Source organism: Cyclobacterium salsum, assembly GCF_010119245.1.
GTDB lineage: Bacteria > Bacteroidota > Bacteroidia > Cytophagales > Cyclobacteriaceae > Cyclobacterium > Cyclobacterium salsum.
Map to the genome: position 1 here is coordinate 115,344 of NZ_WNKG01000004.1, position 57,671 is coordinate 173,014.

Annotated in this window: 56 protein-coding genes (2 of these 56 cut by a window edge); 22 read left to right on the top strand and 34 right to left on the bottom strand. The window is 44.4% G+C overall.

The genetic code is table 11. The annotated features are described in order from the left end of the window. Together GJS45_RS07795 and GJS45_RS07800 are read right to left on the bottom strand one after the other, a co-directional pair. Window positions 1-299 carry the 5' end (the start) of an outer membrane beta-barrel protein gene (locus tag GJS45_RS07795; protein WP_162340918.1) on the bottom strand. 1,030 nt of this gene lie to the left of the window's left edge, so only the first 299 of its 1,329 coding nucleotides appear in the window; it begins with the start codon at window positions 297-299; the stop codon falls past the left edge of the window. Then, window positions 280-828: an RNA polymerase sigma factor gene (locus tag GJS45_RS07800; RefSeq protein WP_162340919.1), complete on the bottom strand. Its 549-nt coding sequence runs from the start codon at window positions 826-828 to the stop codon at window positions 280-282. The genes GJS45_RS07795 and GJS45_RS07800 overlap by 20 nt, the downstream gene beginning before the upstream one ends. A 303-nt stretch (window positions 829-1,131) precedes the next feature. Between GJS45_RS07800 and GJS45_RS07805 the strand changes: the two genes are divergently transcribed. From GJS45_RS07805 to GJS45_RS07830, 6 genes are all read left to right on the top strand, one after another. Continuing rightward, window positions 1,132-1,854 (top strand): hypothetical protein, encoded by a 723-nt coding sequence (locus GJS45_RS07805; RefSeq protein ID WP_162340920.1) that lies wholly within the window; start codon window positions 1,132-1,134, stop codon window positions 1,852-1,854. Between the two features lie 55 nt (window positions 1,855-1,909). Then, window positions 1,910-2,788: a lipoyl synthase gene (lipA, locus tag GJS45_RS07810; RefSeq protein ID WP_162340921.1), complete on the top strand. Its 879-nt coding sequence runs from the start codon at window positions 1,910-1,912 to the stop codon at window positions 2,786-2,788. A 133-nt stretch (window positions 2,789-2,921) separates the two neighbouring features. Further along, a complete protein-coding gene (locus GJS45_RS07815) occupies window positions 2,922-3,512 on the top strand; it encodes an SPOR domain-containing protein (protein ID WP_162340922.1) in 591 nt (196 codons plus the stop codon). A gap of 108 nt (window positions 3,513-3,620) precedes the next feature. Continuing rightward, window positions 3,621-5,321, top strand: coding sequence for a single-stranded-DNA-specific exonuclease RecJ (gene recJ / locus GJS45_RS07820; RefSeq protein ID WP_162340923.1), 1,701 nt, complete (start codon window positions 3,621-3,623; stop codon window positions 5,319-5,321). 2 nt (window positions 5,322-5,323) lie between these two features. Continuing rightward, on the top strand, window positions 5,324-6,055 hold the full coding sequence (lptB, locus tag GJS45_RS07825) for an LPS export ABC transporter ATP-binding protein (protein ID WP_162340924.1): 732 nt from the start codon (window positions 5,324-5,326) through the stop codon (window positions 6,053-6,055). A 16-nt stretch (window positions 6,056-6,071) separates the two neighbouring features. After that, complete coding sequence (locus GJS45_RS07830) at window positions 6,072-7,589, top strand: GH3 auxin-responsive promoter family protein (RefSeq protein WP_162340925.1); 1,518 nt, start codon at window positions 6,072-6,074, stop codon at window positions 7,587-7,589. A gap of 332 nt (window positions 7,590-7,921) precedes the next feature. On the opposite strand, the gene mazG is transcribed toward GJS45_RS07830, so the two are convergent. Continuing rightward, on the bottom strand, window positions 7,922-8,725 hold the full coding sequence (gene mazG, locus GJS45_RS07835) for a nucleoside triphosphate pyrophosphohydrolase (protein ID WP_162340926.1): 804 nt from the start codon (window positions 8,723-8,725) through the stop codon (window positions 7,922-7,924). A gap of 75 nt (window positions 8,726-8,800) precedes the next feature. On the opposite strand from mazG, the gene GJS45_RS23810 reads away from it, so the two are divergent. From GJS45_RS23810 to GJS45_RS07850, 3 genes are all read left to right on the top strand, one after another. Continuing rightward, window positions 8,801-9,031: a hypothetical protein gene (locus tag GJS45_RS23810; protein ID WP_162340927.1), complete on the top strand. Its 231-nt coding sequence runs from the start codon at window positions 8,801-8,803 to the stop codon at window positions 9,029-9,031. A gap of 62 nt (window positions 9,032-9,093) precedes the next feature. Next, window positions 9,094-10,485, top strand: a complete 1,392-nt coding sequence (gene glmM / locus GJS45_RS07845; protein WP_162340928.1) for a phosphoglucosamine mutase — start codon at window positions 9,094-9,096, stop codon at window positions 10,483-10,485. A 7-nt stretch (window positions 10,486-10,492) separates the two neighbouring features. Next, window positions 10,493-11,641 carry a cysteine desulfurase family protein gene (locus GJS45_RS07850; protein WP_162340929.1) on the top strand — a complete coding sequence of 383 codons (1,149 nt, stop codon included), beginning with the start codon at window positions 10,493-10,495 and terminating at the stop codon, window positions 11,639-11,641. Window positions 11,642-11,672: 31 nt separating this feature from the next. On the opposite strand, the gene GJS45_RS07855 is transcribed toward GJS45_RS07850, so the two are convergent. Further along, a complete protein-coding gene (locus GJS45_RS07855; protein ID WP_162340930.1) occupies window positions 11,673-12,629 on the bottom strand; it encodes a pyridoxal-phosphate dependent enzyme in 957 nt (318 codons plus the stop codon). 143 nt (window positions 12,630-12,772) lie between these two features. On the opposite strand from GJS45_RS07855, the gene GJS45_RS07860 reads away from it, so the two are divergent. The 4 genes from GJS45_RS07860 (at window position 12,773) to GJS45_RS07875 (ending at window position 16,256) form a co-directional block, all read left to right on the top strand. Beyond that, the gene (locus GJS45_RS07860; protein ID WP_162340931.1) at window positions 12,773-13,444 is read left to right on the top strand and encodes a peptidoglycan DD-metalloendopeptidase family protein; all 672 of its coding nucleotides are present in this window, start codon (window positions 12,773-12,775) and stop codon (window positions 13,442-13,444) included. A gap of 26 nt (window positions 13,445-13,470) precedes the next feature. Then, window positions 13,471-14,604: an amidohydrolase gene (locus tag GJS45_RS07865; RefSeq protein ID WP_162340932.1), complete on the top strand. Its 1,134-nt coding sequence runs from the start codon at window positions 13,471-13,473 to the stop codon at window positions 14,602-14,604. Between the two features lie 4 nt (window positions 14,605-14,608). Beyond that, window positions 14,609-15,763: an alanine racemase gene (gene alr, locus GJS45_RS07870; RefSeq protein WP_162340933.1), complete on the top strand. Its 1,155-nt coding sequence runs from the start codon at window positions 14,609-14,611 to the stop codon at window positions 15,761-15,763. 85 nt (window positions 15,764-15,848) lie between these two features. Further along, window positions 15,849-16,256, top strand: a complete 408-nt coding sequence (locus tag GJS45_RS07875) for an META domain-containing protein (RefSeq protein ID WP_162340934.1) — start codon at window positions 15,849-15,851, stop codon at window positions 16,254-16,256. Window positions 16,257-16,295: 39 nt separating this feature from the next. Here the strand turns inward: GJS45_RS07875 and purU are convergent, their stop codons facing one another. From purU to rbfA, 4 genes are all read right to left on the bottom strand, one after another. Next, window positions 16,296-17,150, bottom strand: a complete 855-nt coding sequence (gene purU, locus GJS45_RS07880) for a formyltetrahydrofolate deformylase (RefSeq protein ID WP_162340935.1) — start codon at window positions 17,148-17,150, stop codon at window positions 16,296-16,298. Between the two features lie 46 nt (window positions 17,151-17,196). After that, window positions 17,197-20,133: a DEAD/DEAH box helicase gene (locus GJS45_RS07885; protein ID WP_162340936.1), complete on the bottom strand. Its 2,937-nt coding sequence runs from the start codon at window positions 20,131-20,133 to the stop codon at window positions 17,197-17,199. A gap of 110 nt (window positions 20,134-20,243) precedes the next feature. Continuing rightward, entirely contained in the window at window positions 20,244-21,467 is a 1,224-nt protein-coding gene (locus tag GJS45_RS07890) for an FtsX-like permease family protein (RefSeq protein ID WP_162340937.1), read from the bottom strand. An 11-nt stretch (window positions 21,468-21,478) separates the two neighbouring features. Beyond that, window positions 21,479-21,862, bottom strand: coding sequence for a 30S ribosome-binding factor RbfA (gene rbfA, locus GJS45_RS07895; RefSeq protein ID WP_162340938.1), 384 nt, complete (start codon window positions 21,860-21,862; stop codon window positions 21,479-21,481). Window positions 21,863-21,983: 121 nt separating this feature from the next. On the opposite strand from rbfA, the gene GJS45_RS07900 reads away from it, so the two are divergent. Then, the gene (locus GJS45_RS07900) at window positions 21,984-23,351 is read left to right on the top strand and encodes a hypothetical protein (RefSeq protein ID WP_162340939.1); all 1,368 of its coding nucleotides are present in this window, start codon (window positions 21,984-21,986) and stop codon (window positions 23,349-23,351) included. Window positions 23,352-23,391: 40 nt separating this feature from the next. Here the strand turns inward: GJS45_RS07900 and rpiB are convergent, their stop codons facing one another. The 5 genes from rpiB to GJS45_RS07925 form a co-directional block, all read right to left on the bottom strand. After that, a complete protein-coding gene (gene rpiB, locus GJS45_RS07905) occupies window positions 23,392-23,826 on the bottom strand; it encodes a ribose 5-phosphate isomerase B (RefSeq protein WP_162340940.1) in 435 nt (144 codons plus the stop codon). 11 nt (window positions 23,827-23,837) lie between these two features. After that, window positions 23,838-24,683, bottom strand: coding sequence for a twin-arginine translocase subunit TatC (gene tatC, locus GJS45_RS07910; protein WP_162340941.1), 846 nt, complete (start codon window positions 24,681-24,683; stop codon window positions 23,838-23,840). 13 nt (window positions 24,684-24,696) lie between these two features. After that, the gene (locus GJS45_RS07915) at window positions 24,697-25,965 is read right to left on the bottom strand and encodes a serine hydroxymethyltransferase (protein ID WP_162340942.1); all 1,269 of its coding nucleotides are present in this window, start codon (window positions 25,963-25,965) and stop codon (window positions 24,697-24,699) included. Between the two features lie 210 nt (window positions 25,966-26,175). Then, complete coding sequence (locus GJS45_RS07920; protein WP_162340943.1) at window positions 26,176-28,443, bottom strand: TonB-dependent receptor; 2,268 nt, start codon at window positions 28,441-28,443, stop codon at window positions 26,176-26,178. Window positions 28,444-28,561: 118 nt separating this feature from the next. Then, complete coding sequence (locus GJS45_RS07925; RefSeq protein WP_162340944.1) at window positions 28,562-28,921, bottom strand: hypothetical protein; 360 nt, start codon at window positions 28,919-28,921, stop codon at window positions 28,562-28,564. Between the two features lie 158 nt (window positions 28,922-29,079). Here GJS45_RS07925 and GJS45_RS07930 point away from each other — a divergent pair, with 158 nt between their 5' ends. Then, the gene (locus GJS45_RS07930; RefSeq protein ID WP_162340945.1) at window positions 29,080-29,451 is read left to right on the top strand and encodes a UDP-glucuronosyltransferase; all 372 of its coding nucleotides are present in this window, start codon (window positions 29,080-29,082) and stop codon (window positions 29,449-29,451) included. A 59-nt stretch (window positions 29,452-29,510) separates the two neighbouring features. Then, the gene (locus GJS45_RS07935) at window positions 29,511-30,434 is read left to right on the top strand and encodes an AEC family transporter (protein WP_162340946.1); all 924 of its coding nucleotides are present in this window, start codon (window positions 29,511-29,513) and stop codon (window positions 30,432-30,434) included. A 2-nt stretch (window positions 30,435-30,436) separates the two neighbouring features. Here GJS45_RS07935 and GJS45_RS07940 read toward each other — a convergent pair whose 3' ends face one another. The 13 genes from GJS45_RS07940 to GJS45_RS08000 all read right to left on the bottom strand — a co-directional run bounded on the left by GJS45_RS07940 (window position 30,437) and on the right by GJS45_RS08000 (window position 44,375). Continuing rightward, window positions 30,437-33,442, bottom strand: coding sequence for an AsmA family protein (locus GJS45_RS07940; RefSeq protein WP_162340947.1), 3,006 nt, complete (start codon window positions 33,440-33,442; stop codon window positions 30,437-30,439). 159 nt (window positions 33,443-33,601) lie between these two features. Then, complete coding sequence (locus GJS45_RS07945; RefSeq protein ID WP_162340948.1) at window positions 33,602-34,210, bottom strand: NADPH-dependent F420 reductase; 609 nt, start codon at window positions 34,208-34,210, stop codon at window positions 33,602-33,604. 229 nt (window positions 34,211-34,439) lie between these two features. Then, entirely contained in the window at window positions 34,440-35,234 is a 795-nt protein-coding gene (locus GJS45_RS07950) for an inositol monophosphatase family protein (RefSeq protein WP_162340949.1), read from the bottom strand. A 5-nt stretch (window positions 35,235-35,239) separates the two neighbouring features. Further along, window positions 35,240-35,926, bottom strand: coding sequence for a 16S rRNA (cytidine(1402)-2'-O)-methyltransferase (gene rsmI, locus GJS45_RS07955; protein ID WP_162340950.1), 687 nt, complete (start codon window positions 35,924-35,926; stop codon window positions 35,240-35,242). After that, a complete protein-coding gene (locus GJS45_RS07960) occupies window positions 35,926-36,156 on the bottom strand; it encodes a 4a-hydroxytetrahydrobiopterin dehydratase (protein ID WP_162340951.1) in 231 nt (76 codons plus the stop codon). Before GJS45_RS07960 ends, rsmI begins: the two co-directional genes overlap by 1 nt. Before the next feature lie 12 nt (window positions 36,157-36,168). Continuing rightward, the gene (locus tag GJS45_RS07965) at window positions 36,169-36,435 is read right to left on the bottom strand and encodes a DUF493 family protein (protein WP_162340952.1); all 267 of its coding nucleotides are present in this window, start codon (window positions 36,433-36,435) and stop codon (window positions 36,169-36,171) included. A 99-nt stretch (window positions 36,436-36,534) separates the two neighbouring features. Beyond that, window positions 36,535-38,649 carry a peptidylprolyl isomerase gene (locus GJS45_RS07970; protein ID WP_162340953.1) on the bottom strand — a complete coding sequence of 705 codons (2,115 nt, stop codon included), beginning with the start codon at window positions 38,647-38,649 and terminating at the stop codon, window positions 36,535-36,537. Window positions 38,650-38,745: 96 nt separating this feature from the next. Next, window positions 38,746-40,005, bottom strand: coding sequence for a hemolysin family protein (locus GJS45_RS07975; protein WP_162340954.1), 1,260 nt, complete (start codon window positions 40,003-40,005; stop codon window positions 38,746-38,748). After that, on the bottom strand, window positions 39,998-40,216 hold the full coding sequence (locus GJS45_RS07980) for a hypothetical protein (protein ID WP_162340955.1): 219 nt from the start codon (window positions 40,214-40,216) through the stop codon (window positions 39,998-40,000). The genes GJS45_RS07975 and GJS45_RS07980 overlap by 8 nt, the downstream gene beginning before the upstream one ends. A gap of 9 nt (window positions 40,217-40,225) precedes the next feature. Beyond that, window positions 40,226-40,738, bottom strand: coding sequence for an LPS export ABC transporter periplasmic protein LptC (gene lptC / locus GJS45_RS07985; protein ID WP_162341191.1), 513 nt, complete (start codon window positions 40,736-40,738; stop codon window positions 40,226-40,228). 313 nt (window positions 40,739-41,051) lie between these two features. Further along, window positions 41,052-42,356 carry a hypothetical protein gene (locus tag GJS45_RS07990; RefSeq protein ID WP_235954675.1) on the bottom strand — a complete coding sequence of 435 codons (1,305 nt, stop codon included), beginning with the start codon at window positions 42,354-42,356 and terminating at the stop codon, window positions 41,052-41,054. Between the two features lie 11 nt (window positions 42,357-42,367). Next, window positions 42,368-43,657 carry a hypothetical protein gene (locus GJS45_RS07995; RefSeq protein WP_162340957.1) on the bottom strand — a complete coding sequence of 430 codons (1,290 nt, stop codon included), beginning with the start codon at window positions 43,655-43,657 and terminating at the stop codon, window positions 42,368-42,370. Further along, a complete protein-coding gene (locus tag GJS45_RS08000; RefSeq protein ID WP_162340958.1) occupies window positions 43,644-44,375 on the bottom strand; it encodes a type III pantothenate kinase in 732 nt (243 codons plus the stop codon). Before GJS45_RS08000 ends, GJS45_RS07995 begins: the two co-directional genes overlap by 14 nt. A 103-nt stretch (window positions 44,376-44,478) precedes the next feature. Here GJS45_RS08000 and GJS45_RS08005 point away from each other — a divergent pair, with 103 nt between their 5' ends. From GJS45_RS08005 to GJS45_RS08015, 3 genes are all read left to right on the top strand, one after another. After that, the gene (locus GJS45_RS08005) at window positions 44,479-45,570 is read left to right on the top strand and encodes an anhydro-N-acetylmuramic acid kinase (protein ID WP_162340959.1); all 1,092 of its coding nucleotides are present in this window, start codon (window positions 44,479-44,481) and stop codon (window positions 45,568-45,570) included. Window positions 45,571-45,597: 27 nt separating this feature from the next. Next, complete coding sequence (locus tag GJS45_RS08010; protein WP_162340960.1) at window positions 45,598-46,824, top strand: Glu/Leu/Phe/Val dehydrogenase dimerization domain-containing protein; 1,227 nt, start codon at window positions 45,598-45,600, stop codon at window positions 46,822-46,824. A gap of 178 nt (window positions 46,825-47,002) precedes the next feature. Further along, window positions 47,003-48,523 carry a sodium:proton antiporter gene (locus GJS45_RS08015; RefSeq protein ID WP_162340961.1) on the top strand — a complete coding sequence of 507 codons (1,521 nt, stop codon included), beginning with the start codon at window positions 47,003-47,005 and terminating at the stop codon, window positions 48,521-48,523. 176 nt (window positions 48,524-48,699) lie between these two features. On the opposite strand, the gene GJS45_RS08020 is transcribed toward GJS45_RS08015, so the two are convergent. After that, a complete protein-coding gene (locus tag GJS45_RS08020; protein ID WP_162340962.1) occupies window positions 48,700-49,269 on the bottom strand; it encodes a hypothetical protein in 570 nt (189 codons plus the stop codon). Window positions 49,270-49,271: 2 nt separating this feature from the next. Then, window positions 49,272-50,798, bottom strand: coding sequence for a 2,3-bisphosphoglycerate-independent phosphoglycerate mutase (gene gpmI, locus GJS45_RS08025; RefSeq protein WP_162340963.1), 1,527 nt, complete (start codon window positions 50,796-50,798; stop codon window positions 49,272-49,274). A 254-nt stretch (window positions 50,799-51,052) separates the two neighbouring features. Between gpmI and GJS45_RS08030 the strand changes: the two genes are divergently transcribed. Next, window positions 51,053-51,454 carry a DUF4783 domain-containing protein gene (locus GJS45_RS08030; protein ID WP_162340964.1) on the top strand — a complete coding sequence of 134 codons (402 nt, stop codon included), beginning with the start codon at window positions 51,053-51,055 and terminating at the stop codon, window positions 51,452-51,454. Between the two features lie 45 nt (window positions 51,455-51,499). Beyond that, complete coding sequence (gene nadC, locus GJS45_RS08035; protein ID WP_162340965.1) at window positions 51,500-52,378, top strand: carboxylating nicotinate-nucleotide diphosphorylase; 879 nt, start codon at window positions 51,500-51,502, stop codon at window positions 52,376-52,378. On the opposite strand, the gene GJS45_RS08040 is transcribed toward nadC, so the two are convergent. The 5 genes from GJS45_RS08040 to GJS45_RS08060 all read right to left on the bottom strand — a co-directional run bounded on the left by GJS45_RS08040 (window position 52,335) and on the right by GJS45_RS08060 (window position 57,160). Further along, a complete protein-coding gene (locus tag GJS45_RS08040) occupies window positions 52,335-54,146 on the bottom strand; it encodes an ABC transporter ATP-binding protein (protein WP_162340966.1) in 1,812 nt (603 codons plus the stop codon). The two genes, nadC and GJS45_RS08040, sit on opposite strands and share 44 nt — an antisense overlap. Window positions 54,147-54,175: 29 nt before the next feature. Continuing rightward, window positions 54,176-54,517: a DUF6787 family protein gene (locus tag GJS45_RS08045; protein ID WP_162340967.1), complete on the bottom strand. Its 342-nt coding sequence runs from the start codon at window positions 54,515-54,517 to the stop codon at window positions 54,176-54,178. Further along, window positions 54,518-55,843, bottom strand: coding sequence for an aspartate kinase (locus tag GJS45_RS08050; protein ID WP_162340968.1), 1,326 nt, complete (start codon window positions 55,841-55,843; stop codon window positions 54,518-54,520). Window positions 55,844-55,886: 43 nt separating this feature from the next. Then, on the bottom strand, window positions 55,887-56,363 hold the full coding sequence (ribH, locus tag GJS45_RS08055) for a 6,7-dimethyl-8-ribityllumazine synthase (protein WP_162340969.1): 477 nt from the start codon (window positions 56,361-56,363) through the stop codon (window positions 55,887-55,889). 77 nt (window positions 56,364-56,440) lie between these two features. Further along, window positions 56,441-57,160: a tetratricopeptide repeat protein gene (locus GJS45_RS08060; RefSeq protein ID WP_162341192.1), complete on the bottom strand. Its 720-nt coding sequence runs from the start codon at window positions 57,158-57,160 to the stop codon at window positions 56,441-56,443. Between the two features lie 62 nt (window positions 57,161-57,222). On the opposite strand from GJS45_RS08060, the gene GJS45_RS08065 reads away from it, so the two are divergent. Continuing rightward, entirely contained in the window at window positions 57,223-57,384 is a 162-nt protein-coding gene (locus tag GJS45_RS08065; RefSeq protein WP_162340970.1) for a hypothetical protein, read from the top strand. 13 nt (window positions 57,385-57,397) lie between these two features. Here the strand turns inward: GJS45_RS08065 and GJS45_RS08070 are convergent, their stop codons facing one another. Then, window positions 57,398-57,671: the 3' portion of an alkaline phosphatase PhoX gene (locus tag GJS45_RS08070; RefSeq protein WP_162340971.1), read on the bottom strand. It continues 1,136 nt past the right edge of the window; only the last 274 of its 1,410 coding nucleotides appear in the window; its start codon lies off the right edge, out of view — the gene reads right to left on this strand; it ends in the stop codon at window positions 57,398-57,400.

The window sequence follows — 57,671 nt, forward strand, 5'->3', positions numbered from 1 at the left end:
TCCTGAGTAGCGAGGTTGCCTTTCTCTGAAAAGGCAGGATTCTCAATGGTAATGGTGTCCGTTAAAGACCGAACTTTCTCATCAATTTTTTCCTGTTCCGGAAAATAAATGAAGAAAAAAAGCAAACTAGCCGCAATCCCTGCTCCAAAAAATGGCCAAAAAACCATCCAGCCTTTCTTCTTTGGTCTGAAGTAGGCATCGGAAAATCTTTCCCATTCCGCAGGGTCAAAAGGCTCCTCATACGTGCTGAAGGAGGCTTTTATTTTCTCCACCAGTTTCTTATCGAACTGCTCCTTCATTTTTTATTTGATTGATTGCAATAATTTTTTCTCGTAATTTTTCTTTGGCCCTCGCCAGATATGTTCTACAGGTGCTGGCGGGAATCCCAAGTTTTTCTCCAATTTCATGGTGTTTGTACCCTTCGATTTCATACATGTTGAAAACCAGTCGCAATGTCTCCGGCAGTTCGCCCAAAGACCGTAGGATATCTTCCCTGGACAGCTCCTCGATTACCCCGGGATCACAGGTTTCTGCTCCTGCCTTATCAATATCCATGGCCGAATAGTGTTTGAGATTTTTTCGGTAGTAGTCCACAGAGGTATTGATGATAATTCTGCGAAACCATCCTTTAAATGAGTTTTCCAACGAAAACTGATCCAACTTGTCAAATGCTTTCATAAAACTATCATTTACGATTTCACACGCTTCCTCCCTGCTCCCGGAATACCTCAGCGCAATGCTCATAGCATAGCCATAAAAGTGCCTGTAAAGCCTTTCCAACGATTTTCTATCTCGTTTCTGCGCTTCTTGTATAAGGTCTTTCTCCAAAAGCCTCTCTTTAATATGAATGGGTTCGTCCTCCAGACGGAAACCGTGCCGGAAACGCTACAATATCCCGAATATTTTTTTTCCTAGTCGCATTGCCAGGAGCGGCCATGGCGTTTTTGATACCTAAACCTGCTCCTCAAACCTTCCGTTAATACCATACCCTATCTTCGTTTAAGGCCTGGATAACGGTTTCGGACAGGCTACCTTTTGTTTGTTGGTATAATCTGATTATTTTTAGTCCTCCAATGGTAACAATGCGCACAAAAATAGCGTTTATTTCCATGATCATCTATGAGGGATAAAATGAAATATCTACTACTGCTGGCTTTGGCCCTACTTACAATGAATCCATTGCATGCGCAAAGAGGAGAAGCCGGTGACTATGATTACGACAATGAGGTGCTTTTTGGTATTAACAAAAACACTAATGGGGGACTAATCGGAGGGATAAGTTTCAAGATGGGATCCCGGATTGATGATAATTTATTCCAGTTCTTTAATCTCGAACTGGCAAATGTCAAAAACCCCAAGGAAGTCCGGTACACCACGGTTCTGGGTAACAGCTTCATTTTCGGAAAATCCAATTACCTGTATGCGATCAGGCCCCAATACGGGCGAGAAATCCTTGTGTTCAAAAAAGCACCGCATCAGGGAGTCCAGATTTCGCTCCTGGGAGCCATTGGCCCTTCCATTGGTCTGATCGCACCTTATTTTATTGAATACTCGTTTAATCGCACCGAAACGACGCGGGAACAATACGACCCATCCGTACACCAGAGCAGGTTTAACGTACTGGGTCCGGGAAGGCTTTTTGAAGGCATTGGAGATTCAGAGATTGCATTTGGAGGCAATGCCAAGGCTGCCATGACCTTTGAATTTGGTTTTTTTAAATCGAATGTCACCGGAGTGGAACTGGGATATCAATTAGAAGGTTTTACCAAAGAAATCCCGTTGATGCCAACGACCGAAAACAGACAGGTTTTTCAATCCGTCTATTTTACTCTCTTTTATGGGTTCAGAAGGTAGCCAAACCGGGATTCGCCGCGTAAACATTAATTTTAGACAGATCTAAACGACCGATATGATAGAACTACCGGTAATATCAGAATCACAAACCAAAAAGAAAAAACCCGACTGGCTGAGGGTAAAATTGCCGCTCGGTAAAGAATACGCCAAAGTACGCAAACTGGTGGACGAACATAAACTGAACACTATCTGCGAAAGCGGTAGCTGTCCCAATATGGGCGAATGCTGGGGTGCAGGTACGGCCACATTTATGATCCTGGGAAACGTATGTACCCGCTCCTGCTCCTTCTGTGCGGTGGCTACGGGGAGACCTCCGGAATACGATGAGGACGAACCCAGAAGAGTGGCTGAGGCCATTCAACTAATGCAGGTGAAGCATGCCGTGATTACTTCGGTAAACCGGGATGAGCTCAAGGACAGGGGAGCAGAGATATGGTACAATACCGTTATCGAAACCAAAAAGCTTTCTCCTGAAACCACCATCGAAACCCTTATTCCAGATGTAAAAAGTAACTGGGATGCCCTTTACCGGATGATCAGTGCGGGGCAGGAAGTGGTGTCTCATAACGTAGAAACGGTTGAACGACTGTATCGGAGGGTACGACCCCAGGCAAAATACCATCGTTCCCTGGAACAAATCAAGTTAACCAAAGCATTTGGCAAACGAACCAAGACAGGAATCATGCTTGGGTTGGGAGAAAAAGAGGAAGAAGTTCACCGGGCTATGGATGATTTGGTCGCACATGGATGTGATATTTTAACACTCGGCCAATACCTGCAGCCTACCCGCAGGCATATAGAAGTGGCTGAGTTTATTCATCCGGAGCAATTTGAAGCCTATCGCGAAGCAGGGCTGGAACGTGGATTGAAATACGTGGAATCCGGTCCATTGGTACGGTCTTCCTATCATGCCGAACGGCATGTGAACGTTTGATATAGAGCGGTTCTTTAGCAAAGGAACCGCTTTTTTTGATTGATTTTTCCAGGAAAAAAAGAATAATGGTTTATTTTTTGTAATTTAAGGATGTAGCCGGTTATCGTGATCCGGATTTTAAATAGGCTTTAAAATGAATACAATCAAACTATTTTTGTTAGTCCTCATGTCTGGTGTCTTGTTTCACTGCTCTCCAAAAACCATGGGCGGCCTGAGTGAAGAAGAATACGATGCCTGGAAACAGAAGAAGAAAGAATTGACTCCGGAAAATTATAAAGCGCTTGTGGAAGAAAATGACAGCCTTTCCGAAGAAAACATTCAGTTTTCAGAAAAAGAGACCTACCTGAATCAGGTAATCGAAAGAAAAGACAATGAAATCGATCGTCTCACGAGCCAACTTTCAAAAATGAATTCGGAAGGCTCGAAACAAAATACGGTATCCGATGCGCCAGACCCCTGGGATAAAGGTGTCGTGTTCAGAGTGCAGCTGGCAGCCTTTGACGATTTTGACCTGCGCGAGCTTACCGAAAATGGGAGCGATCTCAAAATCATCGATCAGGACGGTTATATTAAGTATGTTCTGGGTCAGTTTAGGGACTACGAGATGGCCGATAAGTTCAAGAAAAAACTACGGAAAATTGGTGTCAATGAAGCCTGGATCGTGCCCTATAAAGACGGTAAAAGGGTGCCATTAAAGGAAGTGCTCACAGAAGTGGTCAACTAATTTTAAGCCGCTCTTACCCTGATATTTGGGCCAATTGACCGCTTTTTTCGAGCGGATAAAGGAATTTTTTTCGTAGTAACGCCGGTTTCTTTTGTAATTTACACCTGTATGGACTTTAGATGGAAACTTAAAAGCAAGGCGAGGCCGGAGATAGTAGAATACCTCAGCAATGAAATCAATGTAAACCCGACCCTGGCCAACATGCTGGTCAATCGAGGCATCCAAAATTTTCAACAAGCCAAGGATTTTTTTCGCCCGGACCTGGATAAACTTCACGACCCCATGCTTATGAAAGACATGGATAAAGCCGTCCAAAGACTTGTTCTTGCCATCGAAAATCAAGAATTCATACTAATTTATGGGGATTATGACGTGGATGGCACCACCTCCGTTGCCCTGTTTTATAGTTTTATTAAATCTTTTTACGCCAACGCCTCCTTCTACATTCCGGACCGGTATAAAGAAGGGTATGGTATTTCCGAGAAAGGAGTGCGCTATGCCGCAGAAAATGACTTCAAACTACTGATTTCCTTGGACTGCGGCATTAAAGCCCTGGATAAAATTGAATTAGCGAATGACTTGGGTGTCGATTGTATCATATGTGACCACCATACGCCAGGCGAAACGCTCCCTCAAGCCATCGCCGTATTGGATCCCAAGCGGAAAGATTGCCCTTACCCCTACAAAGAATTGAGTGGTTGTGGCGTGGGGTTTAAACTAGTGCAAGCCTTCAGTGAATTTACCGGCAGAAGTCAGGCCAGCCTGTATGCTTACCTGGATTTGGTAGCGGTTAGCATCGCTTCTGATATCGTACCGATTACCGGAGAAAACCGGATTCTCGCTTATTATGGTTTGGAAAGGCTTAATAACAACCCAAGACCGGGTATTAAAGCGCTGCTATTAAAAGGAAAAGTAGAAAAGGACATCAACATTACCGATATTGTGTTTAAGATTGGGCCCCGTATCAATGCATCAGGACGTCTCGAACATGCCAAGGCCTCGGTGGAATTATTGATTTCCGGGAGTCTGGACGAAGCGGTAAGACGTGCTGAACTTGTGGAAGACGTAAATGCAGCCCGGAAAAATTTTGATGAGAACATTACCCGGGAAGCCCTGGAAATGATTGAAAACCTGGAATTAAACGGAGCGTCTAAAAGTACAGTGTTGTTTAAGGAGGATTGGCATAAGGGAGTAATCGGAATTGTCGCCTCTCGTTGCATTGAGAAATACTACCGCCCCACTATTATTTTGACCGAGTCCAATAACAAAGCAACCGGAAGTGCCCGTTCGGTTTTCGATTTTGATATTTACGAAGCCATAGAGGCCTGTAGCGATCTATTGGAGCAGTTTGGTGGCCACAAATATGCGGCAGGTTTAACCCTTCCGGTAGAAAATGTACCTGCTTTTCAGAAGAAATTTGAAAGGGTAGTAAGCGAACGGGTCAATGAAATTCATCTTAAACCAATTCAGGAAATTGACGATGAATTGATTTTGGATCAAATCAATTACAAATTTTATAACATTCTGAAACAGATGACTCCTTTTGGCCCCGGCAATCCGGAGCCTGTATTCTGCGTAAATCAGGTACATGCGGAAAACGTAAGAATATTAAAAGAGAAACACCTTCGCTTTGAAATCATACAAGATGGCCAAAATACCCGGCCGGTCTGTATTGGTTTTGGATTTGCAGAATATTACGAATTGCTAAATAGTAAAATGCGCTTTAATATCGCATTTGAAATCAGAGAAAACACCTTTAGGAACACGAGCAGTCTGCAATTGTACGTAAAGGACATCAAATTTGACTAACTATGATACTTCGGGCGGAAAACCTGGTAAAAATTTACAAGAAAAAAAGGGTCGTAAACGATATCTCCGTATCCGTGGAGCAAGGGGAAATTGTCGGCCTTTTAGGACCCAATGGTGCAGGCAAAACCACTTCCTTTTACATGATCGTAGGCCTGATCCAGCCCAATGGAGGCAGGGTATTTCTGAACGAAGAGGAAATTACGCCCCTTCCTATGTATCGAAGAGCGAAGTTGGGGATTGGATACCTGGCGCAGGAAGCTTCCGTATTCCGTAAACTTAGCGTGGAGGAAAACATCATGGCAGTTTTGGAGATGAGCTCCCTTCCTAAAAACGAGCAGAAAGAAAAAGTGGATCAATTACTGGAAGAATTTAGCCTGACACACGTACGGAAAAATTTGGGCATGGTTCTTTCCGGAGGAGAACGGCGAAGAACAGAGATTGCCAGGGCACTATCGGTCAATCCAAAGTTTGTATTACTCGACGAGCCATTTGCCGGAGTAGACCCCATAGCAGTGGAGGAAATTCAATCCATTGTCGCAAAGCTCAAGGACAAAAATATTGGCATACTGATAACCGATCACAACGTCAATGAAACCCTTTCTATCACCGACCGGGCCTACTTGATGTTTGAAGGAAGGCTTCTCAAGGCGGGAACCGCAGAAGAATTGGCAGCTGATGAGCAGGTTAGAAAGGTTTACCTTGGCAAAAACTTTGAGTTAAAAAGAAAAATTTAAACGGAATCCTTTCAAAATGGAAGTCATCAATACCTTCATGACCTGGATCTTCAAGAACCGAATCGGTCAAATAGAAAAATTCAAAAACAACCCCTTGGAAGTCCAGCGAGAGATCTTGTTTAAATTGGTCCATACGGCCCGAGGCACCGAATTTGGAAAAAAACACCATTTCCGACAAATTTCCTCCTACAAGGATTTCAATCAATGGGTTCCGGTGCACGATTACGAAAGTATGATGCCCTACATCCAGCAAACCATGCAGGGCCAGCAAAACGTGATATGGCCTTCCCCCATTCACTGGTTTTCAAAATCCTCCGGAACCACCTCCTCCCGAAGCAAGTTTATTCCGGTATCGCCGGAAAGCCTGGAAGAATGCCACTTCAAAGGAGGCAAAGACATGCTTTCCTTATATGTGACCAACTACCCCAATACCAAGTTGTTTACCGGAAAGAGCCTTACCATCGGTGGAAGTCTTCAGACCAATCACCTTGACTATAACAAAAGCAGCTCCTACGGCGACATTTCGGCAGTGATCATGCGCAACCTTCCCAAATGGGCACAGCTTGCCAGAACCCCCAGTCTGGACATTGCCCTAATGAGCGAGTGGGAAGAAAAAATAGACAAGATGGCCGACGAAACCATGAAGGAAAATGTAACCAGTCTTACCGGGGTACCCACCTGGACATTGGTTCTGATCAAGAAGGTAATGGAAAAAACCAAGTGTGATAACATCCTGGAAATCTGGCCAAATCTGGAAGTTTTTTTTCACGGAGCAGTCGCCTTTGGCCCCTATCGAAACTTATTTCAAAAATTGATTCCTACTCCCGAAATGCATTACATGGAAACGTACAATGCCTCCGAAGGATTTTTTGGTATTCAAGACCAGATCGGCAGTGACGAACTACTCCTGATGCTGGATTATGGTATATTTTACGAGTTTATGCCCATGGAAGATCTCGAAAGCGAAAATCCTTCCATCATTCCTTTAGACGAGGTGAAAACCGGAATAAACTACGCCATGCTTATCTCCACCAACGCCGGCTTGTGGCGATACAAAATAGGCGATACCGTAAAATTCACTTCCACCCTTCCGTACCGCTTAAAAATATCAGGGCGCACCAAACATTTTATTAATGCCTTCGGGGAGGAGCTCATTGTGGAAAATGCAGAACACGCCATCGAGAACACCTGCAAAATCACCGGGGCTGACATCAGTAACTTTACGGCAGCTCCCGTCTATTTCGGTGATAATCAGGAGCAAGGTACTCACGAATGGATCATTGAATTTATTCAATTACCCCGGGATAAAGATGCCTTTATACGGGTGCTAGACGAGGAACTACGGAAAGTAAATTCCGATTATGACGCGAAGCGGTACCGGGATATGGTTTTGAAATTACCGATCGTACATTTTGCATCCGAGGGTCTATTCGAAAAGTGGCTAAAATCGAAGGGGAAACTGGGAGGACAAAACAAGGTGCCCCGATTATCCAATAACCGGGATTATGTGGAAGAGGTTTCCAAACTGTTATAATGCTCCAGATCGGCACGAAATTTAATTCTAAATCAGGCTAATAAAACAGCGAAAAACGGATCGGAAAAATAAGCAAGGATTCATAAAAAAACCCTCTTATTTGAGTGGATTTGACGAATGAAAAAATCAAGCTTTTTTTATCCACATTTTACGTAGGTTATTCACATACCCTTACAAATGGATGATAACAGGCTCATTTATAGCTTATTACAAGTTTTAAGAAAACGTTAAAATGTGGATAAACTAAGAGTATCCAAATTTTATTAGGGTTTCGCCAGGTCATTTGAGGTGGATAACCTTGTTGCCGGAATTATATTTCCCAAATGCCCTTTTTACTCTATTTTTTTAGCTGCTTCCCAGTAAACATCCATCTCTGCCAGGCTCATATCTGCCAGGGATTTTCCGGCATTTTTTGCGGCTATTTCCAAATACTGAAATCGATGAATAAATTTTCTATTGGTGCGTTCCAAGGCTTCTTCCGGGTTTACCTCCAGGTATCGGGCATAATTAATCAGGGAAAAAAGTAAATCTCCAAATTCGGCGGTAGTTGCTTCTTTATCCGGAAGCCCGTTTTCCATAGCATCCAGCGTTTCTTTAAATTCATGTAGTTCCTCGTCCACCTTCTCCCATACCTGGCCCTTGTTTTCCCAATCAAATCCAACTCCTCTGGCTTTTTCCTGGATCCGCATCGCCTTGATTAAAGCTGGCAGCGACTTGGGTACCCCTCCAAGAACACTTTGGTTTCCTTTCTCCTTCAATTTGATCTTCTCCCAATTCTGTTTGACTGCCTCCTCATCCTCTGCCACAGCATCCCCATAAATATGCGGATGCCTTCGGATCAATTTTTCGTTTAGCTGTTGAATCACCTGCCCGATATCAAATGCATTCTTTTCGTCTCCCATCTTCGCATAAAACACTATGTGAAGTAAAATATCCCCCAATTCCTTTTTGACCTCTTCCAAATCCCGATCCAGAATAGCATCGGAAAGCTCAAAGGTTTCTTCAATGGTCAGGTGCCGCAGGCTTTCCATGGTTTGTTTTCGATCCCAGGGACACTGCTCTCTGAGTTCTTCCATGATGGTCAGTAAGCGGTCGAAAGCAGCAAGCTGCGATTTCCTCTTTTCAGATGGATTCATAAAATTGATAGGAAACTTAAAATTAGGTGTGAACGTTTTGAAAGTAATACGTAAATTTGCAGAAATATATTTGATATGACAACCGTATATTTAACATTAGCTTTCCTGGCTATCTTTTTCATTTTGATGTCCGTAAGGATCATCTTCCTTAAAAATGGGCAGTTTAAGGGCACCTGTGCCTCCCAAAATCCCTACCTGAATAAGGACGGTGGCACCTGTGGGTATTGCGGAAAAAAAGTAGATGCTGATGCTTCCTGTGGTAACCCCGACAATGAGGTTGACAAGGTCATGGCCCGGTTTAAGTAATAACCCACAACCTTCAGGGGAAATAAATTCACTTTTATACATACGTTCTTAAATTCTTTTCTGTGACATTAATTAAATCTATTTCAGGAATACGGGGTACCATAGGCGGCAAACCCGGAGAGGGCCTGACTCCCTTGGATATTGTAAAGTTTTCCGCAGCCTACGGGGCCTGGGTATTGGAGAATTCCGAAAAGAAAAAAATAGTAATCGGAAGAGATGCCCGGTTATCCGGAGAGATGGTCGCTCAACTGGTGGCCCAAACCCTCTTAGGAATGGGGATTGATGTGGTGGACCTTGGCCTCAGTACCACCCCTACTGTGGAACTTGCTGTACCAAGGGAAAACGCCGGAGGAGGCATCATCGTGACGGCAAGTCATAACCCCGTTCAATGGAATGCACTGAAGCTACTAAACCAACAAGGGGAATTCATTTCTGAACGGGAAGGGCAGGACGTATTGGAAAAAGCGGCTCAGGATGACTATCAGTTTGCCGAGGTTCGGAAATTAGGAAATTATAGCAAAAACGAGGATTACCTTGACTTTCACATTCAGCATGTCCTGGATTTGGCCCTGGTAGATCCTGAAGTCATTGCGGCCCGGAAGTTTAAAATTGTAGTGGATTGTGTCAATTCCACCGGAGGGTTGGTAGTTCCGCAACTATTAAAAGCCCTGGGAGTAGAAGTCGTAGAATGCCTTTTTTGTGATCCTACGGGTGATTTCCCTCATAATCCGGAACCCCTCCCTCAGCATCTGCGGGACATTTCCCTGAAGTTGGAAAATGGTAATTTTGACCTGGGCATCGTAGTAGATCCGGATGTGGACCGACTGGCCTTCCTGAATGAAGATGGAAGTTTTTTTGGAGAAGAATACACCCTGGTAGCCGTGGCGGATTACGTGCTTTCCTGCCAAAAAGGAAATACTGTTTCCAATCTGAGTTCTACACGGGCCTTACGAGACGTGACCGAAAAAAGAGAGGGGACCTATCAAGCTGCTGCTGTTGGAGAAGTAAATGTGGTGACTCAAATGAAATCCTGTGAGGCGGTAATCGGAGGGGAAGGAAATGGAGGAGTGATTTATCCAGAATCCCATTATGGGAGGGATGCCCTGGTCGGAATTGGCTTGTTCCTTACCCATTTGGCGAAATTTGGCAAATCAGCCAGTCGTCTCAGAGCCAGCTATCCCAACTATTTTATCTCCAAAAATAAAATTGAGCTCACCCCTGCCATCAACGTAGATAGCATTTTGGAAAAAATTCAAGTGAAGTACCAGAAATACCCCATTAATACCATTGATGGGGTGAAAATAGAATTCGAAAAAGAATGGGTGCACCTTAGAAAATCCAATACCGAACCGATTATCCGTATCTATTCGGAATCCGAAACAGCCGCTACAGCCGAACATCTGGCCAAAAAAATCATGCTGGACATCAAAGAAATAATTGCTGAGAAAAACTAATTTCCCGATGGCTACAATGCCTTCCCTCTATTTTGACAATGCCGCCACCACTCCTATGGACGAACGGGTGCTGGAAGCCATGATGCCTTTTTTTACGCATAATTTCGGCAATCCTTCCTCCACTCATAGCCATGGCCGAAATGCAAGGGTGGAGCTGGAAAAAGCCAGGAAGAAAATCGCTGCCCTGTTGCATGCCAACCCGGGAGAAATCGTCTTCACATCGGGAGGAACAGAAGCGGACAATACAGCCATTTGGGGTGCTATCTCAGCTTATGGCATCCAACAAATTATCAGCTCTCCACTTGAGCATCATGCCGTCTTACATGTGACGGAACACGCTGCAAGCCGGCATCATATTCCACGCCGCCTGCTGGAGGTATCAGCCGAAGGAGCCATCAATTTGGAACAACTGGACCAATTACTGCAGGAAACGCCAAACTCCCTGGTAACCCTTATGCACGGCAATAACGAAATAGGTAACCTGAACGATCTGAAAATGATTTCGGAAACCTGCCAACGGCACGGAGCCTACTTTCATTCGGATACGGTGCAGACGGTGGGCCATTATCCACTGGACTTGCAAAGCCTGTCCATCCACGCCGTCGCCGGTTCTGCCCATAAATTTCACGGACCCAAGGGAGTGGGTTTTTTGTATATCAATTCCAATAAAAAATTACCCCCCTTTATAGAAGGAGGTTCTCAGGAGAGGAACAGAAGAGGAGGAACGGAAAACATCGCATCCATCATCGGTATGGCAAAAGCCCTTGAGCTAGCTCTCGAGGAACAGCAGCAGCATCAACAATACATTTCCGAGCTAAAAGACTATTTTGCTTCCAGGATTTTGGAAGCCATACCTCAGGTAACATTCAATGGACTATCTGCACATTCTTCCCAAAGCCTTTACACGGTATTAAACGTAAGCTTTCCTCCAAATGAAGCTACCCGAGGCATGCTGCTGTTTCACCTGGACCTGAAGGGAATATCCGTCTCGGGCGGTTCCGCTTGTAACAGCGGTGCCCGCCTGGGCTCTCATGTGCTGCAATCCATTGGGGCAGACCCGGAAAGGGAAAGTGTTCGGTTTTCCTTCAGCCGATTCAATACGCGGGAAGAAGTAGACTACATCATCAGTCAGTTAGAAGAGCTCTATCTAAGCTGATTTTTTTGGGGTTCCCAACGAATAAAACACCTTACCGAAAGGGTAATTTGGCCAAATCTACGTTTCCCCCTGACAAAATGATACCCACCTTTTGGTTTTGGAAACGTGATTTGTTGCGCAATACGACCGCTAAAGGGACCGCACAACTGGGCTCTATGACCAGTTTCATTCGCTCATAAATCAGTTTCATCGCGGCAATTATTTCCTCATCACTGACCGTGAGTATATCCGTAACGTGCTGCGATATGATTCCAAAATTAATTTCTCCCAATGAAGTAAGCAATCCATCGGCTACAGTCTTCGGTTGATCGACAGGAATGCGCCGCCCAGCAAGAAAGGATCTTTTGGCATCGTCCGCACCTTCTGGTTCCGCACCGATCACCTGCGTATCCGGTGCGAAAAAATGCGCCGACAATGCCGTGCCTGCCAGTAAGCCTCCTCCTCCTACCGGACTCAGTAATGCATGCAGCGATAAGCCCTCTTCAAAAATCTCAAAGGCACACGTTGCCTGACCTTCAATCACATCCCAATGGTCGTAAGGAGGGATAAACACCGCACCATAGGTATCCACCACCTTTTTTAGGCCATCTTCCCTCGCCCGCAGGTTCGGCTCGCACTCAAAAATTTGGCCTCCATACTCCTTTACGGCTTGTTTTTTTATTTCCGGAGCATTGGATGGCATCACTATAAACGCCGGGATACCTGCCGCTGTTGCCGCCCGCGCCAACGCCGCCGCATGATTGCCGGAAGAATGGGTGGCTACACCGTTTATTCGTTGGGAGGGATCTAACTTCAATACAGCGTTAGCCGCCCCTCTGGCTTTAAAAGCACCCACCTTTTGAAAATTTTCGCATTTAAAAACCAGCTCGCATCCAGCCAGTTTATCAATAGCGGAGGAACGCATCAAAGGAGTCCAATGCACCATAGCATCAATTCTTTTTCTGGCTTCTCTTATTTTGTCTGAGTTAATTTCCGGTGTAGCATTCATTCGTTAAAATTGCATATTAATTCCCTTAGCAGCAATAGCCTGAACCAATTCAATGCTCTAAGGAAACGATTGGTTGTCCATTTCCTCGCACAAAATCCCTATATTGAAACCGTTTTTTAACGGTAACTAGTTGCCTACCCATTATGTCTATCCAATCGGATAATTTCTTTCCCATCATGGGAGAAGAGCTCACTTCTGAAAACTGCCTCATCCTGGATATGAGTGCAGGAAATTTGGCCTTGCAGCAAATTGATTTGTTGGACACGTTTGCCTTTGAGTCATTCGTGGCAGAAATCTTGGCCGATAAGGGTAAAAAATACGGTATTGGCGGCTATGGCGAAAACAGGTCCATTTACCAACGGAGCATGGTCTTTGTTGACAATTCCATCGGCTACCGGAACATTCACCTGGGAGTCGATATTTGGACAGCAGCGGAAACGCCAGTCTTTTGCCCGCTGGATGGAAAAGTTCATAGTTTTCAGGACAATGCCGGTTTTGGAAATTATGGTCCCACCCTCATTCTGGAACACTTTTGGCGGGGAGAGAAGATACACAGCCTGTATGGCCATCTTTGTCAAAAAGACCTGGAGCAGCTAAAACCCGGACAAATTTTTCTTAGCGGAGAAAAAATCGGACATTTGGGGCAGACGAAAGAGAACGGGCATTGGCCTCCTCACGTCCATTTCCAGATTATCCACGATCTGGGAAATAGAAAAGGTGATTATCCGGGGGTGTGCTCCGAAAACGAAAAAGAAAGCTACTTATTTAATTGCCCCGATCCCGGCCTATGGTTGGGGGAGCTCTCTTTTCGGTAGTAAATTAACGAAATGAATTGTTTATTATGAATGCTGACGCGTTAAAAAAATTAACTGCTTTTAGGAAAAAATTGCATCAAACACCAGAAATTTCCGGAAAAGAAGCAAAAACTTCCGCCTTAATTAAATCGTTTTTTGAGGAGCTGGAGCCAGATGAAATCATTGAAGATCTGGGACCCTACGGGCTGGGAATCGTTTTTAAAGGTAAAACAAAAGGCCCTACCACTATGATCCGGGCTGAACTGGACGCATTGCCCATTCCAGAAAATGGAAAGCATCGCCATAAAAGCAAAAACCCGGGAGTATCACACACTTGCGGGCATGATGGGCACATGGCCATCGTTTGCGGCGTGGGCATGCTGCTGGCTAAAAAAAGGCCCTCCAAAGGGAAAGTGGTTCTCGTATTTCAGCCTTCCGAAGAAACGGGTATGGGTTCCGAGCAAGTGATCCAGTCAGAAAATTTCAAGAAAATTCAACCAGATTTTGCTTTTGCCTTGCATAACCTCCCCGGATACCCGAAAAACGAAATTGTACTGAAAAAAGGGGCATTCACAGCAGCCTCTAAGGGAATCACCATCCATCTCAGGGGGAAGACCAGCCACGCTGCGCATCCTGAAGATGGCCTTAGTCCGGCCGAAGCCATGTGTAAATTGATTATTGGCATGGAAAAATTAACCGAGGCCATTTCTGAATTTACATTGGTAACGGTCATTCATGCCCAATTGGGTGAGATTGCCTTCGGAACCACTCCTGGACTGGCACAGGTGATGGCCACCCTTCGCACGTTCGATAATCAAATTATGAAATCACTGAGCAATAACGCTGAAAAACTAGCAGCATTGATCTCTAATGAATACGGCCTGGAACACGATATCAGTTATTGCGAAGAATTTGAAGCGGTGATAAACGACCCGGTCCCCTGGGAATTGGTAAATGATGCCGCCAAGGAATTGAAATTAAAAACGAAACATATACGAACACCTTTTCGCTGGTCGGAGGATTTCGGTAAATTTTCTTCCCAAACCAACAGCCTACTTTTCGGACTGGGGGCAGGTAAAAACCAACCTCAATTACACGAAGGCCATTACGATTTTCCGGACGATGTTTTGGCCACCGGCGTTTCCATTTTCAACCGAATCATCGAAAAATTAAACCACTAATTACATGGTTCACACTTCCTACATTGAAATCAGTAAAGGTGCCTATAAAAACAACCTGAAGTTCATTCGAAGCCAGGTAGGTTCGCATGTAACGATTTCTTCGGTGGTTAAGGGAAATGCCTATGGGCATGGTATCGAAAATACCGTTAACATAGCTGAAAGTGCTGGCATTCGCCATTTCAGTACCTTCAGTACCGATGAGGCTATCCGCGTAAAAGCTGCTTCCACAAAAAATAGTGAAATCATGATTATGGGCATGGTGGACAATGATAGCATCCCCTACCTGATTGAAAATGAAATCAGTTTTTATGTCTTCGATCTTGACCGTCTACAAGCCGCCATTCAAGCCAGCAATTCCCTTGGTAAAAAGGCTAAAATACACGTAGAATTGGAAACGGGCTTTCATAGGACTGGCTTCGAATGGGAAGAGCGAACTAAGGTGGCTGAAATGCTGATAAAAAATCGGGACAACCTGCAGCTGGCGGGCCTTTGTACCCATTATGCCGGAGCTGAGAGTATTGGCAACTTTGTCCGGATCAAAAGCCAGATTAAAACCTACATGGAATTCAAACAGTGGTTTCAGGACAAAGGCCTCCACTTTGAAAAATACCATACCGCTTGTTCCGCAGCTTCCCTAAGCTATCCGGAAACCATCATGGACATGGTTCGGATTGGAATCGCGCAATATGGTTTCTGGCCGAGCCAGGAAACGTACATGCTAAAATTCAAGCAATTGGCTCCTAATATGAAAAACCCACTCAAAAGACTCATCAGCTGGAAAAGCAAGGTGATGAGTATTAAAAAAGTGAAAATGGGTGAATTTGTGGGCTATGGCAACAGCTATATGGCTTCCCGAAACATGACCATTGCACTGGTACCAATTGGATACTGCCATGGCTTTAGCCGAAATCTCAGTAACCTGGGAAAGGTATTGATTCATGGAAAAATCCTCCCGGTGGTGGGTACGGTAACCATGAATGCCATTTCGGTAGACGTAACCGATCTGAAAGACATACAAAAAAGGGATGAAGTCGTTATCATCGGCCGGCAAAAACGAAATGAAATAACGGTCGCTTCCTTTGGGGAGTCTACGCAACAGGTTAATTACGAGCTATTGACGCGCCTACCCCACGATATCCCGAGGAAAATTATCTCCTAAACCATTTCTAGAATGGTCTTTGCTTGAAATTAGACGTGTCTGGGATCTTGAGATCCTATATATTTCAAACAAAAAAACAACCATTATGAAATTATTTTCAACACTTGCTTCCGTATTCGTTTTATCTGTCCTGTTCCTTTCCTGCAATTCCGAGCCGGTAACCCTTTCCGACCACGACTGGAAGGTGACCGACCTGGCAGGCAGCAGTGCTACCAGTGATAAATTGGAAACGCTCACCTTGATATTTGAAGAAGATCAGGAAATTGGAGGATTTGCCGGATGCAATGATTTCAGAGGAGCAGCGACCTTTAATCAAGAACAAATAAAATTTTCCACTTTATATTCCGATAATGCTTCCTGTGACGATATCAACATGGAAAAGCGATACCTCTCCAACCTGGAATCCAGTACCAGTTACACTTATAGTGCGGGTACCTTGGTCCTATATGACGAAGGTGGGAATATAGTAGTAGAGATGGAAAAGGATGAATAGATCGCAGGTACAGTCCTCCGGCATCGAACCTGAATCAGGTTAACTAAAAATTATTGTTCGGTTACCAACTACTTTAATTTTCTGGGCAAGGTGGTACTTTATAGCCTTGGAAAGTACCACCTTTTCCACATCCTGCCCGATCTGTACCAAGTCATCGATGGTATTATGATGCCTGACCCTGGCCACATCCTGCTCGATGATCGGGCCGGCATCCAGGTCTTCTGTTACGTAATGGGCCGTGGCTCCGATGATTTTAACCCCTCTTTTATAGGCTGCGTGATAGGGTTTTGCCCCAACAAAAGCGGGCAGAAACGAATGGTGAATATTGATGATCCGATTAGGGAAATGCGAAATAAAATCGCCTGAAAGAATCTGCATATAGCGCGCCAGGACTACAAAATCGACTCTATTTTCTTTGAGTAAATCGAGCTGCTTGGCTTCCTGTTCGGGTTTTGTGGCTTTGCTTACCGGAATATGGTGAAAGGGAATCCCAAAAGCCTTCACTACTGGTTCCAAATCCTCATGATTGGAAATCACCAGGGGAATGTCCACTTCAAACTGCCCTGAATAGTACCGGCTGAGTATATCAAAAAGACAATGCGATAACTTTGAAACAAATAGGGCCATACTTGGCTTGGGAAAATTAAAGGACAAGGTATAATTCATCCCAAATTGCTTGCCTACCTGACGGCCAAATTTCTCGTGAATCTGATCCTTACCAATACCAAAGGTTTCGAGCTCCCATTCAGCACGCATGAAGAAATCACCCATCTCCTCATCTATGTATTGATCGATGGCTAGAATATTGCCATTGTTTTCATACAAAAATTGGGAAACCGCTGCTACGATTCCTTTATGGTCTCTACATTGAATAATAAGTATGGCGGTATGCATGGAAGGGAAGGTTGGTTAGCGCAAATTTAAGAACAAAAAGCCTGAATCAGGCCAGCAGTGCTGAAATGTCTTCCTTCGAGAGGCTTTTGATGAAACTTTCCTCGGTACTTATCAATTCACCCGCTAGTGCCATTTTTCTTTCCTGTAGGGCCATAATTTTTTCTTCCACTGAATTTCTTGTAATGAATTTATAAATCATGACTTTATTTTGCTGACCTATCCGGTGAGCCCTGTCTATTGCCTGGGATTCGACTGCGGGGTTCCACCAGGGGTCCAGTAGAAATACATATTCTGCCTTTGTCAGGTTAAGACCCACACCTCCGGCCTTTAGTGAAATAAGGAACACTTGAATCGACGGATCTTCCTGAAATTGGGTAACCTGCGCCTGCCGGTCTTTGGTAGCTCCATCTAAATAGGCGAACGGCATCTTCTCTTGTTTTAAAAACTGCTTTACGATGCCCAAATGCCGGACAAACTGGCTAAATATCAGTACCTTATGCCCTTCACTTACGGTAGACTTAACCATATGCATTATATCTTCCAGCTTACCGGAATCGCCCTGATAGTTTTCATCCGCCATTTTTGGATGATTGGCCATTTGGCGGAGTTGTGTCAATCCTCGAAGTAATGTAAGGGATTTTTGGGAAACGCCAGGTATGGCCAATTCGTTAATGATTTTATCCCGGTAATAGGCTTTGACTTCTTCATAGGCTTTTTCCTGCGCCTCCGTCATGGTGGAGTACTTTACATTGACAACCTTCTCGGGTAGATCGGTTGCCACCTGGGACTTAAGCCTGCGCAGGATAAAGGGCTTGATCATGGCATTTAATTTCAGGATTTTATCCTTATCATTTTTTTTCTCTATAGGCATCAAAAACTGTTTCTTGAATGCTGCTTGCCCGCCAAGAAGGCCTCTATTAATAAAATTCATCTGTGACCACAGGTCCATGGTACCATTCTCTACCGGAGTTCCTGTTAAGATTAATTTATGGTTACTATTTAGCTGAATGACCGCTTTTGAAATAATACTATCAGGATTTTTGATCGCCTGAGACTCGTCCAGAATGATATAGTTAAAATAAAACGCTTTCAAAATATCAATATCAAGGCGGGTAATTCCGTATGAGGTCAGCACCAGGTCGTACTGTCCAAACTGGTTGCTGTCTTTGACGCGTTGGGTACCCGTATAGATAAGAATCTTGAGTTTTGGGGTAAATTTTTTAGCCTCCAGCTCCCAGTTATAAATCAGGGATGTAGGCATTACCAGCAGGGAGGTGGTCCCCTCCGACCGTTCTTTCTCCATGGCCAAAAACGCCAGGGTTTGTACTGTTTTTCCCAGGCCCATATCATCTGCCAGGCATCCTCCAAAATGATATTCATTGAGAAAGCGCATCCAATTATAACCAGCTTTCTGATAGGGACGAAGGGTTCCTTTAAAATAACCCGACAATTCGTAATCATCAATGTTGGAAAAATCCTTTAGCTTTTTCAATCGCTCACTCAGTGAAAGATTGATCAGATTTCCCTTTTCGAGCTCCTGAGCAAGGGCAATGTGGTGTTTCTTTAATTTAAAACTACCCTGATCCGCTTCTTTTTCTTCCATAAAAGAAAAAATCTCTGCGTAATTTACAAACCAGGACTTCGGAATAATGGCTACCTCGTTATTAGGAAGTTCAATTTCCGTCTTCCCTTTCATCAGTAATTTCCTGAATTTCACAAAGGAAATTTCATGATCTCCAAAAGTAACCGTCGCCTCAACGTCAAACCAATCAATCTTTTCGGCAATTTTTACATTAATCTTTGCCGAACCAATGAAATATTTCTTCCCTTTCTCCTGGGTCGCCTGATGGATGTTTATACCTAAATCATCCAGTTCCGGCCTGTGATTGATAATCCAGTCGTAGGCATCCCGCTTGTTCATGGGGAAGCGGCCATTCCGTACCGGCAAGCCTTTGGATTTTAAAAAATCACTGTAAAAGTTCTCCTTTGAAAGATCCCGAACCACTTTATAAAAGGTGTAATCGTCTCCATTTTTTTCCAATTCCACATTGGTGGGCTTTGCCTGGTCTGCGCGAAAAGTAAAATCTCCATAGGTAAACCGAAGGTCAAACACCATCTTTTCCTCATCCTCCAAACCGGTATTTTTCCCAAACATGTCAACCGTAGGATTGCCAGGCAAATCTCCTAAAAACAGGACCGGCTCCGGGTTGGATCGATTCACCTTTATGGTGAAACCCTTGGCAAATACATCAAAGGAGGCGACCAACTGGGTTACAAATTTCTGGTAATACGATTCTTCTACCTTTTTAGGGATGACGATGAATTTTTTGTTCAGAAAAGGCAATAATTTTTTCCCATCTACATCCTTCTCAAAACTAAAAAGCCGGGAATTCACTACCAGCCAGGCGGGCTGATGACAAATGAGGTAACTTCCCATGTATTGCCATTCCAATTTTTCGCTCTGATACTTTAGGGTGGGAAAATAATGGGTATTGTCTTCATTTCTCCTAAAATGAAATAAAACCGACGCTTTTTCGGGCATGATCTGGATTTCTTTCCAGACCGGATTCCCATCATTGCCCATTTCAAACAGCCGCTTATGCTTGATATTATCCAGGATTTTGGACCGCGTTATCTCCAGCTTTCCTTCGATCAGTTTCTGAATTTCCTTATTCGCCTGAGTGGATTGGTTTTGATCGAAGACTTTTCGCAAAAACTCCTTGGGCTTGGTATTCTTTGCATTGTATTTCTTTACAATGGCTTCCTGCTGCATGCTGTCCATTAGCCGGATCAACTCCAGGTCGGTCTCATCCAGCCCCTCCCCGAATTCCCTGGCATTTTGATAAGAAATATTTTGGTAGGCAAAAGATAACCTGCCTTTCTCATCCAGCTGTACAGCAAAGGATTCAAAAAGGATCCCCAGAAACTCATGGCTGAAAAGGGAATAAACGATTTCAAATGGCTTGTCAGAAGCTACTTTCATGGAGGCTGTTTTTGAACAAAATCAAAATTAATACTGCTGGTTTTTGAAATTGGCAGTTTGCAAATTACAGAAATATTTAAAAAAATTAAACAGATCATCCATTTAATCGCCTACAAATGCTGCGTGGTATTTACTTTTGCAGCGATCCGGGCAGGACGGTAAGAGGCCAGCATGGTAATGACAATAACACTCAAGCTGGTGTATAGAAAATCCGTCCATTGCATTTTTACCGGGTAGGCATCTACTACAGAAGAAGTAATCCCCAGCGAGACCAAACCAAACCTGTCCTGTACCCAGCATATTAAAAACCCGAGGATCAAACCTGCCAATGCCCCGGAAAAGGCGATAATAGCTCCTTCTTTCAAAAAGATGGATCGGATAAATCTCCGAGTTCCTCCCATGGAAATTAATACCGCAATATCCTTTTTCTTTTCTATGGCCAACATACTTAATGAAAAAAAGATGTTAAATGAGGCTACTGCCAGAATAAAAGTGAGCGTTAGAAATACGAATAGTTTTTCCAGCCGTATGGTCATCAAAAGACTGGCATGCTGTTCGTCACTGTCCTTGACCGTAAAGTCCGGACCGAGCAATTCCCGCAAAGCTCGCTTAACTGTCTGAATAGAATAACCATCTGCTACCATTATTTCCAGTGCACTACGCCTGTTCCCATATTCCAGCAAACTGGCGGCAAAATTCAACGGCACAATCACGTATTCGTCGTCATATTGTTTCTCAACGCTAAAAATACCGGCTGGCCGAATAAGCTCCCGGTTATACATACTACTGGGGTCAATGCTTCCTGCCCTGGGCTCCCTGGGATAAAACACCTGCATCAATTCAAACTCATCATCTAAATCCATCAGCAAAAAGTAGGAAAGCCCCCTACCGAGAATGGCTTGGGGCCTTTCCGCTTCCCCAAGGCTCATTTCTCCCACGAGCTGTCCGTTTTCAAACCTATTCTGATCTAGGAAATTATCCGACACCCCCTTGAGAGTAGCCACCACCTGATGGTCTCCATACCGTACCAGGGCATTGTCTTCGATAACTTCCGTTAAAATAGCGACTCCCTCCATTCTTTCTAAGGAGGAAAGGAAGGCTTCATCCACCGGAAACGACTTTCCCAGGACCGGCATGACTTTCAAGTCTGCATCAAAGGAAGCGTACAAGCCTTTGATTAAATCTTCTAATCCATTGAAGACGGACAAAACTACGACCAGTGCCATGGTCCCCACAGCTACGCCGATCATGGAGATTCTTGACAGAACGGTGATAAAGTTCTTCTTAGCTTTACTCCTGAAATACCGGGCCGCTATAAAATAGGATAAGTTCAACCTGGCAGGAATTAATTTTCAGGATCATTTTCGTCTTCATCAGGGGCATCGGGGATATCCAGGTTGGAAATAACATCGTCCATGTGCTGTGCATAGGCTGCCGATTCATCCAGGTAAAAAACCAATTCAGGAATAATCCGAACGGATTTTCCGATCCGGTTTCCCAAAAACTTCCGGATCTGACCTTTGTTATCATTTATTCGGGAATAAAGTTGCTGATTATCAGCTAATAAAAAACTTAAATTTATCTTGGCTACCCCTAAATCCGGACTCATCAATACTCGGGTGACCGTTACCATGGCCTTTCCAACCAAAGGTTTTCCCTCGCGCTGAAAAAGCTCTCCAAGCTCCTTTTGAATCAATTTGGAATATTTTTGTTGACGCTTACTTTCCATGCTGACATTTTTATTATTCACAAATTTAGTGAAATATACGGGTAACCTTTAATTTCGTAAATTGAGTTTTAAACAAAGATAGGCCTTGCTCGAATTTTTCAAAATTAATGACCCCTTACGAATGGTAGGAATCCTTTTTCTCCTACTGGTTTTTCGTATTCCTTATTTTTTAATGGACATACCCCTTACCCAGCCAGAGTTGCTTTGGCAAATGATTGGTGAGCGGGCAGCTTCCGGAAACCTACCTTATGTGGATACCATAGATGGGACCGGGCCATTTTCGGTTTTGGTTTACTGGTTAAACTACCTCCTGGCCGCCAACTCGCTGAGTTCCTTCCGGATAATTTCCTTTTTTATCATCCTATTTCAGATCTATTATACCAACGAATTGTTGATAAAAATAAATGCATACGAGGAATCGAACTTCATTCCGGCATTCGTTATGACCATTCTATTTCAGCTTTCGTTTGATTTTCTAACCCTTTCGCCTGCCTTAATGGGGAGTACTTTTGTATTACTGGCACTCGGCCATCTATTGCAGCAAACCACTATCAACGCCAATACCGTCCCGGCTATCCTCCTGATGGGTTTTTGGGCGGGAGTGGCCTTTTGTTTCCATTTTGCTTACCTGGTCTTCCTTCCCTTTCTGATTTTAGCTGCGGTGCTGATCATTGGGTTTTCTTTCCAACAGTTATGCCTTTTACTTACAGCCTACCTGTTACCGCTCTCTTTTTGCGCTGTTTTCTTTTTTATGCAGGAGGGCTTATCTGAATTTATTACCATCTATCTTTTTCTGAGCTTTCAAGCCGTGCCGGTCCAACATGTTTCGCTCAGCGACCTGCTATTTATTTTTTCCTTCCCGATTGTGCTTGCCCTTTTTGGGTATTTTAAAAACAATCTCCTTCGCCGGATGAATGTTACGCAACAAAAACAGAATCAATTATTGCTGGTTTTTCTTTTGGTAAACCTGGCTTCTTTTTTCTTGGTGGACCGCATCAGTCCCTATCAGTTTCTGGCCATGTTACCCGCACTGGCATATTTTACCACACACTTATTTAACCTAAGCAACAAGCGTATGTTGCAGCAGACCTTAATTTATGGCTACCTGATCCTTCTTCCGCTTATTGGATACAGTTGGGTATTTTATCAAATCGAATCACCTTCTTTTGACACCTATGTTGTTCGCCAGAAAGTATCATCTGGACAACCCGCTTCAGAAAAAATCATGGTCCTGGGAGAAAGCCTCGAAAAATACACGCGTACCGGGACTGCGAATCCTTATTTAAATTTCAGGCTGACCCGGGTCTATTTTGAGCAAATGAATGCCATGGAACGAAAAATGAAATTTTTACGTGACCTCCGGAAAGAATCTCCTGATATCATCATCGACGAAGAAGGGTTATACCAGGAATGGTCAAGGAATATCCCTTCCTTAGAAACAATGTACCGTCCCGAAAAGGATGGAGTCATCCGGAAAATCAGTAATTGACTTCCTCTATAAAAGAGCCTTCAGCCCCCTTCCGAAAATTCTAACAAGGTATTTTGTTCACTCTACGAGCATGCCGGCCCCCTTCGAACTCGGTGTTAAGGAACCTAAAAACCATCTTTTCGACCAATTCGAAAGACACAAAGCGGGAGGGTACGGAAATCAGGTTGGCATCATTATGCTGCCGGGCCAGTGCAGCCAGCTCCTCATTCCAACAGATAGCGGCACGAATACCCTGATGCTTATTGGCCGTGATGGCAACCCCATTTCCACTACCACACAAAAGGACTCCCTGCTTGAATTCGCCCGACTCCACCGCTTCACACAAGGGATGGATATAGTCCGGATAATCTACCGAAGCGTCGGTATAGGGTCCAAAATCCCGGACCTCATACCCTTCTTTTTTTAATATCACTATCAGTCTTTCCTTGTAGGCAAAGCCTGCATGATCTCCGCCGATGGCAATTGTTTTAGACATTACTGGGTAGGTTAAAATCCGTTTTCTAACTCTTCTTCCCTGCGCTTTTTCTCTAGCCTTTTGGCAATGATTATTCCGGCTTCATAAAGCACCAATATAGGCATAGCAATAAGTATTTGACTAATCACGTCCGGTGGCGTAATGAGCGCAGACAACACCAATATAACCACGATGGCATGTCGCCGGTATGTTTTTAACATCAACGATGAAACCAAGCCTGCCTGGGTAAGAAAATAAATAACTATGGGCAATTGAAACATTACAGCTGATGCCAATACTAACATGGACAAAGTGGACACGTAAGAAGTAATGTCAAATTCATTCGCAATGGAAGGATCCAACTGGTAGTTGGATAAGAAATTAATCGAAAGTGGCGACAGGATGTAATACCCAAAACTTGCTCCCATAAAGAACAGTAAACTTACAAAAAACACGGCACCGCGTGCTGCGTTTTTTTCCTTAGCATACAATCCCGGACTGATAAACCGCCACACTTCCCAGAAAACATAGGGAAAGGCAGCAATCAACCCGATCACCAAACTGGATGTGATGTGCATGGAAAACTGCCCTGTCATCTGCCGACTTTGAATGATAAAAGGCAACTTCTCGATACATAGCGCAGGTAGAGAAAAGAAATCTGATAACTGGCAAAGAACCCGGTAAGTAACAAAGTCTATCTTGGATGGACCAAGGATCACCTGGCCAAAAACAAACCCTTTGGCCAGGAAAGCAAGCACCATAAAAACCAAGATGGCGGATATAGATCGCAACAGGTGCCACCTCAGTTGCTCCAAATGGTCCAGGAAGGACATGCCATTATCTTCTTCCTCTTCTTCGTTATATTGATCCAGTGCCACGTAGGTTTATTATTTAGTATAAGGGAAATTGAACCATCCACTCGTTTACTTCAGCCTTGATTGTCGCCAGTTGATCGTCTTGCTCGTGATGAATAAGGGAGCGATCTATCAACTCGACAATCTTTTTCATATCCTGCTCCTTGAGTCCACGGGTTGTCACCGCTGCCGTACCAATTCGCATTCCGGAAGTTACAAAGGGTGATTTTGTATCAAAAGGAACCATGTTTTTATTGATGGTAATATCCACTTTCCCAAGGGTTTCCTCGGCGATTTTACCGGTTAATCCCTTGTTTCGCAAGTCAATTAGCATCAAATGATTGTCTGTACCTCCTGAAATCAATTGGTACCCTTTTGCAACAAACGCCTCGGCCATTACGGATGCATTTTTCTTTACCTGCACCACATAATCCATATACTCATCTGTAAGCGCCTCCTGAAAGGCGATGGCTTTAGCGGCAATGATGTGCTCCAAAGGACCTCCTTGTGTTCCCGGGAAAACTCCTGAATCCAACAGGGAAGACATTTTGCGAAGTTCTCCTTTAGGTGTTTTGACACCAAAAGGATTATCAAAATCTTCCCGCATCAAGATCAGTCCTCCACGGGGTCCACGCAAGGTCTTATGGGTAGTGGTGGTTACCACATGACAAAACTCCAGCGGATCTTTCAACAATCCACGGGCAATAAGTCCCGAAGGATGGGAAATATCTGCGAGTAAAATCGCTCCTACCTGGTCAGCGATCTGCCGAAGCCTTTCGTAATCCCAATCCCGGCTATAGGCTGAGGCACCACAAATCAGTAGTTTGGGGCTCACCGCAACCGCTTTTTCCTCCACCTTATCATAGTCGATTACTCCGGTAGCTTCTTCTACCCCGTAAAAATGGGGGTCGTATAGTTTTCCGGAAAAATTGACCGGAGAACCATGGGTCAGGTGTCCTCCATGAGAAAGATCAAAACCCAAAATAGCATCTCCAGCATTCAGGCAAGCTAAAAACACGGCCGCATTGGCTTGTGCACCCGAGTGGGGTTGCACATTCGCCCAGGAAGCGCCAAAAAGCTCTTTGGCCCGGTCGATGGCAATTTGCTCAATTTCATCCACCACTTCACAGCCGCCATAATACCTTTTTTTCGGTAAGCCTTCTGCATATTTATTGGTGAGTACACTGCCAGCCGCCTCCATGACTTGTTTACTGGTGAAGTTCTCTGAAGCGATTAGCTCTATTCCTCTCTTTTGTCGGTCCTCTTCCCTGGCGATCAGGTCAAATACTAGTTGATCTCGTTTCATGTGGTGATCCAGTCATATTGCTTTTCTCCCATTCCTCTCTGAAAGGAAAATTTGAAAGTAGCAATCCGGTTGATTTCAAATTCGAATGCCAAAATTACTCCTAAACTATGTATAATCCAATTGTCTTTTCAAATTGATTGGTCATATGTTCAAGAAAAATCGGACCTGCTCTTCTATTGAGAGGCCAGTCCTAAAATCCAGCTTCTGAGATCAAAACGTAAACTGGAGGCTAAGTGAAATATTTCTACCTAACTGCCTGACACCGAATGGGCGGTAAAGAGACATATGGTCCAGGTAGTGCACGTCCAGCAAATTATTGGCAGATAAGGAGGCATTCAATTTCTGTTGCCATAGGTTAAATTCACTTCCAAAATGAAGCCCCATGATAAAATAACCCGGTGTAGACTCTTCCAGTAGTGCCGGCTTGTCTTGATCCAGAACGAGACTTCCTGTCAGGTTCAGATAGGGACGCTTTAATATACCCAACTCCTTGAGGGTAAAGGTAAGATCCTGATTCCATCGAAAGGCAGGTATGTAGGGAAGATAGCTCTGATCCGATCTTCGTTTTCCTATAACCATACTGTAAGAAGTGCTCCCAGAAACCCAGGGCATTCCGGAAGGATGAACTTCTAGCAAGGCCTCTCCACCGTAAAGTCCGGCATTGTCCTGCTCAAACCTCCAAATCGTCAGGTCTCCCATCTGCTCATCAGTGGGAGAAAAATAAATATAATTATTGACCCGGTTATAAAACCCTTCAACTGAAATAGCGAAATCGGCTTGCCGGTATCGCACCCCCAGGTCCGACTGGATGTTTTGTTCCCTGACAAAATCAGCACTTCCCTGCTCAAACCTGGCCGTCCCGGGATGCGGTCCGTTTGAGTACAATTCGGCTAAATCCGGCGCCCTGAAACCGGATGCGACGTTCAGCCTGAACCGCCAGTTTTCGGAGGGCCTGAAAGTGGCTCCAGCACTGCCCGTCATCCCATCGAAAGACCTGCTGAGCGTCCTGCTTTCCGGAGAACCTTCCAGTTCAAAACCATAATCCAGAAAATTTTGGCCGCTGGCATCTGCCGTCACCTTTCGGTAATCATACCTTATTCCGCCCTGTACGACCCATTCCGGATTCGAGTAATTAAAAAGCGCATACAGGGAACGGTCATCCTTGGTAGCATCGGGAATTAATATTTCTGCTGCCTCTTCGTAATTTATCGTGTTCAAATAAAACCCCTGTAATCCGAAAATTAACTCGGTTTGCTCCCAAACGGATTTGTAATATTTGATGTCATACATGAAATTCGATTGCTGTAAGCCCAAGTCAACTTGGTCGAATTCAGTCTCCGTCTCCTCCCTGAAATTCCAGTGGTAACCAAAAGTTGCTTTTAATTTATCATCACCCAAAAACACGTTACTCTCCGAATTTAAAAAATGATCCGTTACATCCTGGAAAGGCAACTGAAGCGCTCGGTCGTTTCGGCTGGTTACCAATAGCTCCTGATTCGTTTCATCCAAAATCCCTAATTTTTGTTTCAGAAAGGTATAGCGAATACGGGTATCTCCCCAACTCTTTCGAAGGCCCATCCCTGCTTTAATATTTTGGGTTTGGAAACGGGTGTTTCCAACCGGACTTCCCGATCCGTCCAAATAGTCTGCATGAGACTCGGAAGCACCTCTCAGAGACCAGAAAAATCCTTTCTGACCGGCTCCTTTTACGCCGGCATCCAATCTCCTTCCCAGGGAATTGCTATACATGCGTACGTTCACGTCACCGGACACCTCGCCTGCCTGTGCGTCCGCCTCTTCAATCAGGTTGACGACCCCAGCCATGGCTCCGGAACCGTATATAATGGAAGCAGGCCCCTTGATGATTTCGATTCCGGAAAGGCCGGTCTCGGTAAGCCCCAGGCCATGATCTGCCCCCCATTGCTGATTTTCAAATCTTGCCCCCTGGTATACAGACAATACCCGGCTGAAAGAAAGCCCCCGGATCACCGGCTTACTGATCCCCGGACCCAGCGACACTTCACTTACCCCCGGAGTTTTTGCCAGAGCCGTCATGAGACTGGGAGAAGGGTTTCTCAATATGGATTGCCGGTCTATTTTTTCGATGGAAATGGGAGAACTTTCTTTACTCATAACATAGGCCGCAGAAACCACCACCTCGTCCACCGAAGCGGTGGCGGAGGTCAATTGGACATCAAGTCTTGCTTGCTCCGATGGATTGATTCTTTTAAGTGCTGTAGCGTATCCAATATAGGAAAATTGGATCGTAAGGTCCCGTGCTGGAAGCCCTTCCATAGCAAAAAGGCCTTGCCTATCGGAAACGGTACCCCTGCCCAATTCCGGGACAAAGATGGTTACTCCAATTAATGGTTCGGCAGTGCTGGCATCCCGAACGGTACCTGATAGGGATAGGTTTTGCCCCTGGACAACGGAAATAGAAGCCAATAGGAATACTCCCAGGGTTATAACGTATTTCATAAAAATCAAATTAATATAGTGAAGAAGCAACCCCTTTCAATGCAGCAACCGAGCAGCAATAGAAAAAGATTGTAAATAAGTAGCCCCTTGCTTGATAATCAGCTTTTGGGCAAAAGAATTAAACAATGACCGGGGGGCCTCGTAGCGATAGTATTTCCCTAAATTGGATACCGGGGCTTTCCGTAAGTAAAAATGGCCGGGGAACCTCGTAAACTTCCGAAATTCCGGAAACAAACCCCAAAATCTCAGGTAAAAAATAGTGAACATGGGTAACCATATCCAATAAAAGGATCTCATTTTCCGAGTGATCCCGATTTTGTTCCTCCTCTTCAGAAAGAAAAGGGTGTGCATGCCGGATAGTCTCCCCGGATTCCAGGTCATGCTCATGGTAAAAAACCACGCTGTTGACCTGCATCAGGATAACCAATACCAGCAAGCCGTAGCTTACAAAGGGCACTATGTTTCGGAAAGACTTCAAGAACCAGCGTTCGATTAAAAACAAAATTAAACAATATTTACTCCGTCACCAACTGAATTAAAAGATATGTCTCATAATTTAATTAGCCTCGTCTAACAAATGTACCGAATCGATTCCTGATTTCGAAATGGGATTATTATCGCTTATATTTGCGATCGATGGATTTTGATTACAGACCTGAAACGTACTTCAACGGGACTGGAGCAAGTTCCCTCCTCGTCAAGCTGACCTACCCCGAAAGCCAGTGGGGTGAGGAAATCTGCATCTTTGCTACCGCACTGGACGGCGAAATTTTTTTTGAAATTGTCGATTTTTACGGCAATGAATACACTTTCAAACCAGCGGTGAGTAAGGAACCTCTCCCTTTGCAGGAGCTCATCTTTTTGGTAGAATCCCTGGAAGTAGATCCGGAAACGGAAATGGGAAATATCAATCAAACACTCTCTGGAATTCCGATGGCGGAAAGCAAACTGTACCCCCAACTGGAGGAATATTTCTCCCAGAAACGTGCCCATTTTGGATATCTTTAGGCAGGTTCACCTTCACTACATGCTCATAAATTCCGTAGCTTTGCTCCCAAGTTAATCCCATGTCCAATATACTACTTGTCATTACTTCCATTCTTGTCGGCATCTTCCTTCAGAGAATAAAAGAATTTCCATCCGAAGCACCTAAGGCACTCAATGCCTACCTCATTTATGTGGTTTTGCCTGCAGTATCGCTCTTGTATATTTCCAAACTAAATTTAAGCCCTTCGTTGCTTTTACCCATTTCTGTGGCGTGGATTGTGTTTTCGCTAAGCTGGATGCTGTTTGGGTATGTTGGTAAAAAACTGGGATGGAAAAGAAATACCATTGGCTGTCTCATTATTTGTGGAGGACTGTCCAATACGGGGTTTGTTGGCTACCCTATCATAGAGGCCCTATACGGAGCGGAAGGACTAAAAATTGCCGTATTGGTGGATCAGCCAGGATCTTTTTTAGTAGTCAGCAGTCTGGCAATCATTGTGGCCTCTCTCTACGGAGCGGAAAAAATGCGTAAAAGGGATATTTCTAAAAGAATGTTACTGTTTCCGCCGTTCCTGTTTTTTATACTGTCCCTATTGCTCAATATTTTTCAGGTAGAAATCCGGGGCGTGGTCCAGGATATACTGGAAAGTTTTGCCGGAACCCTCACCCCTATTGCCCTAATTGCAGTGGGGCTGCAGATCAAAATAAAACTCAAGGACATTAAAGACAATTTTCTATGGATTGGCTTAATCCATAAGTTGCTTTTAATCCCGTTCATTATCTTTTTGGTATATCACTGGATATTGGGTCTGGATCCGGAACAGAATCTGATTTTTAAAGTAAGTGTGATGGAGGCCGCCATGGCCCCCATGATTACTTCTTCTATCATCGCTACCAACTATAATCTACGACCAAAGCTCGCCTCACTGCTGGTAGGTATCGGAATCCCTTTATCATTTCTTACGTTGACGGGTTGGTATTACTTACTGGAGTTAATTCGATGATTTTACTCTGGATCCGGTTTTGGCTCTTCCGTAGGCTTTTTCCTATTTGTAAAACCTCTTAGCAAGTTTTTTACCTCATCCACAGCTTTCTCTTTGGTTTCGTCGACCAATTTGGTCGCCTCTTTTTCCACACTATCCCGGGCTACTTCTGCCTTTTGCTTGACCTCTTGTTTCAGGCTATCTTCCCTTGCCTTGAAATCAGCGGCGATTTTCTCCTGTACGTTCTCTTTTTCACCTGACAGGCGACTTTTAAGCGCATTCGAAATATAACTATCCAGACTTTCTGAGTTTGCAAGGGAAATATTAGGGCTCCCATACGTTCCGCCAACATTAATAGCCAAAGGAATGGTGGTAGAGGAAAGATCTGTTCCGGCGATACCGGCCACCAGGCTATTCACCTGGGACCCAAATTTACTTGCTGGCACATCCACGGATACCAGGTAATTAATCCGGCCATCAAAGCCGGTGCTTCCCTGAATGGTAGTAGGATAATCCCACAACTGCAATTCAAAAGGGGCCACGTTTAACATGCCGTCGACAATTTCAGCACCGATATTCAATGGTTTTAATCGAAGGGAAGAAGCATCGTTTAGCTTCGTTAAGTTGGCAATACCCTGTATCAAGGGACTGTCTCTAACGGCTGTTTCAGTAACTTCTATGAACCCCTTCCCGTCCAAACTGGACAAAACCGGCATCATGTCTTGTCCCAGCAATCCGGAAAAAGAAAAGCTTGTCGAAAAGTTTCCAACCACATGCTGGGCCACTGGAGCAAAGGCCTTGACCGTAACAAATGATTGAAATGCCTCCTGAATACCCAAACCGGAAATATCCAACTGCATGTCAAATGTAGGATGGGTAATATCCGTGGCATTGTAGCTGCCGTCAAAACCAAGGGAGCCTCCTAATGTATTGGTCTTAAACCCTTCCAGATTCAGCACTCCATCCTTTAGACGTACTACACCACTGGCATCTGCCAGAGACAGGTTGTCATAAATAATCCGGTCTGCCTTTACACTCATGGTAAAGTCAATATCCTCAGGCAAAGCCACCACCTCTAATGAAGTCGTATCTTCTTCGGAACTTTCTGAGGAGGTCATCCATTCGTTGACGTTGAAATTACTGGAGTAGATATCAAGATTTCCTTTCAGACTTTCTGCTTCGTCACCAAGTAGGTATGCCATGTAATCCGAAAGCGAGCCGCTGGCCTGGACGGGGCTTTCCCCCAACCGAGCGTCAAATTTGGTCAAATTGATGGATTGAGGACTGAAATTGCTACGTGCCTCGTGTATCCGTACTCCCTGGGGATAATCTTTATCGGCAAAATAAAAATCGTTAACCTGCATTTCTCCACTGGTTTCCAACTGAGCAAAACGGTTATTCTTAATGGCATCGTAACTTCCCTTTGTATCAATATCTGCTTGAATCCTGCCCTCCAGTAGGGTGTTCTCCAAGGGTAATACCGAAGCCATTTTGGCCAGATCCACTGCTCCGTGCAAGGAAAAATCGTAATTCAAATCTTCGAGGTCCGATACCTGAAAACTTCCCGTAACCGCCTCTTCCTCCAATTTAAAGCCAAAAGAAGGCACATCCAGCATCAGATCGCGCATGCGCCCGGTGGAATTTGAGGCCTCCGCCCGGAAATTAATCTGTTCTATGGGGGCAGGGTATTCGCTGGTCTTTATGTATCCCTCATCCAGTCCGACTTGCGCACTGATAGTGGGAATAATCTGGGCCGCACTATCGTACCTACCCTTCGCGCTCATATCCAGTGAAAGTGTTCCTTTAAGTTCAAATCCTTCCAGAGGAAAAATAGAGGTGAGCTCCATCAGGTTGATATTCCCTTTGAGTCCGGCATCCATTTCGTAACTCACCAGGTCTTTTAGATAGAAGCGGCCCAAAACGGGTTGATTTCCAAATTCAAGAGAAAATTGGGATAGATCAATGGTGGTCAGGTCCAAATTTCCGCTACTGTTGGATACTTTTAAGTCCATGTTAACATGCTGAACGGGTCTTGGCAAGTCCGGAAATTGGAACATTCCATCGTCTACCATAAGCGCGAATTGGAAACCTGGAAAACTAGTCTCATTGTACACGCCATTGACACTACCCGCAAAATCCATTTCTCCTGAAGTAGTCAGGTCATCAAAAGAATCAGAGTAAATTCCCGGAACCAAAGATAAAACACTCTTAAAATCATTGTTTTCTCCGGAAAAAGCCAAATCCATTTCTATGTCTTCTTCGGGCATTGCCAGGAAGCCATCTATTTCAAAGCCAAATTCGTTTAATTTTAGAAAGGCGTCTTTCGCAGAAAAACGCATTTTTTCCAGATCCACATTAACCTTTGAATCCAGGGTAAGGAGCTTATCCGAAAGGTACTCTACTCCCTCGTAGGTAACGTTTACTACCTGCGCGTCTCCACTTACCATCAAGTCATAAACATCCAGGGTCAGATCACCGCTCCCTTGCAGATTCATGTCGGAAAGCACCATCAAGTAATCCAGTGAACGATCATCGTAAATCAGGTCCAGATTATTTACCTCGATAAAATCCACCCCCAACTGAAACGATGAGGAGTCCGGCTCCGGCTGATCGACTTCCTCTTCTACCGCTTTTGCGATGTCGTAATTGGCTTGTCCATCTTCCAACACTTTTACATAGATCTGCCCCTCTTCCAAATGAACACCTTTCAAACTGGGATTATCATCGAATAATACGGACCAGATATCTATATCTACCTGCAGGTATCCCACATGGAGCAGGGTATCCCCTTGAAAAGGAGGATTTCCCTTGACTCCAAAATCTCCCATCGTAGCAGATAACTGTGGAAAACTTCGGAAAACGCTTAAGCCTATTTCATCCCGGTCGTAATATACCTGGGCATTCACTGCATTGGCTAGTTCCTTATCTAAGCTATCAAAAATCTTGTCTTTGAAGAAAAAAGGAACCGCTGCCAGTGCCAAAAGCACAAAGGCAAATAAAGCAAAGCCGACAAATAAGATTTTTCTCATGATATTATCAATCTTAAAAATTAGAATAAAAGGGTACTGCCTATGTATACGGGAATCCGCAACTAGCAGCTATATATTATGATTGCAAAAACGATACCGATTAACGGTAGCAATAAAAATGATACAATAAGGGTAAAAAATCACTTTCCAGTCAGGGGATTACACCGACATCAACCGGAAATGACAGTCGCCTGATTTGGCCGTAGAGATTTCCTTACTTAAATGGTACACTGCTTCCAGTAAACAAGCATTCTTGATAAGACCTGCATCGATGGCCTTGAATCCGATGAGTTCGATTAATTTCTTGAGTAGAACCCGATCCTTGGTACTATCTCCACAAAAGTAGGTTTCTTTTATCAATTCCAATGGATCGGATTTGGGATAGTCCAGGCCTAAATTATTGAATGCTTTAAATATTTTTTGATGTCCTGTTTCCTCTCGAATAAAGGTAGTATTGCATCCCAACGTCTCATCGTGCACCCCATTGGTACTATCGATATACAATTTATCAGGCGACCCGTATTCCTTTAGATAGGTGCAAACCACTGGTAAAAATTCGTTTTCGCAGCAGATAATAACGATATCTGAAGCGGAAATAGCGTCTGCGTAATTGAGTACGTAGTGGTTTTGCATTTTAAGAATTTTCCACTCCACTTTACGGGTACTGAATCCTTCACGAACGCCAAATACCACATCCATTCCTCTCGCGATAAACTTATTTCCCAAGTTGGTCGCCAGATTGGTGCCTCCTAAAATTCCTATATTCATTTTATCTATATTATTATGTCAGTGAAACTAATTTGACAACCGTTTGTTTTTAAACCTTAAGAGATTCAAGGACTGGGTGATTTGGTTGTCAAAAAGAATAATGCTTTAAATAATTGAAAGCTAATCAATTATAGCGAAAATACAAATTTTTTTTTCACAGACTGAATTATTTTTTTTGAATTATGTTTTTTGTAGTTAATCACAGATTTTATAGGTCAATTAATTCTTTCTAAAGTTCAAAATTTGACTCAATCGCTGCAAGTAGGTCTTTATGGATCTTCGCATTACTTGCCAATATCTGACCTCCAAAGAGGTAATTATTTCCTCCACTGAAATCGCTTATTTCTCCACCGGCTTGTTTTACAATCAATGTACCCGCTGCAATGTCGTAAGACTGCAAGTTATACTCCAGGTAACCTTCCACCCTTCCACAGGCAACGTAGCACAGGTCTACAGCCGCAGAACCAAGCCTTCTAAGCCCATGGGTACTCTTTAGAAAATAAGAAAGCAATTCCAGGTACTTTGCTGTCTTACCACCGTCATTATAGGGAAAACCAGTTGCCACCAAACTATCTGCAAGCTGATCCGCCTTGCTAACCCGGATAGCTTTTCCGTTGCAGGTGGCTGCTGCTCCTTTATACGCAACAAAGCATTCATCCAAATTAATTTCGTAGACCACCCCCGACAAAATATCGGTCCCCTGCGCCAGAGCTATGGAAACGGCAAACATCGGAATTCCATGAACGAAATTAGTGGTTCCATCCAAGGGGTCAACAATCCAGGTCAGCTCTTGATCAGTATCAGATTTGGTACCTTCCTCGGTAATAAAACCGGCCTCGGGCAAAATTTCGGATAGGCCTTTGACGATTATTTCCTCTGCGCCCTTATCCACATAAGAAACCAGGTCATTGAACCCTTTCTGTTCTACTGTTTCACGATTAAACTTTTTCCCTTCTTGCCTGATAAAGGCTCCTGCTTTTCGAGCTAGACTGGCTACTTGCTGCGTAATACGTTCCAATTCCATGCTTTTCATTGTTTTCCCGACAATGTGATCACGATTTCTCCTTTAAGGGTATTTTCAGTGTAATAAGTTATTATTTCCTGTAGGCTGCCTCGAACGTTTTCCTCATGAATCTTGGTTAACTCCCTGCTTACACAAACCTGCCTCTCCGGGCCAAATACATCCGAAAACTGTTGCAGGGTTTTTAGCAAACGATACGGAGATTCATAAAAAACCATGGTTCGGGTTTCTCCTATTAACGAATCAATCCTTGTCCTCCTGCCCTTCTTGTGAGGTAGAAAACCCTCAAATACAAAACGGTCATTTGGCAATCCCGAATTGACTAGTGCAGGAATGATTGCGGTGGCTCCTGGAAGGCTACAGACCTCAAAATCAGCGGCTATTGTCTCCCTTACCAAGAGAAAGCCAGGATCAGAAATTCCCGGTGTGCCTGCATCTGTGATAAGCGCAAAAACGACCCCTTCTCCCATTCTGTGCAACAGCCTGGAAATGCTCTGGTGTTCGTTATGAATATGATAACTCTCCAAAGGACGTTTGATGTCATAATGCTTTAGCAGTTTTCCTGATGTTCGGGTATCTTCTGCTAAAATGACATCTACTCCTTGCAATGTTTCCAATGCCCTAAGGGTAATGTCCTTTAAATTTCCAATAGGCGTAGGTACTAAATACAAACTAATGGAAGTGTTTTCTTCCATTAGTTAATTTCATCTATGGCCTTGGCCAATTTTCTATCCTTTTCGGTGATGGTGTTTCCCTTATCGTGTGTCGTCAACTCTATCTGTACCTTGTTGTACACGTTGCTCCAGTTGGGATGGTGCTGATGCGCCTCTGCCAGAAAGGCTACTCTCGTCATAAAAGCAAAAGCCTCCTGAAAATCTTTAAATTCAAACGTCTGAACTAATTTACTGTCTTCTTCTTTCCACATACTATTGATTTTTTATAATGCGATTACTCCTTCAATCTCTGCTGCCTTTATATATATATCAATGATGGATTGACTGTCAGGCATCATGGCCTTGATGGTGGCACTGGTGTATTTGCCTTTCGACGACACTTTCAATTTCATCTCGTTACCCGGCAGTAGGGCGGCTACTTCTCCCTCCTTACCACTCGGGACAATAAATTTAAACATATACAAGGCTGGGAAACTGGTTTGGTTTTCCAGTTTTTCCTTGAAGGAAATAGCATCGATTTTACTACTCATATATACTGTTAACCATTTTTTGGGCAAATTAAATCCCTTAAAAGCAAAAAATCCCATTCCGATCTTGGAATGGGATTCATATAAGGTATCTCAAGCTATTTAAAAGAACTTATACCGATAATCCTTTACTTCCGCTAATTCCTCCATGGCCATCATGATCATGTATGCCGTTCTTTGAGAGGCGTTATCTGTAATTTCATTTTGATAGCGAGTATAATCTGCAATTTCAGAGGCTGGAATGATGCTATTCAGCTGTGCCACGATTACACCAATGTCTTCCTGAATAGGATCTGTCATTTCTCCAGCATCCTGGAGACCGAAAATAGCACCTACTGCCTTGGGGGCAAATCCAACTCCCGGCAATACACTTGCATTCATCCTAAGATCTGGAGTACTCCCTATAGAAGCATCCGGAAACACCTCTTTTATCGCTTCCAAATTCTCCACACCGGCGATTTGTTCCCCAATATAGGCAGCCTTTTTCTCATTCCTCAATTCCTGACTAGCTTGGGCCTTGATGACCGGATCATTAATGCTGCCATCACCCGCTTCCGTTTTGTTGGTAAGTAAGGCTACCACGTAAGCATCGTCTAATTCGAAAACAGGAGAAACAGTGCCAATAGAAGCATCGTTAAATGCCCAACGGATGACTTCCCTGGCACCGCCCATATTATTTAAGGAACGCGCTGTTGGCCCTACTCCATTGGCCGCCATCACCTCGTAGTCTTCCTTTTCAGCGTTAGCCTCAAAGGTGGTCCCATTGGATGAATTTGCCGCAAAATAATCTGCATTCCTGAATATATCGTTTCTGGTAATGTCACTCGCTAATAATTCCCGCTCTAACACGGCCAGCTTTCGGGTTAAGGTTTGAGCCGTCTCGGTTACCTTGATGATATGGAAACCATATTCGGTTTCTACCAGCTCATTAATGACCCCTTCGGAATTGGCATCGAATACCGCATCCGCAAATTCGGTCACAAAATCATCCCTAAAAAACCAACCCAAATCGCCACCTCGCTGAGCGGTAGCATCCTGCCCGTATTGCGATGCCGCTACTTCAAAATTTCCTGTTTCGTTCACCTCATCCAACACTTCCTGTGCCCTGGCTCTTACCTGCTCTTTGGCCGCTCCTTCCATCCCTTCAGTACTTAACAAAATATGGCTGGCCCTCATACGTGGATCACCTTCGAATTGCTCGCTGATTTTATAGGCCACGTAGCTGGAATTATTGCTTAAATACGGACCATAAACCACTCCTTCTTCAGGTTCTTCCACGTTATTGGTGAAATTTGACGGAAGGGGATCGCCCGGATTTAGGGTCTGGAAAGGATTTTGAGCCTCGGAATTTCTCATGACAAATGCGGAATCATTTGACGATTCCCGAAGCTCTGCCACCAAACCGTTAATTTGGTCCAGGGTGGCCGCTGAATCTTCTGGGCTGGGATCTAGTGGAAACCGTACGTACTGTATTCCCCTGCTTTCTTCCACCTGAAATTTCTCCTGATTACTGTTAATATACGACCTTATTTCTGAGTCCGTCACCTGAACCAAGGAGTCAGAAACCGCATAATACGGAATCTGAATATGCCTCACATCTGCAATGGTATTCGCCATTTTGTGCTGCAGTTTGGCTTCCGCTGTAGTAGCGTATTCGGAAGTTGCCAGCATGTTGTCGTATTTGATCCGTAAGCGGGAATCTGCAAACAATTGCTCCTGTTGCGCCCAAAACATTTGCTGTTGCGGGTCCGCATCCTGCAGGGATTGCAAGAAGGTGATTAACTGATCCCTGTCAAACTCACCAGTTTCAGGGTTGGTAAGCTGCCTTCTGAGCTCGCCGATAATGTTTTTTCCCTGGACCATATCCACGAGTTCTTCATCGGATATCACCATTCCCAATTCTTTGTATTGCTCGGAAAAGATCTTTTCGACAATCAATGCCTGCCAGGCTTGTTCCCGTATACTAGCTAGCTCGTTTTCACTGGGGTTTCTGCCCGTTTCTTGTTGAAACCTCATCTTGGTTTGTTCAATTTTCTGAACATATTCATCATATGAGATGTCTTCACCGGCAATTTCTCCCACGGTGGTCCGACTGGAACCCAAAATCATTGAATTGGGGCCCAGAATATCTCCTCCCACTAAAAAGAAAATCAGTCCAACCGCAATCACTCCGATTGCAAGACCGGTTCTTTGTCTAATTTGTTTTATTAATGCCATTCTCCTGTTTTTTGCAGTGTCGCAAAATAATTACATCTAAAGGTAAATTCAAAATATTACCCCATCTATAAATCAAGTATTTCTGCTACACGGGTTTTATTCGATTTTTATTTTGATTGTATCTATCCGGTGATCCTGTTTGGACACCACTGTAAAAGTAAAAGGCCCAAAACTTACCGACTCTCCTTTTTGAGGAATGCTTTCCGTAAGGGATAATATAAACCCTGCCAGGGTTTCGAATTCTCCTTCCGGCAGGTTCCATTCGTATTTTTCATTGATGTAATCAATTTCGTGTCGGGCACTTAGAAGGTATTCGTTTTCGGAAACCTGTTGCTCGATCAAATCGTCGCTGTCATACTCGTCTTCGATCTCTCCAAAGATCTCTTCTATGATATCTTCCATGCTCACAATTCCACTGGTCCCTCCAAATTCATCCACAACCAGCGCAAGGCTTTTTCGATCCTTGATAAATTGAACCAGTAGTTCATTAGCCAGGGCAGATTCCGGAACAATAATTATGGGGGTCAAAATATCTTCGATCGCTTTTGGCTTTTTAAATAGCTCCAAATGATGGCAGTACCCGATTACATCATCAATCGTCTCCTTGTAAATGATGATTTTGGAATGTCCACTTTCCACAAAAACTTGTTTCAATTCTCCAATAGGGTCTGTGGATTCCACCGCCACGATGTCTGTTCGGGGAACCATGCACTCCCTTACCTTTACTTTTTTGAAATCCACCGCATTGTCGAAAATCTTGGCATCAATATCCACATCCTCGCCTTTGGGGTCTAGGTAATTTTGTATAAAACTGTTCAAGTCCGTGATGGTAAACGCTGGCCTATCATCGTTATATTCCAATTTCAGCACTTTCGTAATAACGACCTTTGATAAGCCTACCACTATCCACACCACAGGATACAGCAGGTAATAGATAATTATAAAAGGAAAGGAAAAAACCGTCAACATGCTGTTGGGGTTCAAAATAAAAATACTTTTGGGGATAAATTCCGCCGTGATCAACACCACTATGGTAGACACCACCGTCTGCACAACCATTACCCCAGCCTGGGTATTTAAAGCCTCCGGTAATAGGTACCCTAGCGGCGGCCCCAATAGATACGCCATGAAAATACCATAAAGAACCAGACTGATGGTATTGCCCATCAGGGTAGTCCCTATAAATTGTCCGGGATTCTGAATAAAAGTGGCCAAAATTTTTCCGGGAATTTTGCCTTGTTTGCTTTGCAGCTCGATGTGCAGGCGATTGGCAGAAACGAATGCAATCTCCATCCCTGAAAACAGGGCGGAAAAAACCAGGCTTACCAGTACTAAAAGTAGATACTGATCATCCATTGGACTTTTTGTTTTTTCGTTTCCCTCCTTTTTCTTGCTCCTTACTTTCCTCCTCCGATTGATTTCTGCGATACATGTGCCAGAATAAGAGCAACACAGCAAACATAAAAAATGGATAGGATGCCATTATTCCTGCCTTCATGGTAAGGTGCGCACCTATCACCACCATGGCTGCAGCTAATGACAACAAAATGGTACTCGTTAATTTCATTTTTTAGTTTTAAAGCGCATTATCAATTATCCCTGTTACTTTGGTGAAGGTATACTCATTAAAAGCTTCATCGGCTTCCATGCCGGTACCATTTATGATTCGATCAGGTTCTTCCACCGTCACGAACTTCTCCGTGTAAATTTTTTCCTTTCCCGGATCCCAGAATAATTCTTCTGATGACAACTTCTGGTCCTTTTGAAGATTCTCTACCTGTACATCTCCCTCTCCCCGGTAAAGGTTGTTTTTTCGATCATAGTATCCCCTGTCCGCCCGAATAGTAGTGCTCAGCGTCCCATCCTTTTCGAAAAAATGAATGAGGATTCCCTCCGGAAACTCCGTATCCTGATTCAGATACTCCAGCTGTTTCGCAGCCATTAGCTTGGTCCTTACCAAAGCGGAGTCACTATGCAGCAATTCAATGTTATGACTGATCCGGTAAGGCCCTTCGTAATTTTCCAGTTGGCTTTTATCCAGATCCTCCCGGCAGGAAAACAAGGTGCCCGCAAGCATGACCACCCCCATACAGATGCAAAGAAACCGGATGGAATCCTTTATGCTACAGAATTGCTCATTACTGCCCGCTGACATTTTAGACATGAACTTCCTTCTCACCATTTAACCAAATGCAAAGATACGCACAATTTTAAGAGGAATACACATCTTTGTACTGCATTCCTGTATCCTTCGACGCTGCCATTCAGCAAAGGTTACATTCAAGCAACCTATTTATTTTTCAACCGCAACTAAACCTAAAAAAGGCGGTAGTTACACCGCCTTTTATTTTCGCTTTAATGTTGGAATTATCTGATTTTCGGAGTTGGGAGTGATTCGTTCATCAATCCCTGGTGGCCAGCGCTACGGATTGGCCTACCCAACAGCCGGTATTAACGGTGTCGCCTACCTGAAAACCTTCTGTAAAAAGCTCCTCTTTGGAGGGGAATCGTGATTTGGCTTGCGCCATTCCCTGACTATCTCCAGCTTTTGCATACGCGTTGTATGCGGCGATAAAGATAGAATAATCTTTCACGCGGCTCTCGCCCCTTCTACAATCATTGGAAGAGGACATGATCAATCCGCCAATAAAAGAATGGGCATCGGACTCTCTCTCAGGGTTCAATTCACCTGCTTTCAAGGCAGAGGATCTGGCTTGGCCTTTTCTGCCCAAATTCGCATGCACTTTTGCCATGTCCCAATGAATTTCAGCTTTCTGTTCGTCTGTCTCTGCCAGGGTCAAGGCCTTCTCAAACAATTCACCAGCCTTGGCGTACTCTGAGTTTTGCATGTATCGCATGCCCCTTACCTGAGAAGTACTGAAGGTAGGACTATCATTATCAATCGTCTCAAGTGCCAGCAGGAATACATCGCTGTTGGTACACTTTTCCTTCACTGCATACTGAAAGATTTGCTTCGCCAGCTTAAGGTTGGTGGGATCTGCAGACAGTTTTGGCCCCATGTTGTTTTCGATGAAGTCGCAGTTGATAATTTCCATCGCAGCAAGTAACTGATCCAAGGTTGCTTTGGATGTTGCTACGTTGGTACCGGCAGCCTCATCTTCCTCCAGCTTGGTCATAATAAACTCGTATTTGTTTATCACTTCTTCCGGAGTATAGGCTTTATTGAAAGCAAAATTTCGGTAAATGGCATCGAAATAAGCGGCATTCAGTTGTGATGGTTCCAGTTTCCCATGAATCTCAATGGTGCGCTCAAACAGTTTAGTCGCTATGTCGACTTTATCCTTATTACCCTTGTAAAACTTGTAGGCATAATAAGCCTTATTGGCAATCCACTGCGGTTCATTATCATAAAGCTCTTTCCTCAGGTCATAAACAGTCAAAACCGAGTCCTGAAAACTGCTGATTTCCGCTTCATCAGTTGCCAGCTCTGCCGCACCTTCATACACTTTGACACCATTAATATAAAGTGCCTCATTCAGATCGGGAGCATTCGTTAGCAACCAGTGGAGCGGTCCTTTCGCTTTCAGAAACTCTCCTGATTTCATGTAGTCATTGTAGGCTGCATTGTATTCCCTGGCCTTGTTTTCCATCTGAGGATCAGATGGCCAATTCCAGTTATCCTGCGCCTGAGCCAGTCCAACCACGAGGAAGGACAAACATCCGATAATTGCCGATTTAATTTTCATGGTTGTCAACATCATTCAAATACTTTTTTGTAAAACCAACTGTTGTCATTAATAGATATTCCTAACGAAACTTTAAAATAATTTTCCCTCACTAAGCCGTCATTGACGGTTCCTCTGGTACCAAGCTTTACCGCTACATTTAGGAGCGATAAACTGTATACCGGTATGGAAGTACCAAAATTAATGCCAATATCATCAATCTGGTTATCGTTCAACAGGAAGGGAAGCTGCTCATACTCCAGTCCCGCCCTGAAAGTAGACCTGCTAAACACACTACCCAAAGAAAAGGCATCCGGTATGTATTGCCCTCCCAGCGATAGTTTGTAGGCATTACCGAGATTTCCTTCAGTAGCATTAAAGCCCCGATATTCGGTAAAATCCTGAAATTGCGCTTCAAGTCCTATAGCAAATTTATTAATTTTTTCATAAGTTACACCATAACCTATCTTATTAGGCAGAAAAACACTTCCTGAAACGTTATCAGCGATGACATCTCCGGGTGAATTTGGAATGCTAGCTTGCCCCGATTCTCCCATTTTTGCAAACTCTTTTCCATTAATATCTCCAAATACCTGATAAATGGCACCCATATTCAGGTATTTCTCCTCTCCCAGCGGTTGCGCATAGTAAACGCCTCCCTTAAACGTAATATCACTAAAGGTTAACCTTTCGTAATATTCAGAAGATATTCCCACGCTGTTCATCTCTTCGTCCAGCAAGTCCAGCTGATTGCTTCGAATCGTTGAACCAAAGGTGTATGCTCCCTCCAGGCCTAAACTCAAGCCTTTGTATACCTGAAAACCAGATTGCAGGTATACCTGACTCAATCCGCCCCTGCCTTCAATGATGTTCTGAGAAGTAAGTTCCGTATTGGTAACTGCCGAATTAACGGTAATGTTATAATCTACGCCAGTTAACTGGTTCAGCCCCAGCCCCATGGTGAATCTTCTGGGTACCACCGGAAAGGACATGGCTACATAACTCAGGCCTCCCCCATCCAGTTTTTCCGAACTGGCTTCTGTAGCAGCGGATAATTGATTGTAGTTCAGGGCAGCCTGAAAGCCGAATGCCGCATTTTTAACAGAGATGGCAGGATTGACATGGTTTACACTGTAACTATTACCAAAACTGATCCCCATTCCGCCCATTCCCTGGTTTTGGGTGAGGCCGGAGTTATTGAAAACCCCAACCCCCAGTGAGCTGTAGGTAGAGGATGAAAATTGTGCAAAGCTGGTATGATGAATGACTACAAAACCCAGGGTAAATACCAGGGCTGTCACGACTATTCTATTTTTCGACATTGTATGTTAAAATTCTGTCCAATCCGTACAGGACCAAATTGGGGATTACAAATATGTGGTCTTTTGTTAAGCTTTCAAAGATTTCAGCATCTCCACCACAAATAAAGACGGTCACCTGACCATAGCTGGCTGTAAACCGGTGTATGTATTCCTTCATCTCTCCCAAGACTCCGTAATAAATTCCTGATTTCATGCTTCCCATCGTATCCGTTCCCAAAAACGGTGGAATTTGCTTCGCCACTTCCACCAGGGGGAGTCTGGCGGTGTAGGCATTCATGGCCTTTGAGCGTAAACCAAGCCCCGGGGAAATGGCTCCTCCCTGGTACCGGTTCGCCCTGTCCAGGAAATCATAGGTGATACAGGTACCCATATCGATACACAATACCGATCCTTTGGAATCGAAAGCTCTGGCTCCCATAACGGCTGCCAGCCGGTCCCATCCCAGGGTACCTGGTGATTGGTACTCATTCTGAATCGGCAAAGGGGTCTGGTGGTCAAAATACAAAAAAGGAAAGGTTATTTTTCCCCTTAGTTCTTCCTCTGACCAGGTTACCGATGCAATCAACATCGCATCCCCTTCATCCGGAGTAAGCTTCGCTGCCAGGGATGCAAAATCCGTAAGGGTAGTTGATTCCAGGAGTTTTCCCTGATTAAAAATACCCAGCTTGATTCTGGTATTTCCGATGTCTATTACCCAATGTTTACTGTCTGGTACCATGTCATTCCAAAAACCCTTTCAAAATTAGTCATTTTACTTTGGAGGCTGCTTGACGAAATACTATTTTTAAGTTTATGAACTGGTTTTTAACAAACTTTAACCCATGATAGAACCTCATAGGTACGAGCTGATCGGCCTAATGTCCGGCACTTCAGGCGATGGACTGGATCTGGCCTATTGCTCCTTTGAGAAAAACACCCATTGGCGTTTTGAAATTTTAAATGCCGAAACCGTTCCTTTCCCGGAAAGCCTGGAGCAAGCCCTTTCTGCTGCCCATCAGGTAGATGCGGAATCATTGGAATTGCTAAGCATCCAATTTGGTGCCTGGATGGGGGAAGTCGTCCAGAATTTTTGCCAGATACTGGGAATCCGGCCTACGGCTATCGCCTCCCACGGGCACACCGTATTTCACCGACCTGAAAAAGGGATGACGCGACAAATCGGTGACGGGTATGCCCTCTGCCAAGCCGCCGGAATACCGGTGATCAACGATTTCAGAAAACTGGATGTGATTCTGGGCGGGCAGGGTGCGCCACTTGTCCCGATAGGCGATGCCCTTCTCTTTCCTCAATATGACTTTGCCTTGAATCTCGGAGGTATTGCCAATATTTCACTGGAAAAAAACGGTTATCGGATTGCCTTTGACACCTGTCCCTTTAACCTGCTGATGAATCATTTTGCTAAAAAAGTCGGACAATCCTTTGATGCTAATGGCGATATCGCACGAAAAGGCACAGCGATCCCCGCATTACTTACCTCGCTGCGCCAACTCCCCTATTATGCCCAAACGGGAGCAAAATCCCTGGGAAGGGAACATGTTGAGCGTGATTTTTTGCCATTACTGGAAAAAGCGGATTATTCCGTTCCGGATGTACTAGCGACGTTAATCGAGCACTATGCCGATTGTATTTCGGAGGTTATTGGTTCGGATAACCCGCTCGCTTTAGAGAAACAAAAACTGTTAATTACCGGAGGAGGCGCCTACAATGCCTGTTTTATTGAAACCCTTTCCAAAAAGATAGGTCACCGGGTGACCCTTACCCTGCCAGAAAACCAACTTATCGATTTTAAAGAGGCCTTGGTATTCGCTTTTTTAGGTGTGCTACGCCTGCGAGGTGAAATCAATTGCCTGGCATCCGTAACCGGTGCCTCCCGGGATTCCTGCAGTGGCACTGTTTTTGGACTTTTTCCATAAGACTAAATTTAAAAAACCTAAAAACTAATGAGAGAACTTCTTAAAAAATTTGAGAACCGTCAGCCTGAAATTGTTTTTGAATGGAGTGATAGCGAGACGGAAGCAGAGGGCTGGCTGGTAATCGACTCCCTTCGAGGGGGAGCTGCCGGTGGGGACACCCGGATGAAAAAAGGGCTGGAAAAAAAAGAAGTAATCCAGCTAGCCAAAAATACGGCTATCAAATACACCATTTCAGGGCCTCCGATCGGGGGGGCCAAGGCAGGAATCAATTTTGATCCCAATGACCCAAGAAAAGATGCGGTGCTAGATAGGTGGTTTAAAGTGGTTTCACCTATTTTAAAGAGCTATTTTGGTACTGGTGCGGGTATTCATATCCATGAAAATAAAGAACTGATACCTCATACCGAAAACTATGGGCTTTGGCATCCGCAGGAAGGGATTGTAAACGGGCACTACAAGTCCAAAGAACCCCAGAAAATTCGAAAAATCGGACAACTAAGGCAAGGGTTAGCCAAGATTATCGAAAACCCAGCCTATTATCCGGCAGGTACTGCAAAATACCGGGTGAGTGACATGATTACCGGTTACGGGTTGGCTGCCGCAGTGACCCATTACTATAAGCTATGGGGAGGATCCCCAAAAGGGAAAAAGGCCATTATTCAGGGTTGGGGAAATGTAGGAGCTGCAGCCGCCTATTTTCTTGCCAAAGAAGGGGTTCAAATCGTTGGTATCCTATCCCTGGAGGGAGCCATTATTGATCAAAACGGTCTGGATGAATCAGACATTACCCAACTATTTCTATCAAAGGAAGAAAACAAATTGACTAGTGAGAAGCGCATTCCATTCGAAGAAGGAAATGAAAAGATTTGGGATCTTTCTGCAAACCTGTTTATTCCCGCTGCTAAGGCTCGTCTTGTGGACCAGGGAAAATTAGAGAGGTTGATGGCTGGCGGGGTAACGTTAATTGTCAGTGGAGCCAATTTTCCTTTTGCGGAAAATGATATTTTTTTGGGACCGGTTAGTACCCTGGCAGACAACAAATTATCGCTTATTCCGGACTTTATCGCCAACGTGGGGATCTCTAGGTTGGCAGCCTACCTGATGTCAGAAAAAGTAGTTTTTACCGACGAGGCGTTATTTCAGGATGTAAGCCAGACGATATATAAGGCACTGAAAAAATGCCATCAAATTCATCCGGAAAAGAATCAGATTGCACAGAAAGGGTTAGAAATTGCCCTGGAGCAGCTTACCTGATACTGAACAGCCAAGCAAGACGGTCAAAATATCACAATTTTTGACCGTCTTCCATAATTTTATTTGCTTACTACGGTACAAAATAACTAGTTTAGGGGAATTTATTGTAACCGGCCGTTCTTCCAAGATCCTTGGAAACGCAAGACTTAACCATTCTTGAAACGTTAATTTTAAGTGAATGAAGAACTATTTAGCTTCATGGTTCCTGCTATTGGGATGCGTACTCCTGCTTTCAACCCCACTTGAAGCTCAATCTGCTTCAGCCGCTGACCTAATTGTACTGACAGGGCAACAGGACACCCAGCAATCGGATGAAGTCAGTTCGGAAGTCGTGGCAGCACCGGAACACGAAGCTGCCCATGGCCACGCGCCAGTTTGGCTTGTCATTCCCTTCGTGACCTTGTTATTGATGATTGCTACCGGTCCGTTGTTTTACGAACACTTCTGGCACCACAACTACCCCAAAATAGCCGTAAGCCTTGCCATCATCGTGGTGCTTTATTACTTATTTGTACTGCACAATGTGCACAATCCGGTGCATGCCCTGGCCGAATATGTTCAATTTATCGCTTTACTCGCTTCTCTTTTTATTGCCTCCGGAGGTATTCTGATCGAAGTAGATAAGAAATCCACGCCACTGGCCAATGTCATCCTTTTGATTGTAGGAGCACTGATTTCCAATCTTATCGGAACCACCGGGGCATCCATGCTGCTGATCCGCCCATTTATTCGCCTCAATAAAGAAAACATTCAACCCTATCATATAATATTTTTTATCTTTATGGTAAGCAATGTTGGAGGATCGTTGACACCCATAGGCGACCCGCCACTATTCCTCGGATTTCTTAAAGGTGTACCATTCTTTTGGACCTTGGAGCATAACTGGCCTGCCTGGATCCTTGCCTTGACGATCCTTTCCATTCTCTTTTACCTTGTTGACCGGAAAATGGGAAAAGGTGCGACCGTTCAGGAATTGGATGAGGAAATTAGGTATTCCAATAAAATTACCCTTACAGGCACCCGGAATTTTCTGTGGTTGCTGCTGATCATTATCTCGGTTTTTCTGGACCCAAACGTACTCGAATGGGTGCCTGCCATCCACTATGACGGTCAAAAATTTAGCTTTATCCGGGAAACCATCATGTTTGCGGTGGCCTATCTTTCCTTCCGGTTTGCTGACAAAAAGGCCCTTGCCGGAAATGAATTTAATTTTGAACCCATTCGGGAGGTCGCTTTCATCTTTATTGGCATTTTTGGCACCATGATGCCCGCCCTGGAATTGGTAGGAACATTCGCTCAATCGGAAGAAGGAGCTGCGATGATCACCTACAATACCCTCTATTGGGGAACGGGCCTGTTGTCTGGCTTTCTTGACAATGCCCCCACCTATCTCAATTTTCTCGCTGCTGCCATGGCCTCACAGGGAGCTGATATTAATGTCATCCAGCAGGTAAAAGATTTTGCGCTGGATAACTACCTGGATTCTTCCTTCGAATTGATGGCCATCTCCATCGCATCGGTGTTTTTTGGTGCCATGACCTATATCGGCAATGGCCCCAACTTTATGGTCAAGTCCATCGCCGAACAAAGTGGGATTAAAATGCCTTCTTTTTTTGGATACATATTGAGATTTTCCATTCCTATTTTGCTTCCCATTCTATTTATCACCTGGTTGGTGTTTTTTGCCTTTGCCGGGTAGCCTGTATAAATCACAAGGTTCTTCCTTCAGCGCTGCAGCATTCTCGACTGCCATTTTGGTACAGAACAAATTCGGCAGCGTTTACGGATTAGAAGGTTGGTAAAAATGGAAAAGCCGGTCAAGCCTTCCTATCGGGGAAGCTTCACCGGCTTTTCCTAGTGATGCAGGATGGGATCTTATTCTATTTCAGCGGTTACCCTCAGGCGGGTGGGGGAGATAAACCATACTTTTTGATTTCCCAATAGCTGGTAACCGGTCAGGTTTTCCTCTGCATCCAACCTGATTTCCCCACTTACCTCTGAGTGGTAAAACAAATTATCATTCAACGTTTCTACACGAATCGACACTACCCGATCTCTTCTTTTCTGAACACGAATCTCTTTTATCGTGCCCTTTTCTCCGGGTTTAAGGCGGTGTACCAATAGGCCCTCTTCTTCCTTGGTGGAATAAGCCGTGGCGAAAGCTGCCTTATTAATATCCGCCTGAAAAAAAAAATCCAGTTCTTTTCTCCAGGCTTCCTGATCCGGTTGAAACCGGACTTCTTCCGATTCCTCATTGAATTGGATGACTTTGGAAACCGCCACTCCCTCACTTTTTTTAATTTTTTCCTCCAGAAAATCCGAAACCGGAAAGTAGGTGTCTATTTGGGTAGGATTAGCAAATGGCCTGGATTCTTCCTCTTTACAAGAAATCAGTAGTATCCCTGCCAGCATCAACAGTAGTGAATTCCGGTACCCTGTAATCATGGTTAGCTTTTCAGTAGGACATTCCCCGTCATTTCTGCTGGCTTTTCCAGGCCAATCAATTTAAGGATAGTCGGAGCCAAATCTCCCAGCTTACCATCATTCACCTCCAGCCGGTCGTTTTTATCTACCATGATACATGGAACGAGGTTGGTCGTATGGGCGGTATTGGGTGTGCCATCCGGGTTGATCATACAATCGCTATTACCATGATCGGCGATAACAATTACGGTATAATCGTTTTCAAGTGCTGTTTCAATAACCGAAGAAGCACACTCATCCACTGCCTCACAAGCCTTCACGGCCGCTTCAAACACGCCAGTATGTCCTACCATGTCGGCATTGGCAAAGTTGAGACAGATAAAATCTGCTTCTTTCCTGGGCAATTCCTGATTGATCTTTTTTGCAATTTCATTTGCCGACATTTCAGGTTGCAAATCATAGGTCGCTACTTTCGGTGAATTGCATAGAATGCGACTTTCCCCTTCGAAAACCTTTTCCCTTCCACCTGAAAAGAAAAATGTCACATGGGGGTATTTTTCAGTCTCCGCTATTCGGATCTGTTTTTTACCATTCCTTTCCAATACCTCGCCAAGGGTATTACTCAAATTATCTTTCTGAAAAACAACCGGTACTCCTGTGAAATTTTCATCGTAGAGGGTAAGGGTTATGTAATTCAGGGTAAGTTTTTTCATATTGTAGTCTGGAAAATCCTTTCGCGTAAGCACCTCGGTTATTTCCCTTCCCCGATCCGTTCTGAAATTAAAGCAAATCACCGTGTCTCCCTCCTCTATGGGAGCCAGCGGCTTTCCTTCCTCATCCACCTGAATGATGGGGCGGATAAATTCGTCCGTAACGCCATTGCTGTATGACTTCCGAATAGCAGATAACATGTCCTTGGATTTTTCTCCTTCTCCAAGTACCAGGGCATCGTATGCTAGTTTCACACGTTCCCAGCGCTTGTCCCTGTCCATTGCATAATACCTGCCGACGATAGAAGCTATTTTTCCCACCGATCCTTCGCAATGATTTTTTAATTCTTCCAAAAATCCCAACCCACTTTTAGGGTCGGTATCCCTGCCATCCGTAAATGCATGAATGAAAACATCCTCCACTCCATTCGCTTTGGCGGCATCACAAAGGCCCTTTAGATGATTGATATGGGCATGAACTCCTCCATCAGAAACCAGGCCTATTAGGTGTACTTTTTTACCGGAAGCTTTTGCTTCGGCAAAGGCAGCTGTCAAGACAGGATCCGTTTTCAATGCCCCCTCTTCTACGGCCTTATTGATTTTAACCAAATCCTGATACACAACCCTGCCCGCTCCGATGTTCATATGACCCACTTCTGAATTTCCCATTTGTCCTTCGGGGAGGCCTACTGCCAATCCCGAAGCATCCAGTCTGGAATGAGGATACTTTTCATACAAGCTGTCGATAAAAGGAGTCTTGGCTTTATCTATCGCAGAAACTTCCGGGTTAGGGGCTAATCCCCACCCATCCAGGATCATTAATAAAACTTTTTTATTCATGACTTTTCTAATTGGTTACAATCAAACAAAAATACCGGCGATACCCAGGACTACAGATCCTGTCGCACCACCCTAAAGTTTAACATACCGGGGTATGCCCATTGCCCCGCAAATATAAGAGAATTAAACATAGCGGTCAGCAAATAACCCAATAATCTACCCCGTCGCATTACTACTCCGCTGGCAGGTAATAAAGAACAGAATTAATGAAACAGGAACTCTTTTTTGGCCTGAAATTTGTTAAAACTGAAACCATGTTACGTTTAATCCCCAAACTCTTTGTAGCAGGCCTATTTTGGTGTTGCCTTTTCTTCTTTGTGCAAGCTCAGGAGGAAGGAAATACACTAGCCGTTGCACTGCAGGAAGGCTCCAGTCAGCAAATAGTCAACTATCTGGATGACAGAGTCGAAATCAGTTTTAATAACGACAAACGTGATTTTTCAAAAAGTCAGGCCCAAATCGTACTAAGGGATTTTTTCAAAAATAACCCTTCCAAAGGATTTCAGCTACAGCAGGAAGGCAAATCCAGTGCCAGCCTCTCCTACCTGATCGGCACCTATCAGTCGGCCGAAGGTGATTTTCGCCTTTTGATCCGCAGTAAAAAGAGGGATGGCCATCCATTTCTAATTTACAGTATGGATTTTATCCGACATTAAATTTTAGCTGTTCGGTTACAAAATATTTCGTAATTTTAGGCCAATATGCAGGAATACGTTACGGAAGATCGGCTAATTAATTTTATAAAGTCCGCCCTATTGGAAGATGTGGGAGACGGGGATCATTCCACCCTGGCCGCCGTCCCTACGGAGCAGCAGGGCAAAGCGCAGCTCCTTATTAAGGAAAACGGAATCATTGCCGGGCTGTCTCTGGCGGAAAAAATTTTTAATTACCATGATCCGGAGCTTCAAGTAGAATTGCTACTCGAAGACGGTAATCGGGTGCAACCCGGAGAAATTGGTCTTCGGGTAGCGGGAAGAGCGGCTTCTATCCTGACTACGGAAAGATTGGTCCTGAACTGCATGCAGCGCATGAGTGGCATTGCCACCAAAACGAAACAGATGAATGAATTGATTGCCCATACCCGAGCCAAACTGTTGGATACCAGGAAAACCACTCCCAATTTCCGAATGTTGGAAAAATGGGCAGTTGCCATCGGCGGAGGAACGAATCACCGCTTTGCACTGTATGACATGATCATGCTTAAAGATAACCACATCGATTTTGCAGGGGGCATCGCTCAAGCGATTAAAGCTACCAGACAGTACCTGGAAAAGAAACAGCTGAATTTGAAAATTGAAATCGAAACCCGCAGTCTGGATGAGGTAAGGGAAGTATTGGCAACGGGAGGCGTGGACATCATCATGCTGGACAACATGGCTCCTAAAATAATGAAAGAAGCAGTGGCACTTATTGGAGACCGCTATGAAACAGAAGCTTCCGGAGGCATAGACGAGCAGACCATCATCCCCGTAGCCGAATCGGGCGTAGACTACATCTCTGTAGGTGCCCTGACGCACCAGGTGAAGAGCCTGGATATTAGTCTGAAGGCTTTGCGATTTCATCCACAAACTGCAAGTTAACCAGATGGGCATAATGTCCGCCTTGTTTGGCTGAGAGCTCCTCATGGTTACCTTCTTCGATAATTTTACCGGCCTTCAATACGTATATCCGGTCTACTTTCCGAATAGTAGCCAGCCTATGCGCAATAATGATCGTCGTTCTTCCCTGCATCAATTGATCCAAGGCTTCTTGCACCAGTGCTTCCGAGGCTGCATCCAGAGAAGAAGTGGCTTCGTCCAAAATCAGAATGGCCGGATCCTTGAGTATGGCCCGGGCGATGGCAATTCGCTGACGCTGCCCGCCAGACAATTTGATGCCCCGTTCTCCTACCAGCGTGTCCAATCCTTCTGGAAATCGTTCGATAAACTCCCAGGCATTCGCTTGCCGGGCAGCTTCGATTACCTCCTGTTCACTGGCACCGGGTCGCGCGTACAGAATGTTTTCGCGTATGGAGCCGCCGAAAAGCAGTACCTCCTGGGGTACAATGCCAATATTTTTTCTCAACCGCTGGGGATCCCATTGACCGATGGATTCCCCATCTACTAAAATGGCACCCTGCCCAACATTGTAAAATTTAAGCAGCAACTGGATGACCGTAGATTTCCCGGCCCCACTATGTCCTGCCAGCGCCACTTTTTCTCCCGGTGCGATGGAAAAGTTCAGGCCGTCCAAAACCCGGAACTCCGGACGAGTCGGGTAGTGAAAAATCACATCTTCAAATGATATCGCTCCTGAAACCCGCTTTTCTTCACTTGTAGGCAGCTCTGGTTCGGCTTCTTCTTCCAGGATTTCCAGCACCCTTTCGGAAGAACCGATGGCTTTCTGTACCTGCCCGTAAATATCTCCCAGTCCGGCTATGGATCCGCCAATAAAAGTGGTGTACAGTACAAAGGAAACCAGATCGCCAATGCTCATTTCACCTGCACTTACCAACGTAGCTCCATACCAGATAACGGCAACAATTCCGCCAAATAGAGCGAATATGATAAAGGAAATAAACGCTCCCCGAAACCCGGCTGCCTTCAGGGCGATGGTGACCACTCGCTCCAGCCGGTTTCGGTATCGGTTCGATTCATAGGCCTCTCCCGTAAACGACTTGACCGTAATGATTGATTGGAGGGTCTCTTCCACCACCACATTTGCCGCAGCCAGTTCATCCTGTGTGGTTTTGGAAAGCTTTCGAATGAACCTCCCAAACACCATGGCTATGATAACCAAAACCGGGATCGTGGCCAGCATAAAAAAGGTAAGTCTGGGAGTGGTGTAAAAAAGAAATCCAATACCAACGATCAGGGTAATCAATTGGCGCAGTAACTCTGCCAGGGTGATGGAAAACGTATCCTGCAGCATGCTCACATCTGAGGTGATCCTGCTGATTAATTCTCCCGTGCGCCGTTGGTCAAAGAATGTCATGGGAAGCCTTACCAACCGGTCGTAAAGGGCCACCCGTATGTCCCGCATGGACCGCTCACTCACCTGAGCAAAAAGCCAAACCCGGAAAAAGGAAAAGACGCTTTGCACTAGCAATATGGCAAGCAAGATATAAGCAATTCCATTGATGTCGTTGATGATCCAGTCTTTTCCTGAAGCAGCGTCAATGAGTTTTCCCGCCACAAACGGAAACGTAAGGAGCATCAAACTGGAAAAGAAAAGAAATAACATTCCCAAGATAAAAGATCCTTTATAGGGAAGCGCAAACCTGAAAATACCAGATAGCTTATCCAGGTTCTTCTTATTTAATCTTCTTTTCTCGCTTTCGTCTAAGGGTAAACCTCGTTGTTTGGCCATCTATATGATTTGTTCAAAAACTATTCAATTTAATTTTTCTTTCCGGTAAAAAGCCTTCCCATCCGACGGATAAATTGCTTTTCTTTTTCCCAAAAAAAGGAAAACTGCCCGAAAATAAAACCATATACCAACAGAAATACCTGATATAAAGGGAGAACCAGTAGTAAATACAGTAAGGTCTTGAAAAACCCTCCCTCCTGTGTATCTACTCCCAGAAAATCGAAAATGGGTTTTTTGACGAGTAGGATCGTAAATCCAGTGCAAGCAAAAACAACCAACACAAGAATGACCTGCCACAAACTTCTAAGTTTCCACTTAGATTTCAACCGTTCCAGGAAATTACCGGATTTTTTGTCTGTGCTACCCTGCATTTATTCAAAATCAAAGAGACCCTGATTCAAACGTTTCAACGCCAGCTCTTTATGCTTTCCGTCTATCAGGATAGAAACGTTATGCCTACTACCCCCATAAGAAACCATTCGTAGTGGAAACTGTTCCAGACTACCCATGATTTTGTTGAGTACCCCAGGTTCCTCCATAATGGTATTTCCAACAATGCAAATAATGGATAAATGGTGATCTACTTCTACTTTACCCAATTTTTGCAACTCGGCGGTAATCTCTTTCAAATGGGTCACATCATCCAGCGTCAGCGAAATAGCCACCTCCGAAGTAGTAATCATGTCAATGGAGGTCCGGTACTTTTCGAAAATTTCGAACACTTTCCTTAAAAACCCATAGGCCAGAAGCATTCTGCTGGACTTAATTTTAAGGGCGGTGATCCCATCCTTTCCTGCGATGGCTTTTACCCCTACCGTACCTTCTCCGGCTCCCGTAATGGTTGTACCTGCAGCTTCGGGAGCCATGGTATTTAGCAATTTGACTGGTACGTTATGCAACTGAGCCGGCCAAATAGAGGCTGGGTGTAATATTTTTGCGCCAAAATAAGCCAATTCCGCCGCTTCATCGAAGGATAAGTGCGCAATGGGTCTGGTTTGCTCTACGATTCGGGGGTCATTATTGTGCATACCGTCGATGTCGGTCCAAATCTCCACAACGGAGGCAGAAACGGCCGCGCCAATCAGGGAGGCAGAATAATCACTGCCACCTCTTTTCAGGTTATCCACCTCGTTTCGATGGTTTTTACATATGTAACCCTGCGTAATGAAAATACTATCCTCCGGGTACCTGGCCATTATGGCCTCCAGTCGCTCTCTTATCCGTGATAATTCCGGCTCGTCGTTTTCATCGATACTCATAAACTCCAGGGCAGGCAAAAATACCGCGGGAATCTCCAATTCCTGTAGCAAGGTGTAAAACAATTTGGTAGACAACAGCTCGCCCTGGGCCAGGATGTCCTTGTTTATTGCTTCATTAAAGGAAATTTTCAGGATGATGTTCAAAAACTCAAAATGCTCCTTGATGATTTGAACCGCTTTGGACCTACTCGCCTTGGTTGTCAGCAGTTCCATGTAGAAATTAGTATAATGCTCCTGAAGGGCCTCTATTTTCTGCCTTGCCTTATCTTTTTTACCCTCCGCCAATGCTTCTCCTATGCCTACCAGGGCATTGGTTGTGCCTGACAGAGCAGACAATACCACGATCTTTTTTTCATCATCAGCAATGATCAGGTCTTTAACCTGGTGCATTCTTTCCGGTCTTCCTACGGAAGTACCGCCAAATTTCATGATTTTCATGCGAATTGCAGATTAGTAAATGAGTGATTACAGGAAAATCCCATTAAAACCCCAGCATCTTTATTGCGGTGATGGCGGCTTCGTCGCCTTTGTTGCCATGTTTTCCTCCGGCCCGGTCCAGGGCTTGTTGCTGGGTATCGGGCGTCAATACCCCGAAAATTACCGGTTTGTCAAAATTCAGTCCCACCTGCGTGATCCCCTGAGCAACGGCATTGCAAATAAACTCAAAATGACGCGTTTCGCCCTGAATCACACAGCCCAGGCAAATAACGGCATCAATGCCTTCCTCGCTAGCCATCCATTGTGCCCCCAATGGCAATTCAAAAGACCCGGGAACATTCTTCCTGAAAATATTTTCCCGTTTGGCACCATAGCGCAGTAGTGTTTCCAAAGCACCACTGTAAAGAGACTCGGTGATTTCATCGTTCCATTCCGATACCAGCAAGCCAAATTTTTTACTGCTAATGTCCTGAATATTACTATCGGAATGTTGACTGAGATTTTTTAAGGTTGAAGCCATTGGATGTGCGTTTTTTTCATAAAAAAAGAGTAAAACCTTCCTGGCCTTACTCTTTCTTGTTATGGATTATATCCGTATCAATTAGAAGCGAGACCTTCCAGCCTTGCCTTATGTTTACGTGCTTCGGTGTATTCATAAGCATCACTGTAATTGGATTCGATTTCTCCATACGTATCGATTGCGGCCTGCAAATTCCCTGCCTCTTCGTAAGCTATGGCTAATTTGAATAAGTATTTCGGCGTAAAAAACTTATTCTCCTTATAATTAGCCGCGTTCTTATATTGGCCAATTGCTTCCTGAATATTTCCTAGTTCCAGGTAAGCGTCTCCAGTCAGAGAATACGCCTGGGCCTGCACCAGAAAATCATCCGAGGAAAATTCCTCCAAGTGATCAATGGCTGATTGGTATTCCCCTTCGGAGAGATAAATAGATCCGACGTAATAATGAGCCATATTCGAAGCGTCTGTCCCTCCATATTGGTCAATGATATCCAAAAATCCAAGTTGAACACCATCCCCATTCAGGGCAAAATCCACACTATCTTGCTCGTAATAATAAACGGCCTGGAACATCTCCCCCTGGGCTTTTTCGTTTTGATTCGCCTTGTGGATCTGGTAACCAACGATTCCTGCGATGATAAGGATCATTAAACCAATAATGCCCCCAACCAATCTGGTATTTTCTTTTAGAAACACTTCCCCTCTTCCAAGACGCGTTGCGATTGCTTCTGGATTTTCAAGAAGCTCGTTGGATGTATCAGGTGCTGCTTTTCCCTTTCTGGTCTTTTGCTTCGCCATCATTTTAAATTTTGAGTGGCAAATATAGATGATGTTTTAATGAATAACAAAAGTAATGTGCAATGTGGCCCAAAAAAGGAATTACCGAGGCTAACCTGACAGAAAACCAGCGTCTTCCTGCTGATCTTTCCGAACTAAAAAGCAGGGTTACCATTGATCTGACAAATAATGTGCACCTTAAAAGCAAAGCCGGAATTCAAATACCCCGGCTTTGCTTTTCCTGACTCATTTGACAACTTAACTTTTCCAGGGACCTGTGATCGCCAGCGTGATTCCCGGTCCTTGAATATTCACAAAATAGGTCTTACCTGATGGAGAAAATACACCTCCGGCAAGTTCCGAGGCGTAGCCCACATTTTCTGCCAGGTGATACAACTCGCCCTCCGGCGTAACCCCTACCAAAAAGGGATGCTTGTGGTCTTCGCATAGAATCACATCGCCCCAAGGGGCAACTGCCAGGTTATCACAGTTTTTCAGGATTTCCCGATCGTTGGGTTCAGCAAAGAGACTG

What these genes read in the sequence shown, in the direction of transcription:
- GJS45_RS08030 (WP_162340964.1), top strand. Translation starts at nt 51,053, where the DNA reads ATGTTACGTTTAATCCCCAAACTCTTTGTAGCAGGCCTATTTTGGTGT.
- GJS45_RS07815 (WP_162340922.1), top strand. Translation starts at nt 2,922, where the DNA reads ATGAATACAATCAAACTATTTTTGTTAGTCCTCATGTCTGGTGTCTTG.
- GJS45_RS07855 (WP_162340930.1), bottom strand. Translation starts at nt 12,629, where the DNA reads ATGAATGCTACACCGGAAATTAACTCAGACAAAATAAGAGAAGCCAGA.
- GJS45_RS07950 (WP_162340949.1), bottom strand. Translation starts at nt 35,234, where the DNA reads ATGGAATTGGAACGTATTACGCAGCAAGTAGCCAGTCTAGCTCGAAAA.
- GJS45_RS07980 (WP_162340955.1), bottom strand. Translation starts at nt 40,216, where the DNA reads ATGAAATTAACGAGTACCATTTTGTTGTCATTAGCTGCAGCCATGGTG.
- GJS45_RS07995 (WP_162340957.1), bottom strand. Translation starts at nt 43,657, where the DNA reads ATGTCGAAAAATAGAATAGTCGTGACAGCCCTGGTATTTACCCTGGGT.
- GJS45_RS23810 (WP_162340927.1), top strand. Translation starts at nt 8,801, where the DNA reads ATGACAACCGTATATTTAACATTAGCTTTCCTGGCTATCTTTTTCATT.
- GJS45_RS07850 (WP_162340929.1), top strand. Translation starts at nt 10,493, where the DNA reads ATGGCTACAATGCCTTCCCTCTATTTTGACAATGCCGCCACCACTCCT.
- ribH (WP_162340969.1), bottom strand. Translation starts at nt 56,363, where the DNA reads ATGGCTTCAACCTTAAAAAATCTCAGTCAACATTCCGATAGTAATATT.
- purU (WP_162340935.1), bottom strand. Translation starts at nt 17,150, where the DNA reads ATGCATACCGCCATACTTATTATTCAATGTAGAGACCATAAAGGAATC.
- GJS45_RS07865 (WP_162340932.1), top strand. Translation starts at nt 13,471, where the DNA reads ATGAATGCTGACGCGTTAAAAAAATTAACTGCTTTTAGGAAAAAATTG.
- GJS45_RS07830 (WP_162340925.1), top strand. Translation starts at nt 6,072, where the DNA reads ATGGAAGTCATCAATACCTTCATGACCTGGATCTTCAAGAACCGAATC.
- GJS45_RS08060 (WP_162341192.1), bottom strand. Translation starts at nt 57,160, where the DNA reads ATGGCGAAGCAAAAGACCAGAAAGGGAAAAGCAGCACCTGATACATCC.
- GJS45_RS08000 (WP_162340958.1), bottom strand. Translation starts at nt 44,375, where the DNA reads ATGGTACCAGACAGTAAACATTGGGTAATAGACATCGGAAATACCAGA.
- GJS45_RS07990 (WP_235954675.1), bottom strand. Translation starts at nt 42,356, where the DNA reads ATGAAAATTAAATCGGCAATTATCGGATGTTTGTCCTTCCTCGTGGTT.
- GJS45_RS07915 (WP_162340942.1), bottom strand. Translation starts at nt 25,965, where the DNA reads ATGAAACGAGATCAACTAGTATTTGACCTGATCGCCAGGGAAGAGGAC.
- GJS45_RS07805 (WP_162340920.1), top strand. Translation starts at nt 1,132, where the DNA reads ATGAAATATCTACTACTGCTGGCTTTGGCCCTACTTACAATGAATCCA.
- rpiB (WP_162340940.1), bottom strand. Translation starts at nt 23,826, where the DNA reads ATGTCTAAAACAATTGCCATCGGCGGAGATCATGCAGGCTTTGCCTAC.
- GJS45_RS07945 (WP_162340948.1), bottom strand. Translation starts at nt 34,210, where the DNA reads ATGAATATAGGAATTTTAGGAGGCACCAATCTGGCGACCAACTTGGGA.
- GJS45_RS08065 (WP_162340970.1), top strand. Translation starts at nt 57,223, where the DNA reads ATGTGGCCCAAAAAAGGAATTACCGAGGCTAACCTGACAGAAAACCAG.
- GJS45_RS08010 (WP_162340960.1), top strand. Translation starts at nt 45,598, where the DNA reads ATGAGAGAACTTCTTAAAAAATTTGAGAACCGTCAGCCTGAAATTGTT.
- GJS45_RS08020 (WP_162340962.1), bottom strand. Translation starts at nt 49,269, where the DNA reads ATGATTACAGGGTACCGGAATTCACTACTGTTGATGCTGGCAGGGATA.
- GJS45_RS07935 (WP_162340946.1), top strand. Translation starts at nt 29,511, where the DNA reads ATGTCCAATATACTACTTGTCATTACTTCCATTCTTGTCGGCATCTTC.
- GJS45_RS08040 (WP_162340966.1), bottom strand. Translation starts at nt 54,146, where the DNA reads ATGGCCAAACAACGAGGTTTACCCTTAGACGAAAGCGAGAAAAGAAGA.
- GJS45_RS07960 (WP_162340951.1), bottom strand. Translation starts at nt 36,156, where the DNA reads ATGTGGAAAGAAGAAGACAGTAAATTAGTTCAGACGTTTGAATTTAAA.
- recJ (WP_162340923.1), top strand. Translation starts at nt 3,621, where the DNA reads ATGGACTTTAGATGGAAACTTAAAAGCAAGGCGAGGCCGGAGATAGTA.
- GJS45_RS07965 (WP_162340952.1), bottom strand. Translation starts at nt 36,435, where the DNA reads ATGAGTAGTAAAATCGATGCTATTTCCTTCAAGGAAAAACTGGAAAAC.
- lipA (WP_162340921.1), top strand. Translation starts at nt 1,910, where the DNA reads ATGATAGAACTACCGGTAATATCAGAATCACAAACCAAAAAGAAAAAA.
- GJS45_RS07875 (WP_162340934.1), top strand. Translation starts at nt 15,849, where the DNA reads ATGAAATTATTTTCAACACTTGCTTCCGTATTCGTTTTATCTGTCCTG.
- rbfA (WP_162340938.1), bottom strand. Translation starts at nt 21,862, where the DNA reads ATGGAAAGTAAGCGTCAACAAAAATATTCCAAATTGATTCAAAAGGAG.
- nadC (WP_162340965.1), top strand. Translation starts at nt 51,500, where the DNA reads ATGCAGGAATACGTTACGGAAGATCGGCTAATTAATTTTATAAAGTCC.
- GJS45_RS07860 (WP_162340931.1), top strand. Translation starts at nt 12,773, where the DNA reads ATGTCTATCCAATCGGATAATTTCTTTCCCATCATGGGAGAAGAGCTC.
- GJS45_RS07920 (WP_162340943.1), bottom strand. Translation starts at nt 28,443, where the DNA reads ATGAAATACGTTATAACCCTGGGAGTATTCCTATTGGCTTCTATTTCC.
- GJS45_RS07940 (WP_162340947.1), bottom strand. Translation starts at nt 33,442, where the DNA reads ATGAGAAAAATCTTATTTGTCGGCTTTGCTTTATTTGCCTTTGTGCTT.
- GJS45_RS07900 (WP_162340939.1), top strand. Translation starts at nt 21,984, where the DNA reads ATGGTAGGAATCCTTTTTCTCCTACTGGTTTTTCGTATTCCTTATTTT.
- GJS45_RS07930 (WP_162340945.1), top strand. Translation starts at nt 29,080, where the DNA reads ATGGATTTTGATTACAGACCTGAAACGTACTTCAACGGGACTGGAGCA.
- GJS45_RS08045 (WP_162340967.1), bottom strand. Translation starts at nt 54,517, where the DNA reads ATGCAGGGTAGCACAGACAAAAAATCCGGTAATTTCCTGGAACGGTTG.
- rsmI (WP_162340950.1), bottom strand. Translation starts at nt 35,926, where the DNA reads ATGGAAGAAAACACTTCCATTAGTTTGTATTTAGTACCTACGCCTATT.
- GJS45_RS07975 (WP_162340954.1), bottom strand. Translation starts at nt 40,005, where the DNA reads ATGGATGATCAGTATCTACTTTTAGTACTGGTAAGCCTGGTTTTTTCC.
- GJS45_RS08050 (WP_162340968.1), bottom strand. Translation starts at nt 55,843, where the DNA reads ATGAAAATCATGAAATTTGGCGGTACTTCCGTAGGAAGACCGGAAAGA.
- GJS45_RS07970 (WP_162340953.1), bottom strand. Translation starts at nt 38,649, where the DNA reads ATGGCATTAATAAAACAAATTAGACAAAGAACCGGTCTTGCAATCGGA.
- lptB (WP_162340924.1), top strand. Translation starts at nt 5,324, where the DNA reads ATGATACTTCGGGCGGAAAACCTGGTAAAAATTTACAAGAAAAAAAGG.
- lptC (WP_162341191.1), bottom strand. Translation starts at nt 40,738, where the DNA reads ATGGGGGTGGTCATGCTTGCGGGCACCTTGTTTTCCTGCCGGGAGGAT.
- GJS45_RS07885 (WP_162340936.1), bottom strand. Translation starts at nt 20,133, where the DNA reads ATGAAAGTAGCTTCTGACAAGCCATTTGAAATCGTTTATTCCCTTTTC.
- mazG (WP_162340926.1), bottom strand. Translation starts at nt 8,725, where the DNA reads ATGAATCCATCTGAAAAGAGGAAATCGCAGCTTGCTGCTTTCGACCGC.
- alr (WP_162340933.1), top strand. Translation starts at nt 14,609, where the DNA reads ATGGTTCACACTTCCTACATTGAAATCAGTAAAGGTGCCTATAAAAAC.
- gpmI (WP_162340963.1), bottom strand. Translation starts at nt 50,798, where the DNA reads ATGAATAAAAAAGTTTTATTAATGATCCTGGATGGGTGGGGATTAGCC.
- GJS45_RS08005 (WP_162340959.1), top strand. Translation starts at nt 44,479, where the DNA reads ATGATAGAACCTCATAGGTACGAGCTGATCGGCCTAATGTCCGGCACT.
- GJS45_RS08015 (WP_162340961.1), top strand. Translation starts at nt 47,003, where the DNA reads ATGAAGAACTATTTAGCTTCATGGTTCCTGCTATTGGGATGCGTACTC.